The following is a 57671-nucleotide window of genomic DNA, read 5'->3' as shown; positions in this document are numbered from 1 at the left end:
GAGCTTTTCCACCTAATGGTTGTTGCGTTACTAAAGAATATGGTCCTATGGAACGCGCGTGAATTTTATCAGCAATCAGATGACTTAACTTCATAATATAAATATAACCAATCACTACTCGATTATCAAAACGTTCTCCATTTCGACCATCATACAAGAATGATTTTCCATCTATAGGTAGATTTTGCTCACCCATCATTGTCCAAATAACAGACTCTGGGAAACCTTCAAACACAGGACTTTTTACATGTATCCCTGCTTTTTTGGCAGCGTAACCTAAGTGAGTTTCTAATACTTGACCCACATTCATCCGAGAAGGAACCCCTAATGGATTCAAAATAATTTCAACAGTTTCTCCATTGGGAAGATAGGGCATATCTGCTTCTGGAACAATCTTAGAAACAACGCCTTTGTTTCCATGACGTCCTGCCATTTTATCCCCAACTTGAAGTTTTCTTTTAGAAGCAACATAAACCTTAACCTGACGAATAACGCCATGATCTAAATCTGTATCACCTTTTCTAATTTGCTCAACTTCTGTTCTATAATCTGTTTCAACTTGTTGTAATAAAATTTCATACTCTCTTAACAAAGAACGTAGAACATCATATATCTCTAGAGAAGGCATAATTAAATCAATAAGTTGTTCTTTTTCAACTCTTTCAATTAATTCTTGGGTAAATATTTCACCCTCTTCCAAAAGAATTTCTGCTGTTCTTCTATGTATTACAGTAGCTGGAACTTTCTCATTAAGAAGTAAAGCTCCTAATTTTTCTCGACTTTCCATTTTGATAACAGCTAATCGATTTTTATAATTTTTCTGTAAATCTTTTAAATGAAGAGCTTCTTCTACTAATTCATCATCTGTTTTAGACAACCTATCTCGACGACTAAACACCTTGATATCCATTACAACACCTTCAGTCCCAGGAGGAACTGTTAATGAAGCATCTTTAACATCTGCGGCTTTTTCACCAAAAATAGCACGTAATAATCGCTCTTCAGGAGCTAATTCTGTTTCTGATTTTGGAGTGATTTTACCAACTAAAATATCTCCTGGCTTAACTTCTGCTCCAATTCGAACAATACCATCTTCTCCAAGATTAGCTAATGCTTCCTCAGAAACATTTGGAATATCTCGAGTTATTTCTTCTTTTCCTAACTTCGTATCCCGAGCTGTTAATTCAAATTCTTCTATATAAATAGAAGTATAAGCATCTTCTCGAATAAGTTTTTCAGAAATAATAATAGCATCTTCAAAGTTGTATCCATACCAAGGCATAAATGCGACTAAAACATTTTTCCCTAAAGCCAGCTCTCCTTTATCTGTAGCAGGACCATCAGCAATGACATCTCCATAAGATAATACATCACCTACTTCACATAAAGGCTGCTGATTAATACATGTCCCTGAATTAGATCGAATAAATTTCTTTAAATTATAAGTTGTTTTTTCTAATAAATTATGCTTAGAAGCCACAACTATCTGGAAACCATCCACATATTCTACAACACACTCTTTTTCATTAATCAGCAATGCGCCTGAATCTTTTGCTGCACGTCCTTCTAATCCTGTACCTACTATAGGAGCTTCTGTCTTAAGTAATGGTACAGCCTGACGTTGCATATTCGAACCCATCAATGCGCGGTTAGCATCATCATGTTCTAAGAAAGGAATTAAACCAGTAACAATAGACACTAACTGTTTTGGAGAAACATCCATGTGAGTGATTGTATTAGTATCAGCTTCATAAGCTTCTCCCTGAGAACGTGCCCAACAAATTTCTTCAGCAAACATATTGTTTTCTAATTTAGCTGAAGCCTGAGCAATGACACAATTTTCTTCAGAATCTGCTGCCATATATTCAATTTCTTCAGTAACAATACCATCTTTAACTACACGATAAGGAGTTTCAATAAATCCAAATTCATTAATTTTTGCAAATGCAGATAAAGATGTAATCAAACCAATGTTTGGACCTTCTGGAGTTTCAATTGGACAGATACGACCATAATGACTTGAGTGCACATCTCTCACTTCAAAGCCAGCTCGTTCTCTATTTAATCCTCCTGGACCAAGCGCAGATATACGTCTTTTATGTGTTAACTCTGCTACTGGATTTGTTTGATCCATAAATTGAGATAATTGCGAACGTCCAAAAAAGTCTTTTAAAACACTTGCCAGTCCTTTAGCAGAAACAATTTTTCCTGGAGTTAAGGTATCAGATGAAAAATCAAATAAATTAATTCTTTCTCTAACAATTTTTTCCATGCGAGATAGCCCCACACGGCATTGATTTTGTATTAATTCACCTACAGATCGAACACGTCGATTTGCTAAATGATCAATATCATCCACTTTTGCATTACCATTACCCATTTTCAAGTTAATCAAATACTTTAAAGCACCAATAACATCTTCCTTAAGAAGTGTTTCATTAGTTAAAGTGGCATCATCAATAGTAAAACCTAATTTACGATTAAGTTTATAACGACCAACTCGACCTAAATTATAACGCTTAGGATCAAAGAAAAGTCGCATAACAGCTGAACGAGCATTAGATAATGTAGCAGGTTCACCTGGACGAATTTTTCTATAAAAATCTTTTAAAGCTGCCTCACAAGAATCTGTGGGATCTTTGACAAGCATTTTAATAACTGAATGAGTTTCATCAATTCCTTCTGCAATCTTTACTGAACGAATACCTCCATCAAGCATACGTTTTAACATTGCAGTACTCATTTTTTCCCCAGCTTTACCAAAAACTAAGCCAGAGTCACCTTCATTAACAACGTTATCAGCTAAAATCATTCCTACAAGATCAGCAAAATCTTTTTCACCAGTAAGTGGCTTAGAAACAACATTAAAGAATTCTTCAATAATATCTGCATCAGAAGAGTAACCTAATGCCCTAATAAATGTTGTAGCAAGAATTTTACGACGACGTTTTTTTCTATCAACATAAATGTATACCAAATCATTAATATCAAATAACGCTTCTAACCAACTTCCTCGATAAGGAATAATTCTAAAAGAAAAAAGCATCACGCCTTTTGGATGTCTTTCTTGTTCAAAACTAATCCCTGGAGATCTATGAACTTGAGAAACAACAACCCGTTCAGCGCCATTAATAATAAAAGTTCCTTTATCAGTCATTAAAGGAATAGTGCCCATATAGACTTCTTCTTCTTTAATTCCTGTTTCATCAGTTAAACGAAAACGAACTTTTAGTGTCACATTATAGCTAATACCACGCCGAATACTTTCTTCAGGCGAATATTTTGGAACTCCTAAATTATATGAAAGAAACTCCAACACAGTAGCTTCATTATATGATTTAATAGGAAAAATCTCTTGAAAAACTTCCTGTAATCCTATTTTTTCTCTTTCTTCAGGAAATCTATCTGCCTGAAGAAATTGACTATACGATTTTATTTGAATTTCGATAAGATTGGGAAGATCCAAAGTATCTTCCTTTGTGGTAAAGCTGACGCGTTCTGGCCATCTTTTCAGCATGTGACCTCTCCAATAATACTGACACTAAAAACTTCCTTTTCAAATTGTTTTTCTATAAAAACAATAAAAAATAGGAAGCAAAATCTATTGCAAATTTTCAAAACATACCCTAAACATAGGATTTGTTTTAACAACATTGAACCAAGAAGGAAAAAAACGAAAACACAAATCTTACGCGTTTTTCCTTCTAATTAAGTATTTAAATAATTTTTCTTGATATTCACTCAAGAAAGACTAATTAGATACCTTTCATAGATACTTTTCCACCAGCATCTTGAAGTTTTTTCACAACTTCTTCTGCTTCAGTCTTAGAAACTTTCTCTTTGACTATTTTAGGTAATCCTTCAGTCATTTCTTTAGCTTCTTTTAAAGCCAATCCTGTCATTTCACGAATAACTTTCAATACAGAAATTTTCTTATCTGCAGGAACTTCTTCAAGAGAAACCATAAATTCTGAAGGTTCAACAGAAGCAGAAGCATCTCCTCCAGCACCAGGAGCCATCATCATAGCTGCCATAGGAGCTGCAGCAGTAACATCCCATTTTTCTTCAAGCATTTTTTTCAATGTCGACAAATCTAATACTGATAAGCCGCTCAATACTTCGACAATTTTTTCCAAATTTTCCGTAGCCACAGCTAAATCCTCTTTGTTTTTTTTATTCTTGATTCTTTTTTATTTTTTCTTCCATGCAATTAAGCACACTTGTAAGCACTGCTTGCACAACACCTACTACATTAGCCAACGGAGCTTGTATCAATCCAACAAACTGAGCTCTTAATTCTTTTATACCTGGAAGAGCGGCAATAGCATCCATTTCTTCTGATGTATAAGAGGATTCTTCTATTCGTCCTCCTAAAATCTTGAACACATTATTATTTTTTTTGTTGAATTCAATGATGTTCTTAGCTAACTGAGCTATATCTTGTTTACCAAATAAAACCCCCATATGCCCTTCAGTATCTTCGAGAGGTACTGAAACACCAGCTGATTCTGCAGCTTTCAAAAATATAGTTTTTTTAACAACTTCAAACTCTCCATCTAAATCAAAAAGCGTATTACGAAATAATCTTGATAATACTGCTGTTAATCCTTTATAAGAAATTACAACAAATCCATTAGATTCTTCGATCTTACTCTTTACTTCATCTAAAAGCAGTGATTTTTCTTCCTTCATATCATCCTCTCATCATTACAAAGACATCATTTCTTTCAAGTCAACACGAAGGCCTAAACCCATGGTAGAAGAAACAGCAAATGAAATTAAATATTGCCCTTTAGCAGAAGCTGGCCTAGCACGAAGTACTGCTTGAATAAAAGATTTTATGTTTTCATTCAAAGCTTCTTCAGAAAAAGAAAGTTTTCCTACCCCAGCATTACATACCCCATTACGATCAAGCCTAAACTCAATCTTTCCTTTTTTGAGCTCTGCAATAGCTTTACTAATATCTGTCGTTACAGTTCCTGATTTTGGAGAAGGCATAAGGCCTCTAGGCCCTAAAATTTTAGCAATCTTTCCAATCTCTCTCATCATATCAGGTGTTGCTACAACAGCATCAAAGTCAGTCCAACCACCTTTGATTTTTTCAATCAAATCGTCATTACCAGCAAACTCAGCACCTGCCTCAATAGCTTCCAATAATCTATCACCAGAGGCAAAAACCAAAATAGATAATTTTTTTCCTGTTCCATGAGGAAGAAAAACTGGTCCACGCACTTGCTGATCAGATCGTTTAGGATCAACACCGATCTTAAGAGATACATCGATAGTTTGATCAAACTTAACTGGAGCAGAGGCTTTCAAAATTTTAATAGCATCTAAAAGAGAATATGTTTGTTTTACATTATATTCTCCTAAAAGATCTTTTATCCTTTTACTCTTTTTTGTCATAACTGCATTAAAGTCCTAATCTAAATCTAAATATTGCCGGTTTTATTCGACATCAATCCCCATACTTTGGGCAGTCCCTCGAATCATCTGCATAGCAGAATCCATGGACACAACCCCTAAGTCAGGATATTTTCTTTCAGCGATCTTTTTCACTTGATCATTTGTCAATTTTCCAACTTTATCGCGATTTGGAATTTTAGAACCTGATTCCAGCCCTAATTCTTTCTTAATAAGAGATGATGCTGGTGGTTGTTTGGTGATAAATGAAAAACTTTTATCAGCATAAACAGTAATAATAACTGGCAAAAGCTCACCAACTTTATCCTGAGTAGCTGCATTAAACTCCTTACAAAAACCCATAATATTGACCCCCGCAGCACCTAAACAAGGTCCTATTGGTGGAGCTGGATTAGCTTTTCCAGCAAGAATTTGTAACCTAAGATATTTAACTATCTTTTTCTTAGACATAAAGAAACCTTTTCAATACGTATTATCAAAATTTCAATTCACTGAAACAATTGAGGAACAGATCTGGGCATTATAAGAAGAAAAGAATTTAGAATATACTGATTTCATCATTCTCCTATAATTTTAAGAAGTTGACATCAACTAAATCACGAATCTTGATCAAGAATGGCCTCTTCAACTTGCCAAAATTCTAAATCGTCCACTCGAGTTTCTCTACCAAAAATAGAAACCATTACACTAAGTCGTCCCTTATCATGGAAAACTTCAGATACAGTTCCTATGAAATTAACAAAAACTCCATCATTAATCTTAACATGAGCACCAATTTCAAATTTATGTTTTGGAACTACGCCAGACTTTTTCTCTTCTAAATGTAGTAAAATATCATGAACTTCTGCATCAGATAAAGGGGCTGGTTTGTCTCCTCCAAGAAAATCTATGACACCTGGAACAGCTTTTACATAAGCCCATGAATCATCAGTCAGTATCATCTTCAACAACACATAACCAGGCCAAATTCGCTTTTCTATAACTTTTTGCTCGCCCTTCTTAATCTCCATAACATTTTCTGTTGGAAGCATAATATCTTCCAAAAGATCAGCCATGCCAGAAGAAACTTTAAAATCTTCTAAAGCTTTTTTAACCTTCTTCTCTTGAGCTGTAAAAACTTGAACAACATACCAACTATGCATTGTTATCTAACCAAAGAAAAAATTCATAAAAATATTAATAGTATCAAGACCACCTTTAATCAGGCCATCTATCAAATAAACACCAGCACCAAACAATAACAAGCTCATCAGAATGATTTTTGAATAGCTTAATAAGTGCTGCTTATCAGTCCATTCAATTTTACCTACTTCTTCTTTTAAAGCCCTAGAAAAAGCCATAAAGCTTATTTTTTCTTTAGCTAAAGTAATTACTTTACGTTTTTTGTCCTTCATAACCACTGACTATAAATTTTCAAAAAATGCTCTTTAACTAAACAACATTTTTATAAAGACCTTATTTACGGGTGCGAAGGGAATCGAACCCCTGACCGGTGGCTTTGGAGGCCACTGCTCTACCAGCTAAGCTACACACCCATAAGCTTGATCATTATATGATCAAGCTCAAATTATCAGAGATAATTAAAGAATTGCTGAAACAGTACCTGCCCCAATAGTTCTGCCACCTTCACGAATAGCAAAACGCATACCCTCTTCAAGAGCAACTGGAGAAATTAATTCAACAGTTAACTCAACATTATCACCTGGCATTACCATTTCCACACCTTCAGGCAATGTAACAACACCTGTTACATCAGTTGTTCTGAAGAAAAATTGAGGACGGTAACCACTAAAGAAAGGCTTATGACGCCCTCCTTCTTCTTTTGTTAAAATATAAACAGCGCCTTTACATTTCATATGAGCTTTTACACTACCTGGAACAGCAATTACCATCCCTCGCTCAACATCACCTTTCCCAATACCTCTTAGCAACAGACCAACATTTTCCCCTGCTCTTCCTTCTGGCAAATCTTTACGAAACATTTCAATACCAGTAACAATTGTATCACGAGTATCAGATAATCCAATAATTTGAACCTTATCAGAAGTCTTTACAACTCCTCTTTCAATACGCCCTGTTACAACAGTACCACGACCAGAAATAGAGAAAACATCTTCTACTGGCATTAAGAATGGCTTATCAATTTCTCTTTCAGGCGTTGGAATATTAGCATCCACTGCATCCATAAGAGCGAGAATATTTTTAACTTGCTCTGGATCGCCTTCTAATGCCTTTAATCCTGAACCACGAATAATAGGACATCCAGCATAGCCTTTTTCTTCTAATAGCTCTGCTAATTCCATCTCTACTAAATCAACTAACTCCATATCTTCAGGTGCTATTTGATCAATTTTGTTAAGAAATACAACAATGTATGGAACACCTACTTGACGAGCTAATAAAATATGTTCTTTCGTTTGAGGCATAGCTCCATCTGTAGCAGAAACCACTAAAATAGCTCCATCCATTTGAGCAGCGCCAGTAATCATATTTTTTACATAATCAGCATGACCAGGACAGTCTACATGAGCATAATGCCGAGTAGCAGTTTCGTATTCTACATGAGAAGCTGTAATCGTAATCCCACGAGCCTTTTCTTCAGGTGTGTTATCAATGGAAGCATAATCACGAAAATCAGCTAATCCATCTCCAGCTAAAGCTCTAGTAATTGCTGCAGTTAATGTTGTTTTGCCATGATCGACGTGCCCAATCGTTCCTATGTTAACGTGAGGCTTGTTACGTTGAAAAGTTTCTTTTGACATGTCAAGAATCCTCTTAAAATATTTCCAGAAGCATTGCTTCTTTGTTTGTTTTTCATTTTGCCCGAAATAGGAATTGAACCTATGACCGCTTGCTTACCATGCAAGTGCTCTACCCCTGAGCTATCCGGGCTCTGCTCTTTGGTCATTTCACCCAAGCAATAAAAAGTGGCTCAGTCTATGAAACCAATTCAAAAAAATCAATAAGAAACCCTTAGCGATGTCGATATACAACACGCGCCTTACTTAAGTCATAAGGTGACATTTCTACTGTAACTCGATCTCCAACAAGCAAACGAATATTACTCATGCGCATTTTACCACATAAATGAGCTGCTACCTTCATTCCATTTTCCAAAATGACAGAAAAATTCATATTTGGAAGTAATTCTTGTACAGACCCCTCTAAAACTATTGTATCTTCTTTTTTTGACATACTTTCCTACAGACTAATCTTATAACAAACTAAGTTAAATCAAAGTCTCGAAAGAGGCAAGTAACATTTCTACTTAGTACCCCACATATAGAAAAAAACTAAAACTTTTTAATAAAAAATATTCACTAAATCTTATTCCTTAATAATGAATAATTTATAATTAGTCATGGTTTCTTTATAATAAAAGATGGTATTATATCAATACTTTTTATTTCTATTAAGAAAAAATATACAGTTAATTACAAATTTTTTCCAAAATATCTGTCTCAGGTTTTTTATTATGGCATTTGCCTCTAATTTATCCCATCAATCATTAAAAACAATTAACTATCCTATATTACCACTATCTTTCACAAGTCATCCCACCCTCCAAACAAATACTTCTTTTTTTAAATCTTCAAAATGCCCTCCTAAACCTCCTCAAATTTTCATACAAACAGTGCTAGGTATAGCAGAATATATTAAACACAAATGGCAAAAAATCTTAGTTTACCTTATTGCTTGGGCTCTTGTTATATCTTGTACTGGCGCTTTAAATGGATTTCAAACTACAGCTCTTCCCTTGGCACTAGGATTAGGCATTGGTTTTGGTGTTGGAATTATTGCTGGTATGATTACAGGCCTAGCTATAGATAGAAAAAATAAATATGCTGAAAAAAATACTTTGTGGGGGCTTTTAACTTTTGGTTTTTATCAATTAGATGTCTATGGAACAAGGCAAATTTTACTTTCTGTACTCATAGCAGTCCTAGCTACAGCAATGGGTCTTATTCCTCAAATTTTAGGAGGATTTTTTGGATTTTGCTTAGGAAACTCTATGGCCATGCAGCTAATTTATACCATTAAAAAGGTGAATAAACAAGTTATTCGCAATCCTATAGATGAATTTAATGGCTCAACAACAGACCCCATTTTTATATCTATATTCAATAAGCTCAGCACTACTGTTAATGAACTACAGCAAGAAAATGTAACTATCAAAGCTCAATTAGCCTCTATGGAGGCTAAGCTGGATCTAATAAATATGCAAAATACTAAAGAGGCTTCTTTTATAAATCTTTCCCCCACTTTAGAAAAAGAAATTTATAACTAAACCAAATTATTTCCTTTCTGTTATAATGATTATTTTTATTAAATTAATCACCATGCCGTTTATTAATTACCATGCCATTTACTACCTGTCTTGAAAAACAAACATCACTGATAAAAAAAATTTCATCTCTTTCTCAAAAAAAAGATATTTATAAAGAAATTATCTCCTTAGGAGAACATTTACCTACATTTAATGAAGATTGGATCATTTCAAAAAACCGCGTACATGGATGCCAATCCTTAACCTATCTTCATTCTGAAAAAAAAAATTCTGTAATTTTATTTTTTGCACATTCCAATGCATTAATTTCTGCTGGCATGGCCGCCCTCTTATTATGGATATACAATAATGAAAAAGCAGAAACTATTCTTTTGTGCCCTCCGCATTTCATCAAAGAGCTAAATTTAACTAACTTGCTCTCTCCAGGAAGGAGCAATGGATTACTGAGCATACATTTAGAAATGAAAAAACGCGCTTTACATTTTTTAACATCCTCTAATGAGGAAACTATGTAGGCACATAACCTTTATATTTAAATAAATTTGCAATCACCCATTGTTTTTAAATCCTTTGTTTGAGAACATTCTGTTTTCTATTGGGGCAGTAGCTCAGTGGTTAGAGCTCCGGACTCATAATCCGTAGGTCGCAGGTTCAAACCCTGCCTGCCCCATTAATTTATTGTAATTATAAGTAATTATTGATATCATTTTTAATGAGAATTTCTTTCTGGACTCCTTTATTTTTTTATGCTAAACAACTCACTCTACATGAATTTTTTACAGAAAAAATAGATAATTATTTTGATTTATTTCAAAAAAAAGCTATAGTCCTCCCTAGTAAATATAAAATTCAAAATCAGAGATCTGTATTATCTGATTTATTTCAAGCTCCCTTAAAAATTAATGATAAATTTTTATTAATATTAAAAATTACCTCTTACTTTTCACTAATTATTCCTATTTTGATGTTATTAGCTAAAACTCTTTTACGTAAATTTTATATATTAAAAACTGTAAAGAATAACATTGATTATATTGCAAATGAGCTCTCTACTGGATTTACTCTCCCTTCCTGGCTAACTTCTAATTTAATAAGAAGAAAATATTTTAAAATTTTTTTCGATAAAACTATAGAAGAAATAAGAAGAGCTATTACTGAAGATCCTAGCTTAAAAATCATTAGATTTGATACTACTTTGAAAACTGACCACGAACCCACTCCTTTTAGATATTGTACAGTCACTTTTTTTCATAAAAATGATCCAACAATTTCAATGTCTCTATGTATTCCAGAAAATTCCTCCTATCTTCCTAGGTTTAAATATACCCAAAAGCTTACATTAAAAACTTTTAATCAATTTTTAAGAAAAAAAGATGAACAAATAATGACAAATACAGACCCTTCTACAGTCCCAAAATGTTGTCTTCTTCCTGTAAAGATAACTTTATCTTCTGTTTTGAATGTCATGGTAACAAAAAATAATTCATGACATTTAAATAATTTTTCTGAGGCAAATTCATCTATCATCAACATCCATAAGCATTTTTTTATAAAAAAATTACTTATAAATAAAAAATTTACGAAAATAAAAAAAATAGTGATTCTGGGTAAATCTTATTAGCATTATAAGAATCATCATTTTGAAACAAAAATGTGATGGCTTAATGAATCCTATTTCTTTTTTTAACCCTGTCTCTTTTCCTCTTCCTAATCATCATGCTGCCTTTTTTTCATTTTTTAATGGAATAGAAGACTATTTTTGCATCAATTCTCATAGATTTTATGTAATGCCTTATCAAAATATTTATGATTTTGGCTTTTTTGAAGTTAAGGGAATTTCTAATCATTCTTCTTTTGTACTTACAGCTATAAAAATTATTTCTTATTTTACTTTGATAGTTCCTTTGATAATTTTAATAATTAAAATAATTATGCGCTCATTATATACATTTTACACTCAAGCGCTTAATAATTATCTAATAAAAGAACCTCCTCTTTCAATATACCCACCTCAATCTCCATCATCAAAAATAATTCCCTTGCCCATTACTAGTAAAAATCTTTTTAAAACAACTTCTATATACGCCCCAAATAAAATTAGATTTGTTATTAACATTTTAACTAAAGAGTTACCTATTATATTAAAAAAAATACATTTGCTAAACAAAGAACAACTAAAACTAGAACCTTTATTAAAAACATTTTCTTTTCAACTAGCTGGCTTTCCTGAATTTGAATTTATTATTCCATTACCTTTAAAGGACACCAGCGGTTTTTATGATTTTTGTAATACTGAACTCCTTAATACCTCATGCTTATCATTACAAAACTTATTTGATGCAATTAGAGAAGTCCAAGACACTTATGGCTTATCTTCTATTGTTATTCCTAAAACAAAAATTATATATATTCCATTAGATCAAACACGATCTTTAGCGCTTATTATAAAAGAAAACTTTTCTGCAAGCTTCCTTCAAGACCTCGAGCCTTCTCAAGCACAATCACTCACTCCTGCTTTTCAAGACTTAATCTGTCTTATTCAACACACAGGACTTACAGGAATAAAAAAAAATAACATTAAAATATTAGCAACTACATCGCTTAACAAAGGAAATCAAAATTTATTTATAGAATCATTACCCTCCTATACCAATAAACTCATTCTTTCCATGGCAACATCTATAACATTACCAAAAATGCACAATCACTCTGCTCATACAACTGCAGTATTAAAAGGTCTTCTAGAATTATCCAACTGTGTATTAACTCAGGATCAGGAAAATATAATTTCTAATGCTACTATAAACTTTGACATTAATCCTTCTTCAAAAATAAGAACCCCAGAAGAGCAATCTATAATAGAAGAAGAAAATAATGCCGATCAAACTTTATCTTCCACAACTAGCCAATTACCCATGATGAATTATCAATATGATATTCCCACTCCTCCTCCTTTACCAACAAATCAGCATGACTTAGTACCCTCCAAGGCATTCTTTGATCAACATAATTTACTTATACAAGAGATCCAAGCTTTAGCTAATAAAGAAAATCTATGCCTTGACTCTACTATAAAGCCCTCCCTCTTGCCATTAAATCTTAAATACTTAGAAGCATTCGACTCTGTTAGCACTATTTCTAAAGATACTACAAATCATTTAATCCATGAGCCTTCTTCAATTGCATCTGCTAATATTTATTCAACTAACTTTCCTAGAAAACAAAAATCTTCTCTTTCTTATTCTGATTTTTTAAAAAAAGTGACTCTTAGAGGCCATCTTTACACTCCTATTTGCATAGATATAAAAAAATTGCGTAAAAGAAAAATGAATCTTCTTCACTCGGGCATTAATATCAACAATGATATAGTGACATTAAAAATGTTCATCCAAGATATTTTAGAAAAAACTGTGAACCAGCATATAGAAGAATCTAAAAAAAGGGATATTTCACATCATGGCGGCCGTGCAGCACGCTTTGTAGCTATAAGTGGCCAATGGGAACAAGGCATTTTTCCTCATAACACCCTTCCATCAGAAATGATTCCTACAAAACAAGTAAATGGTGAATGGTTACAGTATGTTCTTCCTTTTCTCTTCCAAGAAGGTATTCTTTATTCTTATCGATGGGAAAGAAGTGAGAATATTTATCTATTACAGTTTTAATAGATTATTGATTTTTAATTATTTATTGACAAATACATTTAATTTGAAATATTATTAATAATTCGGTTATTAATATTAACCGTAATACAAAAGGAGTAATAATTGTGTTAAATGCCTTTTTAAACAAACTCTTTCCTAGTAAGGTTATTCGCTTTATAAGAGACATGATTTTCATAATAAGTAAACTTATTGACTTATTAACTGATGAAAACTTTCGGGAAAAATTAAAAGATCAAGAAACAGCCTTGAATCTTTATATTGGAAAAAAACGCACTATCATGAAAGAATTGGTAGGCTCATCCACGCTAAAATACCGCAAATCATTCTAAGAAATTTACATCCTCTCTCTTAGAATTAACGATATAAATATCACCCCACCTGAAGATTTTTATTAATTTTTTGGTGGGTTTTTCTTAATTTGAATTAAGTAATGCACTCATTGCTAAGGTACGCAACAATCTTTGAGGTTCTCTACAAGCCTCTCTACATAATAATATAGCTTTAGCATCTGAAACTCCTAGAGCAATAAAAGCTTGAAGAATGCGTGCTTTTTCATGATATCCAGATGTATAATAAATGTTTTCTAAATATGGTGTGACTGTCAAGTCTTTGCACCAAATAGCTGAAGCTAATGCTGCCTTAAACTTCAATTGAGATTCTTTTTGTAAAAAAATTTCATGTAAACATTCTTTTAATCCTACAGGTGCTGAATCAGAAAAAACACTATCTGCATAACTTTCATATTCTGGCATTAAACTTAATACTTCTTTTATACGATCTTTGGAAGAGTCTGCTCGGTTCGCTATTAACAATCTTATTAACTTTAATGATCGAATTTTTATAGATTCTTTTTGAAAAGAAGAAAATGTAAAAAATACACCTTTATCTTCTTCAAGATTTTGAGAATTTATACCATAAGTTTTTGCATATTCTTCTAAAATTTTTAAAGATTGTTCTGCATGAACCCTTCTAAAAAATAAAGTTAAAGCAAACTGTGCTTTATGATGAGGATCTTTTACATCCTGTAATGCTTCAAGAGCAACATCTGCTCCAATATCTCCACAAGCTGTTAAAACAGCAGCAAAAGCGTTTCTCTCTTTAAGATTTTTTGCTTGAGTCCCTTGTATAAGCAAATTTTTTCCTTCTTCACACCCATATAAAGCTAAAAGAGCACTTGCCCCTGCTTTTACAGAATGATGTGATGAAACAGATACTAAATGCATTAATGTTTGTTTTAAATATGCTTGATGAGATTCAAGGTATGCTTGTGGGATACGTAATAATGCTTCTATTCCACTCATTACTACCTCTACAAGGGGATCATGCAAGGCAGTTATCAATAAAGGAATCATTTCTATATTTGGAAATTTTTCTAACAATGCGCATGTTATTAAACGTTGTTGAACATCTGGTGCAGCCAAGCCTGTTATTGCTTCTTGTTGACTTAATCCATCCATTAAATTCACGAAAGCCATAAGAGCGACATTACGCTCATTTCTTCCTACACAGCTACTACAAGCTGTGCTCAATAACATTTCTGCAGAATCTTTAATTTTACGAGCTGCTAAAAAATGATAAGCTTCTAATCTTACTTTTTCAGAAAGATCTTTAGAAGCTGCCATAATTGCTTCAGTTTCTGGGGAGCCTCCACCATAGCCAGTAGCGACAGAAACACTTAACCTTCTAACTCGTATTGATGAATCTTTCATTCCTTTTTGTAAAATATGACTAAAAATAGGATCTTTAACAAACATGCCAGCCAAAACTGTTACTAATCGTACATTTTCTGCTGCTTCATGCATATTACTTAATAACTGCGCTCTACAAAAATCAAACCAACATACAATATCATCATTTAGCGCTGGAATGAAAGCTTTGTGTTCATCAAATAAAAAAAACCATTTTTCATAAGAATCATTATATGCAGTTGCTTTAAGTAAAGCCCTTGTTAGACCTTGATGAAAAGGATGTGCATTAAGAAAGTGTAAAGCATGCTTTTTTGCACTAGGATAATCATTAAGAGCTATAAAGGCTCTTACTTTGCGTTCACATTCATTATCTGGGTTTATCTGATCTTCTGCAAATACTGGCCAGACAGAGTAACACAAAGTGATAACTATAAAAAATATATACGTAAGCAAAGTCAAATTATTACTCGTTTTCAGATTCTGGATATACTGGAAACTTTTTTCCTGCCAAAAAATGAACATGTAGATGAAAGATCACTTGTCCTCCACCTACACCATTATTTACAATAATACGATATCCAGATTGATCAACCTTAAACATTCGAGCTAATTCTTGAATAATTACCCAAATTTCTCCCATCATTCCAATATCTTCAGGACCAACAGCCTGTAAAGAAGGAAAATGTTTTTTAGGTAAAATTAATAAATGTATAGGAGCATTAGGATATCTATCTTTAATAACTAAAAAACGTTCATTTTCCCATACTTTTTCAGAAGATAACTCCCCCTTTATAATCTTTTCGAACACTGTTGTCATAATGAGATACTCCTTGTAATTTCAATGTTTGTTCTAAAGCTGCTAATGCATCCTTTTTTGTTTCCCAAACAGAAACAAAGCGTCCTTTATGACAAAAAACAGCACCAGAAATTCCTGTTATCTGCTTCAACTCATCTCCTAAAAGACCTGCCCATTCTTCTGGAAAAGGCACCCTCACATCCATTCTACGCTCAAATGAAGGTGGAATCCCCCGTAGCACCCAATGTATCCCACCAGGAAACAAGACAAATAATGCTGGATGTTGCTCTCCACCTGTAGAAAAAAAAGTCTCCATCCATGGTATTACTCTTTCAAAAAGCATACAAGGAGCATCTCTTTTTGCCATTAACCCAAGAACGATCGCTCGACTTTCACAATTGTAAATAAAGCGTTTATGTAATTTTTCTAGCAACCCTAAAGTAAAATACAAAGCTTCAAGAAAAGCTTCTGTAGTATTGTCCCCATCTTCACTCGTTAAAGGATTATAAAATTTAATAATATCTGAGAAAGAACAAGAGCCAGGAGGAGAAAATACCCTTCCATTATCTTGCTCATCTACACCATGAACTAGTGAAGCATTAAAAAATTCATATTCTTCTCCAGACAATAAACCCCTTTCTTGCAAATAAATTAATATCATTCCCGCGCTACTTAATGTTCCTTCATAAGAAACTTGGTGATGATCAAACCGCTTGGATGCTGGATCATAAAGCCCACCCACATCACAAACATATTCACAAGCTGCTAACGCGCTCCCTTCTCTAGTTCTGATAATTTTATCAATATCTACTAACTTATAAAAAACGAGTAAGGCACAGGCTGTTACTTCATCTGCATGAAATGAACCGTCGTGAGTACCCACACTGCGAGGTGTTTGCACTAATCACATCCTTTAAAAAAAAGAAACAAGGGATTCTGCCTAGTTTCATTAATTCTTCAAACAAAAAAGAATAGCTAATATTTATAAACAATTGAAAATCTAGGTTGTAGCAGAGTATTTATGAATCTATTCATAATTCATTAACAACTTTTCCACAATTTATTTCTATCTATTTGCTATTTTCATTTATAACATACGCATATTTCTACATCGCATCCTATACAATTATATTCTTTATAAAAAAGAAAAAGTCTATCAAGAAAAAAATTTCATCTTTTCTCTAGTAGTATTCATAAATCTTAAAGACTCTTATGATATATCTCGCAATATAAAAACAAAAAAAAAGCTTATGCACCTTTCGCAGAAAGACCATAGTATGATTACTGAAGATGGCCTTATTATTCATATATCCAAAGAAACATCTTTACAGATAGATACTCAAGTTTTTTTTAATTATATATCTCCTACATTTTTAGGCCATACATTGCCTAAGAATCTTCTATCCTTTAACTTAAAAAGCGTCTTAGCTCAGCTGGGAATAGAAGCAATTTGCAATGAAATTACATTCAACAAAGAAGAATTAAGCGCAATTGCTGAAGTTTCTTTTATCGCTTTTGGGATGCCTGGCATTGCTATTCTTAAACAACTTGGTCTTGGCTCTTTAGTTGGCAAGTTATTTTGTGCTGATGATCGACGACTTATACGATCAATTGATGAATTAATGGCTATGCAAGCCATCAATTCTTATTTAGGACTTCCTTTAGTTGATTGGAAAAATTCTAAAAAACTTTTTCCTTATGTGAGCATAAAAGATGATCGAGCCATTGCTTATCCAGATTTACTTGCTGGCACATGGGTATATGATAATTACAAAACACTTCCAATGGACATTATTGGTCAATCTCTAAAAGAAGGTATCTCTTATCGTCCATTTCTTAAACTTCATCAAAATCGTAAAACTTATTTGAAGAGAAAAATTACTCCTGGTGAAATGTTACTTGTTAAAACCTTGCCTTTTCATATCTCTTGTACATTTGTCCGAGTTGCACATGATCAATTACCCATTGGATTTAACCATACTAGCGCAGATCTTTTGCTTCCTGAATCCACATATAGTGGTGAAATTTATGAATTGTATGGGGAATCTAAAGAAGAAATTACTCATATACCTCTAGAATTCTTTAAAGTTGAGTATAAAAAATCTTTTACAACTGTAAAAAATTCTTATCCTTTCTTGCTGGATAAACTTTCTTTTGAAACTGTCCATGCAATCTTTCAGAGCGCTCCAAAAAATATTTCAGCTGCTCTTTTTATTTCAGCTCACACCTTACTCCCTCCTCAAGCAGAATATTGGTCTACAGCCTCTTCTATATCCAGTCATTCTTTAAATATAGATTCTATTGAAAACCAATTAACTACAGATCCATGCTATCATATTTTAAAGAAGATTGAAGTCGCTCTTTTTCAAGAAGAAGGCTCTTTATTTCTCACTTATCTCCCTTCTCCTTTAATCAAAAGCTTGCTTATTTCTTTTGCTATCAGAAAACATCTCAAACGTCTTTTCTTTAAATTTTCTGATAATAAAATGCATTATCTATCAAAAGAAGAAAAAATCTTGCTTAATGATCTTCATAATTTTGGAATTATTGTTACTGAAGTAAATTTAGAAAAAAAGAGTCTAAGAGATTACCTCCCTCATGAATATGGAAGAGCTTTGTTTGTTCCTACAGAAAAAAAAGAAGCTCTAAAAAAAGCTATCTTTTTTGGTATTTATGGTTCTCACTTACCTACAACTATAAACAAACAAGATGAAATCGAGCTTTTTAAATTCTTTAAAGAGCTTCCAATAATTCAAAACAACTCGAGTCATCCTTTATTCAATAAAAATCATTCCATCGCCATTATAACAGGTGAAGGCGATGGAGCAATGAATGTTGGACAACGTATTGCTAAAAAATATAATTTTTTAAGCTGCTCTAATCAAGTCAATTTCGAAGAAAATTTAGCCCCTTCTACAGAAAATAGACGATATATAACAGCAGATTCTTCAATGAGCTATCTTTTAGAAGAGTATCTAGATAGCGAAAAAAATCTTTATGCAAATTTTCCTATATTTTTAAAAGGAGGAATTGGCTCAGACTTAGAACTAGCTATGGAAGAAAATTTAGTTGCTCTTAAGATCAAGCCCTGCATACCTATTCTTTTATTTGGGCCTCCATCTTTCTGGATAGAGAAGATGGCCCCTCGTTTTCAATCTAATTTGAAAAATAAAACTAATACGAACTCTTTATGGATCTATAACTTGTTTTTTTCTGTTCAAACTGCAGAAGCAGCTTTAAGCATTTATTCTGATTTTTTAACCCATAAATTTCTATTAGGACCTACGATTCCTCCTGCACTAAATAGTTTTAGACATCTTATTACTTAAAAAATTTGCGCAACCTTTTCTTGAAATTCTTCTTCAGATATTTCAGAAATCATAAAACGCTTATATCCTGATGTCTCCCCTGTAAGCAAAGTAACATCTCTCTTAGATAGACCAAAAAATTTAGCCAATAGTGTTACTGCTTCTTGATTTGCGGCTCCTTTTATAGGCAACGCTTGTACTCTTATTTGAAGAATTTCTTTATCCCATTTTATAACTCTAGATTGCTTGCATCTTGGAGATACCTTTACTTTAATAATAATGTCTTTTTTTTTTCTTTTAATCATAAATAAACATCCACCCCAAAGCTTTATTAAACAACAATAATTAAATTATTATATAATAATAATAATGAAACATTTATAATTTAATGGTATAAAAATTAAATTTTTAATATATCATATGAGCATTAATAAAATAAAATCCCATAATAGCCCCTCTTCTTCTTCTGATGAATTACCATTCCCTATAGGAACGCCTCCATCAGCAACCTCTCCTCTTGCAGCCATGGCTAGCATTGTAATACAAAGATCTTCTTCTGTTAACTCTTCATCTTCAGGTCAATTGGATCCTTGTGAAACCTCTGATAGAAGTGGTAATAATAGCCCATTTTCCCCTTCAAGAATCCCTAGAACATCTCACTCTCCACAAACAGCTGCTGATCCATATATAGATCCTTGGACAGGAGAACCTTTGAGCCTTGATGATGCAGCTGTTTTTTATAAAATTTTAACACCCCCAGGCACTCCACTATCTTCTGAAGGAAAAGCCACTAGCAAAATATTAGTACAAAAAGCTCTTGCATTCTCTGGTCAAATCGTTTCTAGATCATTAAGCTTTTTTGAATTAAGGATTTCAGAAGAAGAAAGGGAAAAAATCCTTCAAGCTGCCCTTAAAGCAACAAAACATGTTATCCTACAAAGTATTAAAGAAGCTATTCAAGAAGGCTGTGGCGAAGGTGGCCTCAATACATCTTGCCTTAATCTTGCTTTGCATATAGGCTCACAGCTAGGATCTAAAGCATATCGATGGATCACAGAAAGAGCAAGTGCAGCAGCTGAAAGAAGCATTGAAAGAGCCATTGATAACTGCGCTCGTCAGGCTGCTTCTGTCGTTTCAACAAATTATCCATCTAACCTCCCAAGCACTGTTTATTCAACTCCCTCTAGTCAATATCTTCAGGTTCCCTCATCTTATTCTTCACAAATTCACCATAGCCAACCTGAAGAAGCTGAAGAAACAACTTTAACAATAAAGAGTATTAGTGCTTCTGATCACTCTTTTGGCAAATTAGCAACATCTACATCTAGAGAACCTGCAACACCTCAGCCACCTAGTATTGGGGCTTTAGAAGCTCGTTTTCAGGGATTAACCTGTGAAGAAGATCTAATGCCTCTTACAGAAAAACATACATCTAAAAAAAGACACCCTAAACTAAAGCTCGCTATACCTACACCAGGTAGCGCAGCTCCTTCATGCATTCCATCTCCCTTTCAATTCCCTACTCCTTTTCAACAAGATCAAGGAACATCTTTAAGAAGTGATGTTACATGGAACAATCCACATAGACCCACAAATCCTTTTCCACAACATCCAGCCTTAAATCGACCGAGTTATTTAACTTGGGGAGCAGAACAATTTTCTTCTTTTATGGAAACAGCTTCCTCTAATTTTCAAAGTCAATTAACGAGTATGCAACAACAGATGCAGCAGTCCCTAACTTTAATTGGAAGCTTAAATGAACGTCATGCTGGATTGTGTTCACAACAAAATACAATGCTCAGCCAAATGGCTATGAGCAGTGTACCACAACAACAATGGATTCCTGGCATACACAACGACCCTAACCATATAGCCCGAAGACAAGCAGAAGCACAATTTTATGCAGCTGCTCCTCAAGCTCCTTCTCCTTCAACAGGATTAAGAGACTATGCTCGAGAGCGCATGCATCAAAAAACTCCTTCTATGGGACAGCAAAATGCCTATATACAACCTTCTGCTCATGGGTTTAATCAGAGACCACACAATTATCTAGATGACCAACAACAAGCACCAGGATACCCTCCATATCCTTATTTAGACATACCTCATTATCAAGGAGGTACAAGGCCTTCCTACCAGCAAGATCCACATAGCCAACAACAAGCACCAGGATACCCTCCATATCCTTATTTAGACATACCTCATCATCAAGGAGGTACAAGGCCTTCCTATCAACCAGCTCCATATGGTCCTTCTGTCCATAATCCACCTCAATTTCAATACCCTCAAAGAATATCACAAACAGGAGCTTGTGCTTATCCTGAGGGTTATCCATCAGGAACTTCTGGCCCACATCCACTTCAAAGTCATCCAGGTCAATATCCACAAACAGACTGTACTAGAAAAAGAAGAGGCTCAGAATCAAGTGACTGCTTTCGTTCAAGAAACGAATCCTCTCAAGACAAGAGACCAAATGTCTCTCATCCGCATGGATCTTCTACTCCTCCATCACGAGAAGAGAGTAAGTCATGATTTTTATCTTACAACCACTAATCAAATTAAAAACTGCGTAACTATTAATAATAGCTATGTTTTGCATCGTGTTAGAGAAATTTTTTTAGACAAAACCCACAATGATTATATAAAAAAAACATTACAAAAAGGAATTTCTTATAAGACAAAAAATCAAGCAAAAGCTGATATATTTCATATAAAGAAAATTTTATGGATTCAAGAACAATATAAAATTTCTTTATTCATACTAACTCAATTACATGAACACATCGCATTACTACATCAACAATTGAAAGCTTTTGAAGAATATGCCTTATCTTCCCTTCAAGTGATCTTTTTGAATTCTCACCTACATTCGTCCTCTTCTGGCATCACTTTAATTAGCATTAAATCATTAAATAGCAATGATTTTTGCGAAGAAGGAGAAAGCACTTCCTCTCTTCTACATAATCAAAATAAAATAAAAAATACTTACATATTTACCAAATCAATCCTTACTACTGCTTCATTACAAATTCAAGCTGTTCATGAAAAAGCTATGATTAGCAAGCAGGCCATGGAAAATGTGTTCTTGCAACAAAACAGGCTATTACACATTCATGAAAATCTAATAAACGATTTCTTTTTCTGATATTTCAGATTAAATTCTTTCCCCATAAACAAGAAAATCTGCTAAAAATAAATTTTTGTGCTATGTATCTTTTACATGAATATAAAATACTCAATGCGCTATCTATGGCCTTTTACTGCTTTGTTTTTTTTATGCGCTATAGCATGGTGCCTTAAAACTACACCTGATCCTCATATTACCATTGGCATATTTCAATCTAATTCTCATCCTATGTTAGAAACATGTTCTCAAGCTTGTATTGAAAAAGTAAAAGAAAGGCTAGGAGAAGATATCTCCTTCATTTCCCTAAATGCAGAAAATTCATTAAAAATAGCTCGATCACATGCAAGAAAATTGCATAATTCTTCTAAAGTGAAAGCCATTCTTACCTTAGGACCTTTAGCAACAAAAGTAATGGCTCAAATAGAAACCATAAAACCTCTTATTTTTGCTGCCATCTCAGAATCAGAAATGCCTACTTTTAGTAAACAAAATACTAATATACATGGAGTAGAAAGCCTTATTGATCATGAATTAATTGCTCTTACTGGAAAATTGATTGCTCCTGAGTCTAAAACAGCCACCATTATTCAAGGCAATAATACTACTAGTAATTTACGACATTCTCTTAAAAATCGTTTAGAACGACAAGGCTTGACTGTTACAGAAGTAGCTCTTACTTCTAAAACAAATTTTACAGAACTTACTAATACCTGCTTGCTTAATGATATTATTTTTGTGGATGTCCCTCCCGGGAATAATAGAGATTTATTTATCCCTTTAGTAGAACAATCTTTTTTATCAAAACGACCATTTATTACTACTGATCCTTCTTTATTAAATGTAGGAGCTTGTGCTTCTTGTAGTATAGATTATATTGAAATAGGATCTCTTACTGGAAATATGCTCGCTAACACATTTACTAATCAGTCATTTGGAGAAAAAATTGAAACTTTATCAACACCTAAAATTATTTTTAATAATACCATTTTACAAGCATGGAATCTGAATTTACCTTTGCTTGACAACAAGGTCATCCCCCTATTTGTTTGCAAAGAATACCCACAATCTCTTCATGATGTCATCCCTCATACACAAGAAAATAGTTAAATTATGTTATCAAAAAATATTCGTTTTATAAAAATTAGCTTAATCACATTAATGGCTTTTATGCTTTTTTCTAGCTACACAAATAAAAATAATAATTTGCTCAATGGCCCAACCATTGATCCCTCTCGCTATCAAGGAATTTGGTATGAAATAGCTCGTAATCCTGCTTGGTTTGAAAGGAATAGCGCTTTTGTATGGGTTGAATATAAATTATGTTCTAATTCAAAAAATCTCCCTTTTCTATCTATAAAAAATTCTTCTTTAAATCACGATGGATCATTTCATGATATTACAGGAAAAGCTTTGATCACAGACCCAGGATCTAACTGTAGACTTAAGGTATTATTAGGATTTTGGCCACGCTTATTTACTTATTTTAAAAAATATAATTATGGCATTTATTATGTTGATGCAGAATATAACATTGCCATTGTTGGGTATGGAAAATATTTTTGGATTTTAGCTCGTGAACCTCTCTCTATTTCTAAAAACATGCGCCAAGATCTCATAATTAAAGGTCAGAGTTATGGCTTTGCTACAGATAAAATTATCTGCACAGATTGGTCAGAAAAATCTTTAGAAAAAGCAAAAATGAAACAATTACCACCTCAAGATATTAAGTGATCATTTTTTAAAAATTATTTTTTAATTGTATTTTTTCTTTTTCTTAGCAAAAATCAACTCTTCTCTTAAAGAAAAAAAAAGCATTTTTTATGAAAGCTTCATGTTTATTTTTCCAAACATCTAAACAAAATAGCTCTGATGCAGAGGCTGCTTCCCATAAACTCCTCGAACGTGGTGGATTTATTTATAAGCATAGCAAAGGCTCTTTTTCTTTTACCCCTCTTGGAATAAGGGTTTTTCATAAATTTATTGCTATCATTCAAGAAGAATTAAATCGTATTGGTGGACAAGAACTTCTTTTACCGCTCCTTCAATCTTCTGATTTATGGAAAATTAGTGGTAGATGGAATGATTTTGTTAGTGAAAACCTTCTTTATACCTTAAAAGATCGGGAAGATCGAGAATTTTGTTTAGCCCCTACTCATGAAGAAGTGATTACTGCTTATGTAGCTAAAATGCTTCGCCATAAAAAACAACTTCCTTTGCACTTATACCAAATTTCTCAAAAATTTCGAGATGAAATCAGACCTCGGTTTGGTCTTATGCGCACTAAAGAACTTATTATGGAAGATAGCTATACTTTCTCTGAGTCTCCTGCACAAATGCAAGAACAGTATTTATTACTAAAAAACGCTTATTGTCGGATTTTTGAAAGAATTGGTGTTACATTTATTATTGCCTCTGCAGATAGTGGAAAAATTGGGAAAGGTGATTCTGAAGAATTTCATGTTGTTTGTGATGTTGGTGAAGATGCTATTCTTGTATGCAATGATTATGGCGTTAATGTTGAAGCAGCCAATGCGATTATTCCTTCTTTTGACTATGGGATTAAGATAGAAGAAAAAATTGAAATGTTTACTCCTAATCTTTCTGATATTATCTCAGTTTCTCAAGCCTTAAACATACCTTCTCAAAAAATATTGAAAACTCTTATATATAAATTATTATGTGGAGAAGTTGTCAAATTTGTTGCTATTGGTATTCGTGGTGATCGAAAAGTCAATTCAACAAAAGTACGATTATTCTTTGATGCCACTGATGCATTCCCTGCATCTCATGAAGAAATTTTAATGGTAACTGGCTGCCCTCTTGGATTTGCTGGACCTCTTAATTGCTCTTTGCCCTTCTATGCAGACCTATCAACACAGCCAATGTTAAATTTTGCATGCGCAGCAAATATTCCTGATATTCATTTTTTAAATGTTAACTGGACTATTGATGTTAATCTACCCATTTTTCATGATTTTTTAGAAGCAGAAGCTGGAGATCAATGTCCTCTTTTTCCTGAACAAACTTACTCTTTACGTCGTGGAGTTGAAGTGGCCCACATCTTTAATCTTGGCACCCGTTATAGCAAAACTTTTGGTGCTTGCTTTACTGATGAATCTGGAGAAGCTCATCCTTGCTGGATGGGAACCTATGGCATTGGTGTTGGCCGAACGATTGCTGCTTCTGTAGAACAATCTTATGATGAAAAAGGCATTAATTGGCCACTTTCTTTGGCTCCCTTTAAAGCTTCTGTCTTTGCAGCAAGCAATAATCAGGAAGATCTTGTCAAAGGAGCAAAAGAAATTTATCAGCTTCTTCAATCTCATGGTCATGAAATATTATGGGATGATCGAGATGAGCGCATGGGCTTTAAAATAAAAGATTCTGACCTCATTGGTCTTCCTTATAAAATTATTGTTGGTAAGTCGTTTATCAATGGCTCTGTAGAAATTGAAAGTAGAGCTGGGATTAAAGAATTTGTTGAAATTGCTTCTCTTTTACCTTGGGCTTCTTCTCGTCTCGTTCCTTAAAAAAATAATTCAGCACTTGGTGACTTCGACTGCTAAAAAATATTGACCAAAGATTCTTTGTTCTTTATAATCATCAGTTATTGGAATAAATGAATTTGCAGTAACCATGTTAAAACCTGTCTTAAAAAAAACAAATGGCAAATCACATCAAATCCTAATCTGCTTGATAGATTTATTTTTACAAACAGGGAAACCAATAGGATCTGAAACACTAAGGGATCATGGCCTCAATCAATTAAGCCCTGCAACAATTCGTAATTATTTTATGAAATTGGAAAAAATGGGCATGCTTCAGCAAATACACTCTTCTGGAGGACGAATCCCTACAGAAAAGGCCTTTAGATTTTATGCTGATTGTAAAGTCGCTGCTCCTGGTGTTGTGCCTGATGCCATCATTACAAAAATTCGTGCGAGTCTAAAAATGGACAACCACAATATTGTGAAAACATTACATGACGCTGCAGATACATTATCTGATATTTTAGGGTTACCAGTATTTATTTCTGCTCCTCGATTTGATCAAGATTTTATCTCAGATGTTAAGTTATTACCATTAGATAATAATCGCATTTTATCAGTAGTAATGACTGATTTTGGTCAAGTTTTTACAGATGTGTTGCTAACAGAAAGCAAAATTAGCTCTTTTTCAGCAAAACGCATAGAAATGTTTATGCGAGCACGTTTGCAGCAACAAACAGGAGTAGAACCTCTCACTGATGAAGAAGAAGCTAAAGCTTTATCAATCTATAATGAAATTATGGTACGTTTTTTAGTGCGTTATTCAAGATTTCAAGAAGAAGATCTTCATCGTACAGGGTTTTCTCGGTTGCTTAGGTTTACAGAACTTAACGACCCTGTTGCTTTAGCATCAACTTTAGCCTTATTTGAAACACCTGTACAAATGAGATTATTACTTAACCACAGCGTACGACATAACAAAATGTTTTGTCGTATTGGAAAAGAATTGGAACTTACTTCATCCACAGCATCAGCTTCATGCTCTGTTGTGACAATCCCTTTTAGGATAAAAAAAACTCCTGTTGGGGCTATTGGAGTACTTGGTCCATTAAGAGTTCCATATGGAACAATTTTTGATATATTAAATGTATTTGCTCATGAATTAACTGAGACGCTCACTTCTAGTTTGTATAAGTTTAAACTATCCTTTCGACTCCCTGATCAAGAATCTTATACATTGAATCCGACAGAGCGACTTTTGATTGAGCCTACATATGACAAATTACTGCATGTAAAGGAGAACACATGATAGAAGATGATAATATTATAGATCAGCCTGCAGAAGGTGAATCTAATGACTCAAAACCAGAAAGTATAGGCATTGATATTTTGCAAGAAAATGCAGAGTTGAAAAAATCACTTCAAGAAAAAACTAATCAATACCTTATGGCTTTAGCTGAATCTGAAAATTCACGAAAACGTATGCAAAAAGAACGTCAAGAATTGACAAAATATGCAGTAGAAAGTGTTTTAGCTGATTTCATTACCCCATTAGAAGGATTTGAAAAGGCTTTAGGATTTGCAGAAAATATGTCTGATGAGATTAAACAATGGGCTTTAGGCTTTGGAATGATCTTAGGACAATTTAAACAAATTTTAAATGATCATGGCATCACTGAATATTCTGCATTAGGTCAAATGTTTGATCCTCATCTGCATGAAGCTGTGGAAACACAAGAAACAAATGAACATCCTGAAGGAACTGTCTTACAAGAATTTTCTAAAGGATACAAGGTTGGAAAAAGAAGCATTAAGCCTGCGCGAGTACAGGTAGCTAAACCAAGTGCTTCTCAAGAAGATGAATAATAACAATAAATAATCGTTTAAATTAAGGATAAATAATCATGTCAGAAAACAGTAAATGTAGCAAAATTATAGGTATTGACCTTGGAACAACCAACTCATGCGTAGCTGTCATGGAAGGTGGTCAAGCAAAAGTCATTATATCAGCAGAAGGCTCTCGGACCACGCCTTCTATTGTTGCTTTTAAAGGTAATGAGCGTTTAGTTGGGGTTCCTGCTAAAAGACAAGCTGTAACTAATCCAGAAAAAACACTAAGCTCTACAAAGCGTTTTATTGGGCGTAAATATGCTGAAGTAGCTTCTGAGATTAAAAATGTTCCATATAAAGTAATAGCTGACTCTAAAGGGGATGCTGTCTTTGAAGTAGATGGACAACAAAAAACTCCAGAAATGATTGCTGCAAACATTTTAATTAAAATGAAAGAAACAGCTGAAGCATATCTTGGAGAAACTGTAACAGAAGCTGTTATTACAGTTCCTGCTTACTTTAACGATGCTCAAAGAGCTTGCACAAGAGATGCTGGCCGTATTGCTGGTCTTGAAGTAAAACGTATCATTCCAGAGCCTACTGCAGCAGCACTTGCCTATGGTATTGATAAAGTTGGCGATAGAAAAATTGCAGTCTTTGATCTTGGTGGTGGTACATTTGACGTTTCTATTTTAGAAATTGGTGATGGTGTATTTGAAGTACTTTCTACAAATGGTGACACTCATTTAGGTGGTGATGATTTTGATGAAGCAATCATTCTTTGGATGATTGAAGAATTTAAAAAATCTGAAGGCATTGATCTAAGTAAAGATAAAATGGCGTTACAGCGTTTGAAAGATGCTGCTGAAAAAGCTAAAATTGAGCTTTCTGGCGTTCCATCTACAGATATTAATCAACCATTTATTACAATGGATGCTTCTGGACCAAAACACCTTTCTCTAACACTTTCTCGATCTCAATTTGAAAAATTAGCCCAAGATCTTGTTGAGCGTACTAAAGAACCATGCTTTAAAGCACTAAAAGACGCTAATCTTTCACCTGAAAATATTGATGATGTTCTTCTTGTTGGTGGTATGTCACGTATGCCAGCAGTTCAAGAAGTGGTAAAAGCCATTTTCAAAAAAGAGCCTAGCAAAGGCGTTAATCCAGATGAAGTTGTTGCCATTGGTGCTGCTATTCAAGGTGGTGTTCTTGGTGGAGAAGTAAAAGATGTTCTTCTACTGGATGTCATTCCTCTTTCATTAGGGATTGAAACAATGGGTGGAGTCATGACTTCTTTAGTTGAACGAAACACAACAATTCCTACACAAAAAAAACAAGTCTTTTCAACTGCAGCTGACAATCAGCCTGCTGTCACTATTGTTATTCTCCAAGGGGAAAGACCCATGGCAAAAGACAATAAAGAAATAGGAAGATTTGATCTTACTGATATTCCTCCTGCTGCACGAGGAACCCCTCAGATTGAAGTAGCTTTTGATATTGATGCTAATGGTATCTTACATGTGTCTGCAAAAGATATGGCAACAGGTAAGGAACAAAAAATCCGTATTGAAGCACAATCTGGCCTTGCAGAAGATGAAATTCAAAGGATGATTAAAGAAGCTGATTTGCATAAAGAAGATGATAAAAAACGTAAAGAAGAAACTGAGGTTAAGAATGAAGCAGATGGAACTATATTCCGTGCTGAAAAAGCTCTTAAAGATTATAAAGAAAAAATTTCAGAGAGTTTAGCTACAGAAATTCAACAAAAAGCAGATAATGTAAAAGAAGCTTTAAAAGATGGAGACATTACAAAAATTAAAACTGCTTCTCAAGAATTAAGCACTCATATGCAGAAAATTGGCGAAAGCATGCAAGGGCCTGCTCCTCAAGGATCCACGACTGGACCTTCAGAAAGCGCTACCAATGAAGGAGATAATTTAAAAAATCATCGCTTCACTACAGGACCTTCAAACAGTAATGATCAATCAAGTAAAAACAATGAAAACATTGAAGAAGCTGAAGTTGAAATCATCGACGATGAAAAAAACAATAAATAAATTTTTTTTAAAAATTTCAATAGAAAAGCCTTCCCTTAATGGTAAGGCTTTTTTTTTCAATACAAAAATACTTCTTTATAGCAAACTGATAGACAACTCATCAAAAAGAAACCTTATTATACAGTGATAGAAAAAAAAAATAGGCACCAACCTTTCAGAAAAAAAAAGATTCAAAATTCAGACCAATGTGATTACCCTGATTTAATAACAGGAACACTTTCTGTTCATCCAAGAGGATTTGGTTTTGTCCAGCCTACTGATATGTCTATTTTTCCTTATGATATTTTTATTCCCCCATCTTTACTGCATGGAGCTCTTGATGGAGATCTTGTAGAAGTTATTATATGTGGCCCTCGTTCTGATAATCCTAATGAAACTAAATGGAAAGGCTCTATTAAACGTGTAATCAAGCGTGGCCGCCCTTATTTAGTAGCTATTATTTATGAAATGCTCAATGCAAATGTTGCTTTAATAGGTGTCCCTGTTTTAGGAGCTGATAAATTATGGAAAGCACATGTTTGTCCTGATATAGAATGTCATCCTGGAGACCGCATTGTTGTTGAAAACATTCCTTGGAAAAATAAAGAAAGACATGGTCATCTTATTATTTTACAGATGGTTCGACTAATTGGTCATATTGAAGATCCATTAACAGATATTCCTACAGTTCAAGAAGAATTTAGACTTCCTTCATCTTTTCCAGATGAAGTCATCGCTGAAACTAACGCTTTTAATAAAAATTTAATAGAACAAGAAATTAGCAAACGAGTTGATTTACGTTCTCTTGAATGTTTTACTATTGATGGAGCTACTGCTAAAGATTTTGATGACGCTGTTTCTCTTTGCCTTGATAAGCAAAAGAACTTTATCTTAGGTGTACACATAGCTGATGTATCCCACTATGTTAAACCTCATTCAGCTATTGATAATGAAGCTGCAAGTCGCGCTAACTCTGTTTATTTTCCTGGCACAGTCCTTCCTATGTTACCATCTATTTTATCTGATGATTTATGTAGTCTAGTTCCTGGACAAAATCGCCTTGCTGCTTCTGTTTTTATGAAATTTAACCCACAAGGTGATCTTCTTTCTTATGAATTTTCTAAAAGCGTTATCAATAGTAAAGAACGTTTTACGTATGATCAAGTAGATGATATTCTTCAAAAAAAAATCTCACATCCTTTTGATGATACTCTTTGTTTAATGCATCAACTTTCTAAAATTTTTCAAAAACAAAAGACAGAACGAGGATGTTTGCGCTTTTCTCTTCCTGCTCTTTCAATACAATTGAATGATCAGGGCGAGCCAATGGCTTTTCAAGTCTCTCATCAAACTGATTCTCATCAATTAATTGAAGAATTTATGTTAAAAACCAATGAGACTGTTGCTCGTTATCTAACTATGAATGTTCCTACAACAGTTTATCGTATTCATGAAAAACCAGATGAACTTCATTTAGCAAGCTTTAGAGAGTTAATTCGTGCTTTAACAGATATAAATGTCTCTCCCGAAGTTGCTGATGACCCTGGTTATTACCGAGATCTTCTTAAAGCAACAGAGTCATTACCATTAGCTGATTTTATTCAAGCAGCCTTTATTAAAAGTATGAAAACAGCTGTATATTCTATTGAAAGAGAAGGTCATTATGGCCTGCATTTACAAGATTATTCTCATTTTACTAGTCCAATCCGCCGTTACCCAGATTTAATTATTCATAGACTTTTGTTTGAACCTGAAACTGTTCAATCAGATTTCTTAGAAGAACTTTGTAGACATTGCTCTGGAAAAGAACGTACTGCAGCAAAAGCTGAATTTTCTTTAGAGCGTATAAAAAAATTACGCTTTTTTAGAAATTTACAAGAACAAGATCCTACTAAATTATATCATGCGTTAGTCACAGGAATAAAACCAGAAGGCATTGCTTTTACTTTACCTTCATTATTTTATGATGATTTTATTCCATTAGCTGCATTACCTCACTCTTTAAGATCATCACGGAAAAGTAGGCATGATGATTCTGGTAATAATAATGAACTAAAACCTGGTGACCCTCTTTTTGTTTCTATACATTCAATCAACTTATATAATTTGACTGTTGGCTGGAAAGTAGAAGATCCTAGATCAGTAAATACACCTATAAAAAAAGAAAGAAAAAAATCTTCTGGCATTTCTAAAAAAGAAACGTTACAAAAAAAAACAAAAAATCCCTAAAAAGAATTAATAATATTTTTTTTCAACAAGGTTAACGCATGAAAAAACATTTTATCACTGGCCTTGTTTTATTAATGCCTTTGGCTATTACTCTCTCTATTTTTTCGTTTTGTTTAAATATTTTGACCCAACCTTTTCTTGGAGTGACTGCAAAATTTTTTGAAGGTCAGCCTTGGTATTCAGAAAATCATACTCTTTGTATTTTTATATTGCAGATTTTCCTCCTCATTGGGTTATTTTTTGCAACTGTCTTATTAGGGTTTTTAACCCGGATGATGCTGTTTAAATCTCTTCTTTCTCTGTATGATCGTATTCTTCATAAAATTCCTGTCATTAAAACTATCTATAAAACAGCTCAACAGATCATAAAAACTTTATTTGTTTCTCATTCTGATTCTTTTAAACAAGTCGTAATGGTTCCTTTTCCTTTTCCTTCTGGTCGATCTCTTGGATTACTGACTGGTGTAGCACCAGGTATGAAAGAAACAGAAGATGATGATGGTAATTCATGCTTATCTGTATTTATTCCTACTGCTCCTAACCCTACATCAGGGTTTTTAATTATGTTTCCAAAAAAAGATCTTATCTTTTTGGATATGAAGGTAGAAGATGCAGTCAAATTTATTATTTCATGTGGTGTAATTTCTAAAGATACTTTTCCTGATTCTTAAAAAAACACACACACATCTTGAAAATTTTTCGAAAAACAGGTAGCCTTTTCTCTTACTTTCAATAAAGGAAGCGGAGTCTTTATGACTAGAATTAGTAAACAAGGAAGACGGCGCGCTGTTTCTCCTAGAAAACATAAAAATCGTTATGCATTAAAGCAACCAGTTATACCTGCTTATCTACCATTCAAAATGCATGAAAATGCTTTTGGGCCTAGCGATTCTGTTTTTGTTCCAAAAATTAAATAGGATATATCATGTCCAGACACCCTAGCTATGGCAAATCTACAAAGACTGCAAAAAAACGTAATGTCTTAAAAAGATTTGAGCGTATTGATGTTTTAAAAAAATTAGGACGTTGGAGTAAAGAAAAAAATTCTCGTGTTACTGGTTTGCCTAAAACAGATTTTATTGAGTAATTTTTAGCTCATAACCAATTGGATTGTTGGACATGTTAGTTTCAGTTTTCAATTGTCAAAAAAAATTTCCAATTTGTTCAAAATCGGTAAAGATCCTTCTAATTTTTCTTTGCGATTATCTTAAAATTGCTACTGATCATATTGATATTCGATTTGTTTCAGACAGAAAAATAAGAAAAGATCATGAAATGATCTTTAATGATCCATCTCCTACAGATGTGATCTCTTTACCTATTGACCCTCCAGGATCTGAATCTTTTCCTTCAGTTCTTGGAGAACTTATTGTTTGCCCTGAATTTGCCTTTAATTACATAAAAGCAAAACATCTAGATTCAGATAATCCATATTTTTTTTATCGAGAGCTTACTCTTTATATTGTACATGGTTTATTACACCTAATAGGATATGATGATATCCTTGTTTCTGATAAACAAAAAATGCAACGCCGTCAACGAACCATTATGCTTCATTTAGAAAAAGAAATGGTTTTAGTAAAGGCGCCAACTAAAAGACGTCCCCCAACGTCTATACAAAAAGAGTAAATATAAACTACTGTCATGTCTATTGATCTATTTATTGCCACTACCTTGGCCATTTTCATTTTTTTTCTTACTACTACTTTTTTTTCTCTAAGTCGAATGGGTGGTACTCATGCTCCTCTCTTAAAAAAACATCGAACTTCTTTTGGATTAAATGTCAAAAAATGTTTATCTGAACTAGCTTGTTTTGATATTTCTTTATTTTCATTAAGCTTATCTGCAAACATTTTACGTGTCCTATTTGTTGGATTTTCTGCTATTGCTTTTCTTGCTTCTGCTCAAATTTCCATTCCTACCTTCATCACCCGTGCTTTTTTAATTTTATTGACTGACATGGTTTTTGGAAATTTCATTCCTAAATTATGGTCTGTAAAAAAACCTGGCCAAGCATTAACAACTACTTTGATTATTTCTTGTGCTATTACCTGTCTATTACTTCCTTTTACTTTTTTTATACTCAAGCCCATGTCTGCTATTAAACGAAAGGGCTCTGATAATTGTGAGACCTCTGATGTAAATAAAATGGAAGACTTAAAAGATAAGCTGATAAAAATTTTGAGAGAAGCTGATATTACAGAAGAAATGACAGCTGAAGATTTTAAATTAGTTAAATCTGTTTTTAAATTTAAAGATCTAGTTGTTAGAGAAGCTATGATCCCTCGAGTAGATCTGTTTTCTTTATCAGAAGATACTTCAATCCGAGACACAGCTCAAGCAATTATGAAAGAAGGCTATAGCCGTATTCCTGTTTATAGAAACTCTTTAGACAACATTACTGGGCTTATTCTTTTTAAAGATATCCTCCAAGTTTATGTAGAACATAATGAAAATCCAAATGCTTCAAATGCTTTGGAACAATCAATTAAAACTCTCCTTAAACCTGCTTTTTATACTCCTGAAATTAAGAAAGTTTCTTTTCTTCTTCAAGAATTCAGAGAAAGACAACGTCATATGGCAATTGTTGTTGATGAATATGGTGGGACAGAAGGTATTGTTACAATGGAAGATGTTTTAGAAAAAATCGTTGGTGACATTGTAGATGAGTATGACATAGAAACAGGCGCTCTTTATAAAGAAGATGAAAATGGATGGATTGTAGATGCCCGTATGGCCATTTCAGAAGCTGAAGCCATATTTCATCTAAAAACTCATCAAGAAGGCCATTACGACACTTTAGGTGGATATATTCTTCATAAAATTGGCTCTGTTCCTCAAAAAGGATTGAAAATTCATCATAAAAATTTTGATATGGAAATTTTAAGCTGCTCCGAACGTAGTATCAAAAAAATACGCATCAAGCCTCTTCCCCATTTTAATCACAAATCATAAAAAGATTTAAAAAATAAAATTTGTATGTAATAGAAAAAAAAATATTTTCCTGCTAAAAAGAAAATTCTGAATTTCTATGAAGGACAAAACCATGACTTCTGAAGCATCAAAACGTCCAAATGCTTTTCTTTTTTCTGTTAAAGGTCGTCTGGATGGTGTTACTTCTCCTGATATTAAAAATCAGATAGATACAATCTTATCCACAGGGTATCAAAACCTTATCATTGATTGTTCAGCTTTAGAATATATCTCTAGCGCAGGTATCCGTGTACTTTTGCAAGGTTATCATCAAGCAGAAAAAAATCATGGAAAAATCGCTCTAACAGGCGTTTCTAATGACACTGAACAAGTTTTATTTGTGACTGGATTTTTACCTTATTTTAAGCTCTTTGCTTCTAATGAAGATGCTTTTGCATTTTTCAACAAAGAGGAAGCTTGAGAAAAAGATCTTTGTGATATATCATACATTATCTAAAAATACACTCTGTACTATGCGCCGTTCTTTTTGTTACACAGAGCCCTCATTAGCTAGGGCTGGTCAAATCTTCACTTGGCAATTCCATTATACCTCTGGACAATCTTTACCTAAAGGAAGCAAAATCAAATTTGATTTGCTGACACAAGGCCGTCCTGTTGACTGGGAAACACCATCTGTCGACCTTAAGAGAAATAATAATGTGATTTACTTAACTTTTGGAGAGAATATTATTGTTCCTGGGAAGGTATCTCGATCACCTAATTCATCTTCTCCTACTTTTGAATTTACCCTTCCATCTTCTTTAGAAGCTGGGGAAGATTTAATTATTGTTATGGGAGCTGCTCCAGATACAGATCCTTTACAAAATGGTAATGGAGCTCAGCTCTTTGTTCAAAGACGTAAACAATTTCAATTGTCTATAGATAGTAAGGGAAAGGGCAACTATGATCCTCCTGAAATATTTTCTATAGATATTCGTGGAAATGTTCTTAATATCATCAAGGTATTAGCTCCATCCTGTGTTTCTAAAAATAAACGTTTTGATATTACAGTACGTTTTGAAGATGAGTTTGGCAACTTAACTGGTCTTGCTCCAGAAGGAACTTTAATTGATCTTAGCTATGAACATTTACGAGAAAATCTAAATTGGCGTTTATTTGTCCCTGAAACTGGCTTTGTTACACTACCGAATCTTTATTTCAATGAAACTGGCTTGTATAGAATTCAGTTAAAAAATATTAAAACTGATGAAATTTTTGTTTCTGCTCCTCTTAAATGCTTTGCTGAAAATACTCATAATCTCTTGTGGGGTCAGTTACGGGGAAAGTCTGAAAGACCAGAATCAGATGATAGCATTGAAGGTTGCTTGCGTCATTTCCGTGATGAAAAAGCTTTTAATTTCTTTGCACCATCTCCACTTGATTCTGCAGAAGACACCACTAATGAAGCTTGGAAAGCTATTCAACAAAATATTAATGATTTTAATGAAGAAGAACGCTTTATTACCCTCCCTGGGATGCAATACAAAGGCGATGCAGGAAAAGAAGGCCTTCGGCAAATTGTTTACATGAAAGAAGGTAAACCAATTTTAAGAAAGAAAGATCCTAAAAGCTCTTCTTTAGCTAAAATTTATAAAAACGCCTCTCCTAAAGAACTATTTTCTATTCCAATTTTATCAATGGCTAAAGGTCATCACTTTGACTTTGAAGAATTTAATTCTGACTTTGAGCGTATCGTAGAAATTTATGGTATGTGGGGTTGTTCTGAAAATTTAATATCAGAAAAGAATCCTTATCCAATCAAAGGACCTATTGGAGAAGTTCCTGAAGGTAATATTATTACAGCATTAAAAAAGAATAAACGCTTTGGATTTATTGCTGGTGGATTTGACGATCGAAGCCCTTTTAATAAAATGATGGAAACAGATCAATCAGTATATCCTCCTGGTCTCTGTGCAATTTTTTGTTCTAAATATAATAGAGAGTCTCTAGCAGAAGCTCTTTATAATAGACATTGCTATGCTACAACTGGTCAAAGAATTTTAGTAGGTTTTTTTGTTACAGGTGCACCTATGGGTAGCGAATTATCAACAGAAATTAAACCTGGCTTACATGTAAATAGACATATCTCAGGATATGTAGCAGGTACCTCAACAATCTTATCTATACAAATTATTCGTAATGGAGAGCTATTACATGCATTTACTCCTAACAGTAATAATTTTGATTTTGAATATGATGATATGGTTCCTTTAAAATCTATCACTCTTAATCCAGAAAAAGATGAAGATGCACCTTTTGTATTTTATTATCTTCGTGTGATTCAAGAAGATGGCATGGCATGGAGTTCACCTATTTGGGTAGACGTCCCTGTATCAACTGCCCCTACTATAGAACAAACACCTAAGGCTTAGTGATATTATTTTTAAATGACATAACCTCATAAATATTAATGTAAAAAAATTAATTTATTTTTTTATTAAAATATGATTTTTACAGCTGAGTTTAGTATATTTTATTAAATTCAGCTTTTTTGTTTTAACTTGATTTATACAGATATTTTTTTTTTAAATAATGTTAGCGCTTACAAGATTAATATTGGACAATATTTTATATCTAAAAGTACTCTAGATCTGACTTAGCTAAAAGAAGGTCTTTCAAACTTTTTTTGTGATAATTTCTTTTTGTTAAGCAAAAAAAGGATGTGTATCTAATGACTTTTTATAAAAAATACATGATCACACATGTTCACATCCTTAATGAATTTATGAACAAGCCGGGTAAGCACCGGTTCATATATCTTTGGAGTCAGTATGAAATTACCACTAGGACTTGTCGGTTACGTGAATGCGTTACCTCTTTCGCTTCCTTTAAATCTTGAATTTGAAATAGAGCCTGTATATGGCACTCCTATTGAACTGGCAGAAAAATTAAAAAATGGATCTCTTGATGTAGCTTTAACTAGCAGCATTTTAGCATGTTCTGAAAATTATGATTTTTTGCCTGGTTATGGAATAGCCATGAAAAGTAAAGGATATAGCACAAATTTATATCATTGCTCTGATTTTTTTTCTAAATCTCGTCCTACTGTAGCTGTAACATCAGAAACATTATCTATAGGAATATTATTTAGAATACTTTGTACTCAATATTGGAATATTTCTCCTGAAATTATTTCTTTAAGTCCCTATGATATTGTTTATAAAGATTTTGATGCTGTTCTTCTCATTGGAAATCAAGGTCTTGAAAATCAAGAAATTCCAGGCTTCAAAACACAAAATTTAATAGAAGCATGGCATGATTTTACAGAACTTCCTTTTGTTTCTTCTCTCTTTCTTTTACGACCTGGATTTTCTCAAGAACAACGCTCTTTACTAGAAGAACAAATTACTCGTGCTCTAACATGGAGTAAGACAAACCCTACTCTTGTTTTAGAAGCTTCATCTCAATTAACTAATATCAATAGAGAATTACTGTTACGTCACTTTAAATCTTTACGCTATAAATTAACAGATCTTGAAATGGCAGGCTTTGAAGAATTTTGTAATTTTTATAATAAGCTCATTCTTCCTGTATGCAGGTAAGGTATGTTTTAATTTTTTTCTTTGAGATCATGCTTATATTAAATAGATGAAAGACAAAAAAAATATCTCTTGTTATCCAAGAGATATTTTTTTAGAACAAACTTTATTAGAAAACTTAGGCCTTCTTTTTCGTTTTTTTTGCTTTCTTTTTAGTAGCTACTACTTTTTCAATATCATCATCATCATCATCTTTACCAGCAAATAATGACATCCCTCCCTCAGCAAAACCTAAATCAAAACCTAATTTAGAAGAAAGTTCTTTTAGCGCTTCACATTTTTCAGTCAAACTTTGCATCTGTGCTTGATGACCATAGCGACCAGATCCTCTTAAATGTGCTAAAAATTCTTTTTCACTATCAAATTTCTCAGAAAATGTGATCGCTGAAGCTAATGGAATATGGGGAAGAAATAGAAAACGTCTTAAGACCATAGGCACTTGTGTATAAATATCACTAGATACTAATGTTTCTGTTTCTACTTTTGCAGATTGTTTTGGAGGTCGCCCTCTTTTGGGCCGTGGGTTTAATGCTTCATTAGAATAATACATTTTTGCTTTATTCAATAAAACTTGTCTTGCTTGCACAACATCTTTTGGAACTTTTATATCAAATAAATGCACTTTTGTTTGCTCTAAAAGATCTTTGGTAAAATCTAAATCTTCTTCAAAAACAAATTCAAACCGATTATTTCTTAGCCATTCAATAATACGAATACGAGAACGTTCTTGGTAAAATTGTTGCCATTTTTCTAATTCATTTTCATGGTCATAGATAAATTCTAAAAATTGCTCACGAGCATCTTTAGATTGAATAATTTCTAAAAAACGTTCTTTTGTATCAATATCATAAACTTTTTCATTAACAAACGTTTCCATGATTTTTTTAACTTCATAGAATGTTAATTTAGGAAGCAATACATAACGTTCTGGGTTAATTTGTAATTCTGCATGAAATTTAGTTAAATCTTCTTCATCTTTTTCTAAATCAGCATAAATAATAAACCCTTCTACTCGATCTAAGTAAAAATCACGCTCATCGTCTGACTTAGCAAAAGCATCCATTAAACGATTGACCCTTAATAATAAAGGACTATGAGGCTGAGGTAGATTATTTTTCATGATAACACCTATTTTTTATGATTCTTGTGCAAGGCTTTCTACAGACAATAATTCTACTGAACCTGTAAGTATTACCCTAGCTGGGGACCCATGACGCCCAATTGTGAATTTTTTTCCTGATATAGGAATTACTTCTACCCTTGAATCCACATATCCTTGTCGAAATGCTAAACAAAAAGCTGCTAACGCCCCTGTTCCACATGCTACTGTCTCTCCTTCAACACCTCGCTCATATGTACGCATGCTGATTAAAGAGGAATTTTCAATTTTTACAAAATTTACATTGGTCCCTTCTGGATCAAATTTTTGATGAGAGCGTATAGCCTTCCCTTCTACGAGAAGATCTATTTCTCTTAACTCATCAATAAAAATAACCAGATGTGGGACGCCTACTAATACTTTGTAGCATTGATAATTTTTAGTACCTATCTCCAAATGCACTTCTTCTATAGAATTTGGAACTATTTCAGATAAATCTAAATTAATTATTTTATTCTCTAGCCAACCTTTAAAGTGACCTGATTCTGTATGTATTATCCAAGATGTACGTTCAGTAGTAGTAGCTAAGTGATATACTAAACCCATCATACCATTTCCACATACAGGAGCTGGAGATCCATCAGGATTAAAAAATCTCATTCTACATGTACCATCAAAATGATCTGTATAAAAAATAACACCTTCAACATCTTTAGCTCCATCTTGTCCAGGCTGAAAAATTGTAGAAAGCCAAATATCTCTTAAGTTAAGAACTAAAAATGTACTGCCTGATACTGAATACTTCCACAAATTACAATTGCTTGCAGAATCAGAATTTTTTTGAAAATGACAAATCATATTAAATCATTAAAAGAAAATAGAACACCATCTAATAAGCCAAAATTCTTGGCCTCATCTGCACTCATCCATGTATCACGATCAATAGCTTTTTCTATTTCTTCACGTGGTTGACCACTATGTTCTACATATAAATTTACTAATCGCTCTTTTGTCTTAGCAATTTCTTTAGCTTGAATATTTAAATCTGTTGCTTGCCCTTGTATGATACCACCTATAGATGGTTGATGGATCATAATCCTTGCATTAGGAGTAGCATATCTTCTACCTTTTACTGCACATAAACTTAAAACAGAACCCATAGAAGCAGCCAAGCCAGTAATAACTGTATAAACAGGAGATGTCATTAATTTCACTTGATCCCATACAGCAAAACCTGCATCCACTGATCCTCCAGGACTATTAATAACAAAAATGATTGGCTTTCCTGGATTCGTTAACTCTAAGTACCATAATTTACGAATAGCATCAGCAGCACTTCTTGCATCAACAGCCTCTGAAAAAAAGATTCGCCGAGAATCCAAAATTACAGATTCTATAGTATCTTTTAAACTACGAAAGTTATCTTCTCTATTTGCCATGTATAAATTCCTCCTTAGCTAGGACTTAACTCTGTCAAATCAATCTCAGGATATAAAGGATGCTTTTTTAATAAAGCCTTGATTCTACTTTTAGCTTCTTTTAGGATCTTTTCATTAGCAATCTTTGGTTCCTTTTTTCCAGAAACTTCTGTTACCATTTGTGTTTCAGATAAAATTTTAAATATAATATCTGCTACTTCATTCATTTCATCTATTCCCATACCCAGAGTTGTTAAAGCAGGGGTGCCTATACGAATTCCTGAAGTAACCCATCCTAATGGTGGATCTTTTGGCAATGTATTTGCATTCACAACAATTCCAGCCTGCTGCAGTATGACCTGCGCTGCCTTTCCAGTCAAACCCAAAGAAGACACATCTACCAAAATCAAATGATTATCTGTACCATTTGTTACTAGAGGCATCCCATGCATTTTTAACCTTTCAGCTAACGCTTTTGCATTTTCTACAATTTTATAAGCATAATTTTGAAAAGAATAAGCTGCTGCTTCTTTAAAGCAAATTAACTTTGCAGCCATAACATGTGGTAAAGGACCTCCCCATACCAATGGACAACTTTTATTCGCCCATTCAGCATATTCTTTTTTACAAAGAAGCATTCCTCCACGAGGACCTCTTAATGTTTTATGCGTTGTAGAAGTTACTACATCTGCAAATGGTACAGGATTTTCATTCCCTTGAAATACTTTACCTGCGACTAATCCTGCAAAATGAGCCATATCCGCCATTAAAACAGCTCCATTATCTTCTGCTATCTGTTTCATTTTAGCAAAATCTATACGACGAGGATAAGCAGAATAACCTCCAATTATAATTAAAGGTTTAAGTTTTTTTGCTTTTGAAGCTATTTCATCATAATCTATGTATCCTGTAGAAAGATTACAACCATAAGTAAATGTTCTTAAAATACGACTAACTAAACTTAATCTGACTCCTCCATGGGTCAAATGACCTCCTGCAGTCATATTCATACCTAAACAACTTTGACCTGTCCAACGAAGGCGTAATTCTTCACACTGAGATTCTGATAAACTATTGATACCCTTAGCTCCCATTTCAAAAAGGAATGGATCTTGTACTTTTTTAGATAAAATAATAGATATGGCTAATAAATTAGCGTCACACCCAGAATGAGCTTGTATATTTGCATGCTCTGCTCCAAAAAGTTCTTTCAATGATTCTTCCGCTTCCCATTCAATGGCATCAATATTCCCACATCCACCATAAAATCGATTAAATGCATAACCTTCGCAATATTTATCTGAAAGCCAATTACCCATAGCTAATTGGACAGCGTAAGATGAATAATTTTCTGAAGGAATCAGCTTTAAGTGAGTTCTTTGATCTTTTAGCTCTTGTATAATTTTAGAACCTACAGATGGATATGCTTGCGATAAGTAGGCTAAAGAAGCCGCATATGCAGCTGCAGCTAAATTTTTTTTAGTTTTAGTTTTATATATGGCGCATTCTTCGCTTATATTATCACTCACCATTGTCATTAGCACCTCAGTATTTAGTTTTTTCCTATTAAGAAAAATTTTAGATTAAAAATTTTGTAATAACAAGGAAAAATAGCCACTAAATCTGAATTTTAGCCCCTCTTTTACAAACTAAGCAAGCATATTTCATGAGTTTTTTATTAAAAAGAACCTCTCTCACTACATTTTTTTTTGAAATTTTACAAATTTCCTATAGGAGTAATCTCTTCAGCTTTACTTCTTACTTAAAATCATTTAGCATGTGGTCTGATTAACTTATTTTCCTATTGAATAGGTTATGTAGATTTGTAATTTTCCTTTCAAAGGGTCTGATTGATAAAATTAGAATTACCTCTCATACAATAAGTTAAATCAAAAAAAATATTTTTATCTGTTTTTATCCGCTAGGGAATGGAGTTTATGCAGGATTCTTTTCAAGCCATTTTAGGCATTCAAGAACTCGATATCAAAATGATTTGTTTGATGAAAGTAAAACGCGAGCATCAAAAAGAGTTAGAAAAAATTCGATTATTGAAATCAGATATTCGAGAAAAAGTTCAAAATAAAGAGACTGAATTAGCTGAATTAAAAGAAGAAATCCAAGAGGGTGAAAATCAAATCAAAGCAAGTGAAGAAAGGATTTTACACCTAGAATCTCAGCAAGCTTCTGTTAAGAAAATGGATGAATTCAACGCTTTAACCCAAGAAATGTCACTAGCTGGAAAAGAACGTCGCGCTCTAGAACATCGTCTCAGCGATTTAATGGATAAATTAGTAGGTGAAGAAGATCTAATTGTTTCTTTAAAAGAAAATTTAAATAGCACAGAAGAAAATAGTACTTCTTTAGAAAAAGATATAGAAGAAAGCATTCGTAAAATTAATGAAGAAGGTCGTGTTCTTCTTAGCACACGTCAAGAAGCTGTCGAAAATGTTGATCAAGATTTTTTTAAAATTTATGAAAGGCTTTTAAAAAACAAAAAAGATCGTATTGTTGTACCTATAGAAAATCGTGTTTGTAGTGGATGCCATATTGTTTTAACTCCCCAACATGAAAATCTTATACGCAAACGCAATCGTTTAGTTTTTTGTGAACATTGTTCTCGCATACTGTATTGGCAAGATAACTCTGAAGGAGCTAATCTTGATTCTGATACTATTGGACCAAAACGACGACGTCGCCGGTCCTCAATGAGTACATAATCTAAAGTTTGAGGAAGAGAAAGACAATCGCTGCCATGATCAATGGGAGAGGAAAGTCCGGACTTCACAGGAGAGGATACCGGAGAAATCCCGGGGATCGTAAGGTTACGGAAAGTGCAACAGCAAATATTCCGCTTAGCTTCCTTATAAAAGCTAAGACAGGCTGAAAATCTCTCTTTAAGAGATGAGTGGATCTGAGGAGACTCAGACCAATGTAAACCCTATCCGAAGCAAGAAAAAGAAAGTTTTTTGTACTCCGCAAGTTTATTTTTTTAAATAAACACTTTCTTTAAATCGCTTGAGGGAAGTGGTAACACTTCCCCTAGAGGAATGATTGTCTTTACTGATAACATGTGTATCGTAAAACAGAATCCGGCTTACTCTCTCTTCCTCTTTTTTTTTCATAATTAAAATAACATCAGTTTTTCATTATTTTATTTTTAAACTAATTATATAAAAATTGAATCTTGAAAAGCTTCTTCTTCTAGATATTTTTGAATAACTTTGAGAAAATGACTTACATAAAGACCATCCACCACTCTGTGATCAAAAGCAGCTGTAATAGATAGCATTTCTCCTACAACAATCTCTTTAGACTGATTTATATAAACTTTATTCTTAATGCTACCTACAGCAACCATGAGAGCTTGTCCTTCTGAAACAAGAGGTAATCCAATACAAGCACCTCCTATCCCAACATTTGTTACAGAAAGTGTAGCCCCAACTAAATCTTCTCGGTCTATAGTTTGATTTTTTGCTGCATTTCCTAGCCTAAATATTTCCTTAATTAGCATCATAATACTCTTATTACCACAATCCTTTATCACTGGCAATATGATGCCTTGATAATCTAAATCTACAGCAAAACCTATATTAATTTGTTTTTTGACTATAATGCTTTGCTTTTTCCATTCTGCATTTAATAATGGAAATGCCTGGATAGCTTGCGCAACTGCTTTAAAAAAAAACGCTGTTGGCGTTAACTTAATGCCATGTACATTATAGAAATCATTTTTATTTTCTTGAATCTTTTGCATGAGTGAAGACAGATTCATCTCACTAATTAAGTAAACAGTTGGAATAGTAAGACTTTTTGAAAATTCATTTGCCAATAACAGTCTTCGACCACTTATAGGAGTCTCTTCTTCACGATTAGCTAAACCTTTTTGAGAACAAGTTTTTTGTATTAATTTTTGATTAAGAAAATTCTGTACATCTTTTTTGGTCACACGACCTTGATTACCAGTACCTGGTATCTTTTGTAAAGTTTCTAAATTTATACCATTAACATTAGCAAATTCCATTACTACAGGAGATAAAAATGATGATGGCTCTCCTTGTTGAACAATTTCTTCAATGTCAACAATGATATTTTTTTTAACTTTTTCAACTACAGATTCTTTTTCTTCATTCTTTGCACTTAACAAAATAGTAGCCAATAAACTATTTGGTTCTGCCTCTTCTCCAACAGGAATTAAAATAGCATGTAAAACCCCCGAAACAGGAGAAGAAATTTCTGTGACTACCTTATCTGTAGAAACTTCTAAAAGTGCTTCATCAACAAGAACACTTTCTCCCTCTTTCTTTAACCATTGAATGATCAATCCTCCTGAAGAAGTTTCTCCAATTTTAGGAAATCGTAATTCAAAAATGTTTGATATATTCATATTACCTTTATTATATAGAATCAGTAATAGAGAGCTCACTATAGTATTGCTTCTCATCTAATTCATTTTCGCTTTTAGCGACATATAAAGCTACAATTGCGTCTCCCATAATATTAACAGTTGTACTAATAATATCTCGGAACCTATCAATACCAGCTAATAACGCTACTCCCTCTAATGGTAACCCTACAGCAGATAACACTAAAGATAATGTAACAATACCTGCTCCTGGAATTCCAGCTGTTCCTATCGCTGATAGTGTAGCTGTAACAACAATAGACAAAAGCGCCATAAAATCTAGTTGAATGCCATATGCTTGAGAAACAAAAATTGCTGCTAATCCTTGGAAAATTGCTGTTCCATTCATGTTTACTGTTGCACCTAATGGTAGCACTAAATTAGCCACATCAGCAGAAACACCAAGGTTTCTAACACATTTTAGTGAAATAGGTAAGGTCGCTGAACTACTAACTGCAGAAGCAGCTAATGCTAAAGCTTCTTTAAAACCTTTAAAAAATACACTTATTTTTAATTTAGTCATGCATCTAATAATAAAGAAAAATATAATAATAATATGCAAAATACATGCAAGCAAATATACGCCTAAAAATGTTGCTAATGGAGCAAAAGCAGATACTCCAAAAGTACCTGTCACCCATGCCATAATTCCAAAGACACCATAAGGAGCAGTGCACATCACCATATCTGTCATTTTTAATAATATAGTTGATAAACCTTCAAAAAAATGTAACACAGGCTTTCCTTTAGATCCTGCTAGTCGAATAGAAAAACCTAGAAAAAAAGCAAAAACAATAATTTGTAAAACATTGCCTTGTACAAATGATACAAAAGGATTCGCTGGAATAAGTTCCAGAACCATCATCCCTATTCCAGAAAAACCTGTAACCACTTCATCTAATTGAAAAGATTTTCCAGGATCTAAAGACAACCCCGATCCAGGATGGAAAATTTTACCTAATAATAAACCAAAACAAATGGCTGCTACTGTTGTTAGAAGATACATTAAAATTGTTTTAGAGCCTATTCTTCCCAATTTTTTAACATCCTTTACAGAAGTAATAGCTACTGTAATGGAAGCAAAAACTAATAACCCTACAACCATACCTAATAAATTAAGAAAAATTGTCCCTAAAGGCTTTAAAATGGTAGCACGTTCTCCTAATATCAAACCTGCCAACATCCCAGCACTCAGACCTATCAACATCTGTTTCCATAATTTCATAAATCTTTCTCCTATTTTGTGTTACATACATAGTTTAAGCCATTTATAAGAATAATTTTTATTCAATATACATTTTAAAAAATAAATTTTTTATTTTTTTAATTTAACCATTACTATTTAAGCATCAGTTATTATGATTAAATCCTAAGCTTTATTTGAGACCCAATTATTCACTTTTTCATATCTTTTTTACTTACAAAAATGAATTAATAAAAACGATAATTAAATTTTTTATATCCATCTTGATTGCGTAACAAATTATAATTAATAAAAAAATAAATTAATTTTTAATTCAGATGTAAAGAGTACATTCTTATCAAGAAAAAATTAAAAAGCAAGTTGCAATTTTTTTTTAGCCTTTGACAAAAAAGCCTTTGCACACAACTCTATCTAGTATTATTTCTCTCTCTTTATAAAGGTTATTATGCTTCAAAATTCTATAAAACAACTGCCTTTAAACCATCCTTTAATCCATTTTTCACTTCCTTCTGTCCATAATGTATTATGTTCACCAGAACAATTTAAAAATTCTGCTGCTCTTGTTATTTTTTTTACCTGTAATCACTGTCCCTACGTTATAGCCTCTGAGCCTTCTTTACGAGAAACTGTTGCTGAATTTAGAGAGACCACTACATTTATTGGCATTAACTCTAATGATGCCTCTACTTATCCTTCTGATTCATTTGAAAAAATGATAGAACGTAATAATACAGAAAACTTTCCTTGGGTATATTTAAGGGATGAAACGCAAGAAACCGCATTAAATTATTGCGCTTTAGTAACACCTCACTATTTCCTTTTTAATCAAAAAAGAGAATTAGTTTACTCAGGACGAGCTGTTGATTCTCCTCGATTTCCAGACAGAATCTCTAGCTATGAATTAAATGATGCATTAAGAGATGTATTAAGTGGAAAAACTGTTAACAATCCTCTTACAACTCCTATTGGTTGCTCTATTAAATGGAAAAATAATCTTGCTTCTGAAAATTGTTCAGTACCCAAACCTTTCGGTCATTAATAAATTTTCTCCACTGTGATGGTAAAGGCGCTTCAAATGTATAAATTTCTTTGGAAATAGGATGAGGGCATTCAAAATGCCCATGATGCAAAAGTATGTTTGAAGAAATTTGATCATTTCCATATTTCGCATCTCCTATGATAGGATGCCCTATGATATGCATTTGCAGTCGTATTTGATGGTAAAATCCTGTATGTAAAATGATTTTTAAACAAGAAATATGCTCAGAACGCCATAAAACAAAAAATTCTAAATAAGATAATCGGCCTTTTTCATTCTTTTTTGCTTGGCGTGAAAAAAATTCTTCCTTTATTAATTCATGTTCTAAAACACCATGATCAACAGCTACATCCCCTTCTACACAAGCAAAATATACTTTTTTAAAAAAGCCTTGCCTTTGAAAATCTTGTAAGCGAGTTAATGCTTTTCCTGTTTTAGCAAATACAACAATGCCTGAAACAGGCTTATCTAAACGATGCAAGGCATGAATAAATACATTCCCAGACTTATTTTCTATGTCTTTTATAGCCTGCCTTACCTGACATTCTAAAGAATTTTCAAAGCCATTAGTTTGAGTAAGGCATCCACTAGCCTTATTACAAACAATCAGATGATTATCTTTATATAAAAAATTCATTTCGCTTACAAAGAACGTTGTCGCAAAGCTTCATACAAAACAATCCCTACAGACATGGCAACATTTAAAGAATCTACTGTGCCATACATAGGAATACTTAAAGAAGCTGTAGCTTCTTTAACACAAAAAGGCGAAAGCCCCTTATGCTCAGAACCAAATACTAAAGCAACTGACCCTTGCATACTTAATTGTGTATATTTTTTTTCTCCCCCTGGAGATGCTGCAAAAATAGAAACTCCTGCCTCCTTACATTTTTTATAAAGGGGCTGGGTGCTTGTTTCAATAAGTGGCACTGTAAATATCGCGCCTAAACTATTTCTTATTACATTTGCATTATAAATATTTGTAACACCATCACAAAGGAATACAGCTGCTACTCCTCCAGCATCTGCACATCGCATTATAGCCCCTAAATTTCCAGGTTTTTCTATTGATTCAAGTATTAAATATAATTTCCCCGGCTCGACTTGAATAGATTCTAAATTCCGATGGTGACAATAAGCTACAGCAGCTAATGATGAATGCCTTTCTTGATAACAAATATCTTTAAATAAATTAGGCAAACAAGAATGAACTTCTGCTCCTGATGAAGCTATTATTTTTATTAATCTCTCTTCTTCAATAGTCAAAATACTTTCAGGGTTCAAAAAAAGATTTTTTATTTTAATGCCTGAAATAAAAGCTCTTTCAATTTCACGCTTTCCCTCTATTAAAAATAAAGTAGATTGAACCTGGGTAGATCCTTTTCGAAGCTGCTTGGCCTCCTTAATTGCTATGTTATTTTTTTCTAAAGAAGTTATCTTGAAACCCATTTTGCAAAAACACCTGCTGGTAGTTTAAAGAAAGAATCTCCCCATATTTCACCTTCTTGACAGTAACCACCTTTGTTCTTAACAGCCTCTTTTAGCAACTGTGAAAGTAATAAAGGTGTGTATCCAGGGGTATGAGAAGTTACTAAGATAAAATTCTTTTCTGCATTATTAAGTAAATACGCACATGAATGTAATAATTCACTCAATTGATGTTCTATTTTAAAAATTTCTTTTGATGAACCTCTACCAAATGTGGGTGGATCTAAAATGATACCATCATATCTATACCCTTTTTGATATTGCCTTTTTAAAAATTTCATTACATCATCTACAACCCAAGATATAGAATCTGGTGAAATTTCATTTAATTGGGCATTTTCACGGGCCCAACGGACTGCGGCATGAGAAGCATCCACATGAACAACCCATGCACCAGCTTGAGCAGCCGCAATAGACGCTCCACCTGTATAAGCAAAAAGATTTAAAATTTTAGGATTAGGATTTTCTGAATCTTTTATAAAATGACGTATAAATGGCCAAAAAACTGCATGCTCAGGAAATAATCCTACGTGACCAAAAGGAGTCATTTTTAAAGAACAAAGGACATCTTCAAGAGACATAGTCCAAGATGATGGCATATCAGTAAAAAATTCCCAATATCCCTCTTCTCCTTGGCGCATAAAAATAGCGTCAGCTAAATCATGCCATTCATTTTTTGATAAATGGGGCGCCCATAACGCTTTACTTGCGGGTCGTACAAGAGTGAAAGATCCAAACTGTTCAAGTTTTTTTCCAGCACCACTATCTAAAAGGCTATAATTCATGAGGAAATACTAAGCTTAAAAATCATAAAAAGAAACTAAAGATTTTGCTTCCTGATACTACAAACTCTTTATGCTTTGTAAAAACACAAATACTATTTTAGATAACAAATCTCAAAAAGTTTTATCTGAATCTTTTTTTTATAATAAAATTGTAGTTTTAAAATATTGCTAGATTTATTTTCAAAAGAAAGTTATATTGGAAATCTTAATGTCTACTGATTAGCCCCTATTACCTTTGTGTTGTTATGAAATGTCCTTTTTGTCGACACGAAAATTTAAAAGTCACAGACTCCCGAAATGCAGCAGAAGCTAACGCTATTAGAAGGCGTCGGGAATGTTTAGGATGTGGGCGCCGTTTTACCACTTTTGAAATGATTGAATTATCAGTCCAAGTATTAAAAAAAGATGGTCGGTACGAAGATTTTCAGGAAAGAAAATTAATTAATGGGCTTGATGCAGCCTGTCGACATACTCAAATCAGTCAGGAACAGTTACGTTCTTTAGCTGCAAAAATTACGGCAGACATGACAGAACAGCAAATTAGAGAAATTTCTACCAAAGAAATCGGAGAAATCGTAATGAAGAAATTAAAAGCAATGGACATGATTGCATATGTTCGCTTCGCTTGTGTTTACCGTCGTTTCAAAGATGTTGGTGAACTTATGGAAGCAATTCTTTCAGCTACACCAGAAAAAAGTATCTGAAAAAAATTAATCTTAAAATACAAGGAGACCCAAACTCATGACTCTTAATCCAGAGCAATTAAGCGACTTTAAAGAACGTCTCACTGAAATGAGAACAAAATTATCTAATCTTCTGGAGGGAAATGCTCAAGAAGTCAAAAAACCTAATGAAGCTACTGGATACTCTCAACATCAAGCTGACCAAGGAACTGAAGCTTTTGATCGTACAATCAACCTAGAAGTTACTACAAGAGAGTATGAATTACTTAGACAGGTTAATAGAGCTTTAGAAAAATTAGAAGAAAATACTTATGGTATTTGTGATGTAAGTGGCGAAGCTATTCCTATAGCTCGTCTTAAAGCTATTCCTTATGCTAATATGACTGTTAGTGCTCAAGAAAAATTCGAAAAAGGTCTACTAAATATTAGCGAATGATTAACCCTTTTAGCATAAGATGTTTTTTAAAATCTTGTCCCAAATACATCATATGGATATTAGGAAGTTCTTTCCTATTTTTTTTCGCTGACTTTTTTTTTAAAGTCAGCATGATAAAATTTTTGGGAATGGGTAAAGAATGCATTTTATTTAATGATCTAAATATTCAATTATCAATATTTTTTACTAATAACTATGGCGCTGCTTGGGGATTATTTTCATCTTTTCCTAAAATATTAACTTTAGTTAGATGTATTGCAATTATAATGTTATTTATTAACATCTTTTTATATAAAAAGAAAATTAAAAAAATCTGTCTTACCTTAATTTGGATTGGCGCATTATCTAATATCATCGATGTTTTTATTCATGGTCATGTGATTGATTTTATTAAAATTAGTATTTTCAGTTATACATTTCCTATTTTTAATACTGCTGATGCACTAATTTGTTTGGGTTCTACTATCTTTTTAATATCTGCTTTAAATAAAAAATAACTCTTTAAAAAAAATCAAAATCATGAAACCATAGGCCTTTATCCTTTAATTTATAAATTGATTATTTTATGTGGAATACAATTCTGGAAATTGGCGAATGGGCTGATAATGTTTTTTGGTCTTATATCGGATTTACTTTAATCATGGGCGCTGGAATCTGGCTTTCTATTAAAGCACGATTTATGCAAATATTTTCTTTGCCATTTTTATTTAAGTTAGCTTTTTCTCATAAAAAAGAAAATTCTACTGCCTCAAAAAAAGCTGGTATTCATCCCTTTAAGCTATTTTGTGCCTCTATTGGAGGAACTGTTGGGATAGGCAATCTTACAGGTGTCATTATTGCTGTTGCCATAGGAGGCCCTGGGGCAGTTTTATGGGTTTGGATCGCAGGTATTCTTGGTACTATTGTAAAATACGCAGAAGTATTTTTAGGCATGAAATACCGAATTAAAAGTCCTGATGGTACTTTTTTTGGTGGCCCTATGTTTTTTTTAAAAAAAGCTTTTAAAAATCCTTGGATACCAACTCTTGCTGCTATTCTTTTAAGTATTTATTCTATAGAAGTTTTTCAATTTTCAGTAATTGTAAATACATTCACTGAAAATTTTATGATTAATCATCTCTTGGTCACCTTTATTCTTCTTTCACTTGTACTCTATATGGTTATAGGAGGAATAGAACGTGTAGCGAATCTTTGCAGTATTATAATCCCTCTTTTTACAGTTGGTTACATTCTTACAGGCGCTATTATTATGCTGAAAGAAATTGCAGCTATGCCTGCCTTGTTAGCTTTAATCTTTAAAACAGCTTTTACTGGACATGCTGTGGTTGGAGGATTTCTTGGTAGTTCTATGTTTATGGCAATTCGTCAAGGTTTATCTCGAGCTGCTTATTCTGGAGATATTGGAGTTGGTTTTGATGCTGTAATACAAACTGAATCAACCGCTCCTGCAAAAAAACAAGCTACTTTAGGTATTTTTTCCTTAATTATTGATAATTTAATGTGTACAGTATCCTTATTTATCATTTTATTATCAGGTTTATGGAAAGCTCCTGGAAATGATTTTAATCTTTTTCAACGGGCTCTCAGTCAATACATACCTTATACTCGTTTTTTCGTACCTTTATTAATTTTTGTAACTGGATACACAACTATTACTTCCTATTTTACAGTAGGAATAAAATGTGCTTATTATTTATATCCAAAATGGGGCAAACAAATTTATTTTGTCTATGGCTCTATCATGTTAATAATATTTTCTTTTGTAAATCAAAGATCTGCTCTTTTGTTAATGTCATTAGCTGGCGGTGCTTTACTGTTAATTAACCTAAGTGGCGTCTTTATTTTAAGAAACGAAATTGAATTTCCTAATAAAAAAGATCTTTTATAATTTCTTTCAAAGGTTCTTTAATCATTATGATTAAAGAGCCTTTTCTAATATCCAAGCAATGATTGGGCAAGACTGATAAATAATATTATTTCAAAAACTTGCTTGATTGATATAATAATGAATATATACATATCCTAGTAACCAAAGATTTTTATGACTATGCCTACCATTAGCCCAGTAGAGCTTAAAGTTGCTCTAGAAGATTCTAATGTAACTTTAATTGATGTTAGAGAAGAAGTAGAATACAACCAAGAACATATTGCTGGATCAATTCATATTCCATTCAACTTATTAAACGAGTACTCATTACCAAATGATAACTCTAATGTAGTTTTTCATTGCCAAGGTGGAACTCGTTCTGCTAAAGCTTGTAAATTATTTTTATCCACTCACCCAAATAGAGTTATAAAAAATTTAAAAGGTGGCTTAACAGCTTGGAAACATGCTGGACTACCTGTTAAACGGCACCATCAAGTCCTGTCACTTCATCGACAATTATTTATTATTATTGGATCTATGCTTACATTTTTTTCAATCATGGTCATAAAAGGTTATCATTCTTTTATTTCAATAATCCTTTTATTAGGATTAGGCATGATTTTTGCTGGAGCTACTGGCTTATGCCTTATGGCGCAAGCATTAAGAAAATTACCTTGGAACAAGCATTTATAATTTTATACTAAGAACAAGAATCTAAAAAAGACCTGATTTTATTTTAAAAATTATAAAAAGGATTTAGTAGAAAAATATGGATGGAGTGGGATTCGAACCCACGGTACGGGATTAGCGTACACACGCTTTCCAAGCGTGCTCCTTCGACCGCTCGGACACCCATCCAAAATTTGTCAAAAAAAACAACAACCTATTCTAAATCTTCTTATTCTTTAGGGCAAGACCAAAAGCATCATTGCAAAAAAAATCCTATTAAATATACGATCTATCTATTCCTGAGTAATACAATTCTAATATTATGTTCCGTTTATTTATTTTTTTTTATGTAATGAGTGGACTAATAGCTTTTGCAGATTCTTCACAAAAAATACCTATTGTACTTGTGGGAATTGCACCTTATAAATTTCTTGTTGAAAACATTGCTGGAAATACTGTTGATATCAAAGTAGTCGTACCTACTGGTCATAACCCTCATGATTATGAAATGGGATTAAAAGACATCCTTAAATTAAAAGAAAGTACTGTATGGTTTCAAAATAATGAATCTTTTGAACATAGTATTAACAAATTTCTTAAAGCAAATAAATCACCCTGTCAAATCATTAACCTTCATAATGACCTGAACTTAATTTCTATTGATCCTAACCATCCATGCCATCATTCCCATGCTAACCAATTTGATACCCACACCTGGCTAGCACCCTCTTTATTAAAAAAGCAATCTCTCGTCATAGCAAAAATTTTATGTCAAACTTTTCCTAAACATACAGAATTTTATAAAAATCGTTTAGAAACAACTCTTATTGCTATCGATCATTTAGATGATCAGATCCGCAAAATTCTTAGAACAGTTCCTGAATCAAAAAAAACTTTTCTTACAAATCACAATGCTTGTGGATATTTATGCCGCGACTATAATCTGCATCAAATTACCATTAATGGATCAGCGACAGAACCAACACTTCAACATCTTGCAGCCTTAAAAAAAGAAATTGAAGATCTTTCTATTAATGTTATCTTTGTACAAAAACAACATGGAACAAAAAGCGCTACAAGATTAGCCCATATTCTTAAAGCTCACCTTGTACCTTTTGATCCTTATGCAGAAGATATTTTCAAAAACTTACTATTTATTATCATGGCAATTGCAGGACAATGACCCCTTTAATCAATATTTCAAATCTTTATTTTTCCTTTAAAAAACAGGCTATTCTTAAAGAGATCAATTGCTGTATAAATGAAGGAGAATGTATTGGTATTTTTGGCCCTAATGGGGGTGGTAAATCTACATTTCTTCGCTTAATTATGGGATTTATAAAACCTCTTTCAGGTTTTATAACAATCAATAATCAACCTATTACTCATTTTAAAAAAAAAATGGGATGGGTTCCTCAACATTTTTACTTTGATAAACATTTCCCTATATCTGTAAGAGAAACTGTTTTAATGGGGAGAATGAGCTCACTACCTTGGTATGGGTTTTATTCTAAGAATGATAAAATAATTACTGATAAATGTATTGATGCTGTTGGTCTTTCTGCATACAAAGATCATTGTTTTTCTGAACTTTCTGGCGGACAAGCTCAAAGAATTCTCATTGCTCGAGCACTTGCTACTGAACCAAAAATTCTACTATTAGATGAACCAACATCTAATATTGATTATCAAACACAAACCATCATCCACAATGTTTTGCAAGATATGAAACGAAAAAGCACTATTATTATGGTTACTCATGATAAAGCCATTGGTACTAATTTATTTGATCGTTTTTGGTATATTCAATCAGAACTTAAAGAAATGCAATCCTCAGATGCTCTATCATAATCCTTACTTATTTTTGGTAATTGTATGAATTTTTTTTCTGCCCTATTCGCTAATCCTGTGCTTCCTGTGGCTTGCCTTACTGCTTTAGCAGCTTCCATTGTAGGAGGTGTTATTGGAACTTATGTTGTTGTTAAAAGAATAGTATCTATTAGTGGTAGTATTGCTCATTCTGTATTAGGTGGTTTTGGATTATCTATATGGATACAATATCATTTCAATTTACCTAAATTTTCTCCAACATATGGTGCTGTTATCAGTGCTATACTATTGGCACTACTCATTGGTTGGATTCACTTAAATTATAAAGAGCGTGAAGATGCTCTTATAGCCATAATATGGTCTGTAGGAATGTCTACTGGCATTATCTTTATGTCCAAAATTCCTGGAGCTAATAGTGAATTATTAAATTTTTTACTGGGTAATCTTTTATGGGCATCCTGGTCTGATATTTATCTATTACTCGGATTAGATCTCTTCATATGTCTAATTGTCTTTATTTTCAGACATCGTTTCTTAGGACTATGCTTTGATGAAGAATTTTCTTCTTTAAGAATGAAATCAGTCTCTGGACTATACCTTTTATTATTATCTTTAATAGCACTTTCAATTGTATTGCTTATCTATGTTATGGGTGTAATTCTTGTAATTTCTATCCTTACACTTCCTTGCTCAATAGCTGGCCGATTCATGTTTCGCATCAGCAGTATTATGATTTTATCTGTTATATTAAATATGATGCTTTCTTTGGGTGGTATTATTACTGCTTACTACTTTAATTGGCCTACAGGTGCTGCTATAGCCATATTTTCTGCTGCTGCCTACCTGATTTGCTTATTTATAAAAAAGCCTCATAACTGTCCTGGGTGCTCAAAAGAATTCCCAAAAGAACTTCTATAAATTTACATTTTTATGAAAATTAAGAATTAGGCTAAAGAAAAAAGCAAATTAGTAGCTGCTAAAGCTTCTGCTTCTTTTTTTTGTGCTTTAAGTTTTTGAATTAAGATCTCAGTAAGATAATCAAGACCTACTCCACAAAGACCAGAAATCTCTATGATTTCATAATGTGGATAACGTTGTTTAAAACGTTTAATATTCTCTATAGTTTCTTCCATTTCAATGTCAGTCTTATTCAAAGCAACAAGACATTCCCTATTTTCTAGACCCGCTCCATGCAACTCTAACTCAGATAGCAAAATTTCAAAATCTTTAAGCGGGTCACGATTTTCAAACCCTGAAATATCTATGATAAACAATAAAATTTTTGTTCTTTCTATATGGCGTAAAAAACCACATCCCAATCCTTTATTAAGATGAGCTCCTTCTATAATTCCAGGGATATCTGCTACAGCAAAACGATCGCCATAAGGAAGTCCATCTGAGATAAAACCTAAGAATGGTTTTAGTGTAGTAAAAGGATAAGCCCCTATGCGTGCTTGTGCATTTGTTAAAGATCCAATTAAAGTCGATTTTCCAGCATTAGGGAAACCAACTAGTCCCACATCTGCTATCAACTTTAATTCAAATTCAACAGAAAGATAATCGCCCATCTCTCCCTGTGTAGCATAATTAGGAGCTCTATTTAGAGCATTTTTAAAAAAGGTATTACCTTTTCCCCCTTTACCACCTTTACAAAGAAAAACTTTATTATTTTGAGAATCTGAAAGATCACAAAGAAGAGCTCCTGTTTCTGCATTTTTAACAAGAGTACCTTGAGGTAACTTTAAAACAAGATCTTTTCCACGTCGACCTTGTTTATTATTGGGAGCACCATGGCCACCATCCTCAGCTCGAAGAATCCGAATATTACGAAAGCGATCCAAACAATAAATTTGTGGATCAGAAGAAATGATAACAGCGCCACCAGGACCACCATTACCTCCATAAGGGCCTCCCTTAGGAAGATATTTTTCTCTTCTCCAAGCGACGACTCCATTTCCACCCTTTCCTGCTTTTAACTCTAAAGAAACACAATCAACAAACATATAAAGAAAAAATTAAAAAAGGGTAACATTCCTATAACTTAAGAAAATACATTCCTAAGCAGCTGGAACCACGCACACATAGGTACGATTAGTTTTTTTGAATTGAACCTGACCATCAATCAAAGCAAACAATGTATCATCAGAACCTCTTCCTACATTTTTAGCTGGATGCCATCTTGTTCCTCTTTGACGAACAAGAATACTACCTGCTGTAACAAACTGCCCCATGCCTACTTTAACTCCTAATCTCTTAGAAATTGAATCTCTGCCATTACGGCTGGCCCCTTGGCCCTTCTTATGTGCCATTGATCTATTCCTTTACTTTAAACGCCTAAACTTTGGATCCGGACTCTA

The 57671-nt window shown here is 33.2% G+C and carries 58 protein-coding genes, 4 tRNA genes and 1 other RNA gene (2 of these 63 running past the window's edge); 35 read left to right on the top strand and 28 right to left on the bottom strand.

Features of this window, described 5'->3' with window-relative positions:
* The 11 genes from rpoB to infA form a co-directional block, all read right to left on the bottom strand.
* Window positions 1–3514, bottom strand: the 5' portion of a protein-coding gene (gene rpoB / locus CLAVI_RS03965) for a DNA-directed RNA polymerase subunit beta (RefSeq protein ID WP_194844349.1). Its footprint begins 245 nt before the window's first position; 3514 of the gene's 3759 nt are visible here — the first part of the coding sequence; the start codon lies at window positions 3512–3514; its stop codon lies beyond the left edge, outside the window.
* A 241-nt stretch (window positions 3515–3755) separates the two neighbouring features.
* Complete coding sequence (rplL, locus tag CLAVI_RS03960) at window positions 3756–4151, bottom strand: 50S ribosomal protein L7/L12 (RefSeq protein WP_194844294.1); 396 nt, start codon at window positions 4149–4151, stop codon at window positions 3756–3758.
* Between the two features lie 22 nt (window positions 4152–4173).
* The gene (gene rplJ, locus CLAVI_RS03955; protein WP_194844293.1) at window positions 4174–4692 is read right to left on the bottom strand and encodes a 50S ribosomal protein L10; all 519 of its coding nucleotides are present in this window, start codon (window positions 4690–4692) and stop codon (window positions 4174–4176) included.
* Between the two features lie 15 nt (window positions 4693–4707).
* A complete protein-coding gene (gene rplA / locus CLAVI_RS03950; RefSeq protein WP_194844292.1) occupies window positions 4708–5406 on the bottom strand; it encodes a 50S ribosomal protein L1 in 699 nt (232 codons plus the stop codon).
* A 42-nt stretch (window positions 5407–5448) separates the two neighbouring features.
* Window positions 5449–5874: a 50S ribosomal protein L11 gene (gene rplK, locus CLAVI_RS03945; protein WP_194844291.1), complete on the bottom strand. Its 426-nt coding sequence runs from the start codon at window positions 5872–5874 to the stop codon at window positions 5449–5451.
* A 146-nt stretch (window positions 5875–6020) separates the two neighbouring features.
* A complete protein-coding gene (gene nusG, locus CLAVI_RS03940; RefSeq protein ID WP_194844290.1) occupies window positions 6021–6566 on the bottom strand; it encodes a transcription termination/antitermination protein NusG in 546 nt (181 codons plus the stop codon).
* Window positions 6567–6572: 6 nt separating this feature from the next.
* Window positions 6573–6818, bottom strand: a complete 246-nt coding sequence (gene secE / locus CLAVI_RS03935; protein ID WP_194844289.1) for a preprotein translocase subunit SecE — start codon at window positions 6816–6818, stop codon at window positions 6573–6575.
* 68 nt (window positions 6819–6886) lie between these two features.
* Window positions 6887–6959: transfer RNA gene (locus CLAVI_RS03930), tRNA-Trp, on the bottom strand.
* A gap of 45 nt (window positions 6960–7004) precedes the next feature.
* On the bottom strand, window positions 7005–8186 hold the full coding sequence (gene tuf, locus CLAVI_RS03925; RefSeq protein ID WP_194844288.1) for an elongation factor Tu: 1182 nt from the start codon (window positions 8184–8186) through the stop codon (window positions 7005–7007).
* 58 nt (window positions 8187–8244) lie between these two features.
* Window positions 8245–8316 (bottom strand) — tRNA-Thr (locus tag CLAVI_RS03920).
* Window positions 8317–8397: 81 nt separating this feature from the next.
* The gene (gene infA, locus CLAVI_RS03915; protein ID WP_194844287.1) at window positions 8398–8619 is read right to left on the bottom strand and encodes a translation initiation factor IF-1; all 222 of its coding nucleotides are present in this window, start codon (window positions 8617–8619) and stop codon (window positions 8398–8400) included.
* Between the two features lie 280 nt (window positions 8620–8899).
* Between infA and CLAVI_RS03910 the strand changes: the two genes are divergently transcribed.
* The 6 genes from CLAVI_RS03910 to CLAVI_RS03885 all read left to right on the top strand — a co-directional run bounded on the left by CLAVI_RS03910 (window position 8900) and on the right by CLAVI_RS03885 (window position 13706).
* Window positions 8900–9712: a hypothetical protein gene (locus CLAVI_RS03910; RefSeq protein ID WP_194844286.1), complete on the top strand. Its 813-nt coding sequence runs from the start codon at window positions 8900–8902 to the stop codon at window positions 9710–9712.
* A gap of 71 nt (window positions 9713–9783) precedes the next feature.
* A complete protein-coding gene (locus tag CLAVI_RS03905; protein WP_194844285.1) occupies window positions 9784–10227 on the top strand; it encodes a SufE family protein in 444 nt (147 codons plus the stop codon).
* Between the two features lie 82 nt (window positions 10228–10309).
* Window positions 10310–10382 (top strand) — tRNA-Ile (locus tag CLAVI_RS03900).
* A 42-nt stretch (window positions 10383–10424) separates the two neighbouring features.
* Window positions 10425–11201: a hypothetical protein gene (locus CLAVI_RS03895; protein ID WP_194844284.1), complete on the top strand. Its 777-nt coding sequence runs from the start codon at window positions 10425–10427 to the stop codon at window positions 11199–11201.
* 175 nt (window positions 11202–11376) lie between these two features.
* Window positions 11377–13377, top strand: a complete 2001-nt coding sequence (locus CLAVI_RS03890; RefSeq protein ID WP_194844283.1) for a hypothetical protein — start codon at window positions 11377–11379, stop codon at window positions 13375–13377.
* Between the two features lie 164 nt (window positions 13378–13541).
* Window positions 13542–13706 carry a hypothetical protein gene (locus tag CLAVI_RS03885; RefSeq protein WP_194844282.1) on the top strand — a complete coding sequence of 55 codons (165 nt, stop codon included), beginning with the start codon at window positions 13542–13544 and terminating at the stop codon, window positions 13704–13706.
* Window positions 13707–13790: 84 nt separating this feature from the next.
* On the opposite strand, the gene CLAVI_RS03880 is transcribed toward CLAVI_RS03885, so the two are convergent.
* Genes CLAVI_RS03880 through CLAVI_RS03870 form a run of 3 tightly spaced genes read right to left on the bottom strand, consistent with a single transcriptional unit; the run spans window position 13791 to window position 16762 of the window.
* Entirely contained in the window at window positions 13791–15485 is a 1695-nt protein-coding gene (locus tag CLAVI_RS03880) for a HEAT repeat domain-containing protein (RefSeq protein ID WP_194844281.1), read from the bottom strand.
* 43 nt (window positions 15486–15528) lie between these two features.
* Window positions 15529–15882 carry a histidine triad nucleotide-binding protein gene (locus CLAVI_RS03875; protein WP_194844280.1) on the bottom strand — a complete coding sequence of 118 codons (354 nt, stop codon included), beginning with the start codon at window positions 15880–15882 and terminating at the stop codon, window positions 15529–15531.
* A complete protein-coding gene (locus tag CLAVI_RS03870) occupies window positions 15836–16762 on the bottom strand; it encodes an MYG1 family protein (RefSeq protein WP_194844279.1) in 927 nt (308 codons plus the stop codon). Before CLAVI_RS03870 ends, CLAVI_RS03875 begins: the two co-directional genes overlap by 47 nt.
* 349 nt (window positions 16763–17111) lie before the next feature.
* On the opposite strand from CLAVI_RS03870, the gene CLAVI_RS03865 reads away from it, so the two are divergent.
* A complete protein-coding gene (locus tag CLAVI_RS03865) occupies window positions 17112–19190 on the top strand; it encodes a hypothetical protein (RefSeq protein WP_194844278.1) in 2079 nt (692 codons plus the stop codon).
* Here CLAVI_RS03865 and CLAVI_RS03860 read toward each other — a convergent pair.
* Window positions 19187–19474 (bottom strand): DUF167 domain-containing protein, encoded by a 288-nt coding sequence (locus tag CLAVI_RS03860; protein WP_228547639.1) that lies wholly within the window; start codon window positions 19472–19474, stop codon window positions 19187–19189. The two genes, CLAVI_RS03865 and CLAVI_RS03860, sit on opposite strands and share 4 nt — an antisense overlap.
* A 115-nt stretch (window positions 19475–19589) precedes the next feature.
* On the opposite strand from CLAVI_RS03860, the gene CLAVI_RS03855 reads away from it, so the two are divergent.
* From CLAVI_RS03855 to CLAVI_RS03775, 17 genes are all read left to right on the top strand, one after another.
* Window positions 19590–21701: a hypothetical protein gene (locus tag CLAVI_RS03855; protein ID WP_194844277.1), complete on the top strand. Its 2112-nt coding sequence runs from the start codon at window positions 19590–19592 to the stop codon at window positions 21699–21701.
* On the top strand, window positions 21643–22314 hold the full coding sequence (locus CLAVI_RS03850) for a hypothetical protein (RefSeq protein ID WP_194844276.1): 672 nt from the start codon (window positions 21643–21645) through the stop codon (window positions 22312–22314). The genes CLAVI_RS03855 and CLAVI_RS03850 overlap by 59 nt, the downstream gene beginning before the upstream one ends.
* A 93-nt stretch (window positions 22315–22407) precedes the next feature.
* Window positions 22408–23403: an ABC transporter substrate-binding protein gene (locus CLAVI_RS03845; RefSeq protein ID WP_194844275.1), complete on the top strand. Its 996-nt coding sequence runs from the start codon at window positions 22408–22410 to the stop codon at window positions 23401–23403.
* Window positions 23404–23406: 3 nt separating this feature from the next.
* A complete protein-coding gene (locus CLAVI_RS03840) occupies window positions 23407–24027 on the top strand; it encodes a lipocalin family protein (protein ID WP_194844274.1) in 621 nt (206 codons plus the stop codon).
* Window positions 24028–24116: 89 nt separating this feature from the next.
* Window positions 24117–25826, top strand: coding sequence for a proline--tRNA ligase (locus CLAVI_RS03835; RefSeq protein ID WP_194844273.1), 1710 nt, complete (start codon window positions 24117–24119; stop codon window positions 25824–25826).
* A 106-nt stretch (window positions 25827–25932) separates the two neighbouring features.
* On the top strand, window positions 25933–27093 hold the full coding sequence (hrcA, locus tag CLAVI_RS03830) for a heat-inducible transcriptional repressor HrcA (protein WP_194844272.1): 1161 nt from the start codon (window positions 25933–25935) through the stop codon (window positions 27091–27093).
* A complete protein-coding gene (locus tag CLAVI_RS03825) occupies window positions 27090–27650 on the top strand; it encodes a nucleotide exchange factor GrpE (RefSeq protein ID WP_194844271.1) in 561 nt (186 codons plus the stop codon). Before hrcA ends, CLAVI_RS03825 begins: the two co-directional genes overlap by 4 nt.
* Window positions 27651–27688: 38 nt before the next feature.
* Window positions 27689–29674, top strand: a complete 1986-nt coding sequence (gene dnaK / locus CLAVI_RS03820; protein WP_194844270.1) for a molecular chaperone DnaK — start codon at window positions 27689–27691, stop codon at window positions 29672–29674.
* Window positions 29675–29797: 123 nt separating this feature from the next.
* Window positions 29798–31882, top strand: coding sequence for a ribonuclease R family protein (locus CLAVI_RS03815; RefSeq protein WP_194844269.1), 2085 nt, complete (start codon window positions 29798–29800; stop codon window positions 31880–31882).
* 38 nt (window positions 31883–31920) lie between these two features.
* The gene (locus tag CLAVI_RS03810) at window positions 31921–32553 is read left to right on the top strand and encodes a DUF502 domain-containing protein (RefSeq protein WP_194844268.1); all 633 of its coding nucleotides are present in this window, start codon (window positions 31921–31923) and stop codon (window positions 32551–32553) included.
* Between the two features lie 81 nt (window positions 32554–32634).
* Window positions 32635–32799, top strand: a complete 165-nt coding sequence (locus tag CLAVI_RS03805) for a hypothetical protein (protein ID WP_194844267.1) — start codon at window positions 32635–32637, stop codon at window positions 32797–32799.
* Between the two features lie 8 nt (window positions 32800–32807).
* Window positions 32808–32969 (top strand): small basic protein, encoded by a 162-nt coding sequence (locus CLAVI_RS03800; protein ID WP_194844266.1) that lies wholly within the window; start codon window positions 32808–32810, stop codon window positions 32967–32969.
* 32 nt (window positions 32970–33001) lie between these two features.
* Entirely contained in the window at window positions 33002–33511 is a 510-nt protein-coding gene (gene ybeY / locus CLAVI_RS03795) for an rRNA maturation RNase YbeY (RefSeq protein ID WP_194844265.1), read from the top strand.
* A gap of 15 nt (window positions 33512–33526) precedes the next feature.
* On the top strand, window positions 33527–34837 hold the full coding sequence (locus CLAVI_RS03790) for a hemolysin family protein (protein ID WP_194844264.1): 1311 nt from the start codon (window positions 33527–33529) through the stop codon (window positions 34835–34837).
* A gap of 76 nt (window positions 34838–34913) precedes the next feature.
* A complete protein-coding gene (locus tag CLAVI_RS03785) occupies window positions 34914–35276 on the top strand; it encodes an STAS domain-containing protein (RefSeq protein ID WP_407644617.1) in 363 nt (120 codons plus the stop codon).
* Window positions 35277–35328: 52 nt separating this feature from the next.
* Complete coding sequence (locus CLAVI_RS03780) at window positions 35329–37227, top strand: DUF3604 domain-containing protein (protein WP_194844346.1); 1899 nt, start codon at window positions 35329–35331, stop codon at window positions 37225–37227.
* Between the two features lie 399 nt (window positions 37228–37626).
* Window positions 37627–38397 carry an MqnA/MqnD/SBP family protein gene (locus CLAVI_RS03775; RefSeq protein WP_194844263.1) on the top strand — a complete coding sequence of 257 codons (771 nt, stop codon included), beginning with the start codon at window positions 37627–37629 and terminating at the stop codon, window positions 38395–38397.
* A gap of 115 nt (window positions 38398–38512) precedes the next feature.
* On the opposite strand, the gene CLAVI_RS03770 is transcribed toward CLAVI_RS03775, so the two are convergent.
* From CLAVI_RS03770 to CLAVI_RS03755, 4 genes are read right to left on the bottom strand one after another with little or no spacing between them, the layout of a single operon-like run.
* A complete protein-coding gene (locus CLAVI_RS03770) occupies window positions 38513–39514 on the bottom strand; it encodes a UPF0158 family protein (RefSeq protein ID WP_194844262.1) in 1002 nt (333 codons plus the stop codon).
* A 15-nt stretch (window positions 39515–39529) separates the two neighbouring features.
* On the bottom strand, window positions 39530–40351 hold the full coding sequence (dapF, locus tag CLAVI_RS03765; protein ID WP_194844261.1) for a diaminopimelate epimerase: 822 nt from the start codon (window positions 40349–40351) through the stop codon (window positions 39530–39532).
* On the bottom strand, window positions 40348–40932 hold the full coding sequence (locus CLAVI_RS03760; RefSeq protein WP_194844260.1) for an ATP-dependent Clp protease proteolytic subunit: 585 nt from the start codon (window positions 40930–40932) through the stop codon (window positions 40348–40350). Before CLAVI_RS03760 ends, dapF begins: the two co-directional genes overlap by 4 nt.
* 14 nt (window positions 40933–40946) lie before the next feature.
* A complete protein-coding gene (locus CLAVI_RS03755) occupies window positions 40947–42443 on the bottom strand; it encodes a serine hydroxymethyltransferase (RefSeq protein WP_194844259.1) in 1497 nt (498 codons plus the stop codon).
* 405 nt (window positions 42444–42848) lie between these two features.
* Here CLAVI_RS03755 and cdsZ point away from each other — a divergent pair, with 405 nt between their 5' ends.
* Together cdsZ and rnpB are read left to right on the top strand one after the other, a co-directional pair.
* Window positions 42849–43628 (top strand): zinc ribbon domain regulatory protein CdsZ, encoded by a 780-nt coding sequence (gene cdsZ, locus CLAVI_RS03750; RefSeq protein WP_194844258.1) that lies wholly within the window; start codon window positions 42849–42851, stop codon window positions 43626–43628.
* A gap of 11 nt (window positions 43629–43639) precedes the next feature.
* An RNA gene (gene rnpB / locus CLAVI_RS03745) (RNase P RNA component class A) lies at window positions 43640–44024 on the top strand.
* A 53-nt stretch (window positions 44025–44077) separates the two neighbouring features.
* Here the strand turns inward: rnpB and CLAVI_RS03740 are convergent.
* Complete coding sequence (locus CLAVI_RS03740; RefSeq protein ID WP_194844257.1) at window positions 44078–45295, bottom strand: dihydrolipoamide acetyltransferase family protein; 1218 nt, start codon at window positions 45293–45295, stop codon at window positions 44078–44080.
* A 10-nt stretch (window positions 45296–45305) separates the two neighbouring features.
* Window positions 45306–46538 carry a dicarboxylate/amino acid:cation symporter gene (locus CLAVI_RS03735; protein WP_194844256.1) on the bottom strand — a complete coding sequence of 411 codons (1233 nt, stop codon included), beginning with the start codon at window positions 46536–46538 and terminating at the stop codon, window positions 45306–45308.
* A 424-nt stretch (window positions 46539–46962) separates the two neighbouring features.
* Between CLAVI_RS03735 and CLAVI_RS03730 the strand changes: the two genes are divergently transcribed.
* Window positions 46963–47556 carry a thioredoxin family protein gene (locus CLAVI_RS03730; protein WP_194844255.1) on the top strand — a complete coding sequence of 198 codons (594 nt, stop codon included), beginning with the start codon at window positions 46963–46965 and terminating at the stop codon, window positions 47554–47556.
* Here the strand turns inward: CLAVI_RS03730 and CLAVI_RS03725 are convergent.
* From CLAVI_RS03725 to CLAVI_RS03715, 3 genes are read right to left on the bottom strand one after another with little or no spacing between them, the layout of a single operon-like run.
* Window positions 47495–48193, bottom strand: a complete 699-nt coding sequence (locus CLAVI_RS03725) for an RluA family pseudouridine synthase (RefSeq protein ID WP_194844254.1) — start codon at window positions 48191–48193, stop codon at window positions 47495–47497. The two genes, CLAVI_RS03730 and CLAVI_RS03725, sit on opposite strands and share 62 nt — an antisense overlap.
* 5 nt (window positions 48194–48198) lie before the next feature.
* A complete protein-coding gene (locus tag CLAVI_RS03720) occupies window positions 48199–49005 on the bottom strand; it encodes a TrmH family RNA methyltransferase (RefSeq protein ID WP_194844253.1) in 807 nt (268 codons plus the stop codon).
* A complete protein-coding gene (locus CLAVI_RS03715) occupies window positions 48990–49829 on the bottom strand; it encodes a class I SAM-dependent methyltransferase (protein ID WP_194844252.1) in 840 nt (279 codons plus the stop codon). Before CLAVI_RS03715 ends, CLAVI_RS03720 begins: the two co-directional genes overlap by 16 nt.
* 245 nt (window positions 49830–50074) lie before the next feature.
* On the opposite strand from CLAVI_RS03715, the gene nrdR reads away from it, so the two are divergent.
* The 5 genes from nrdR to CLAVI_RS03690 all read left to right on the top strand — a co-directional run bounded on the left by nrdR (window position 50075) and on the right by CLAVI_RS03690 (window position 53508).
* Window positions 50075–50533 (top strand): transcriptional regulator NrdR, encoded by a 459-nt coding sequence (gene nrdR / locus CLAVI_RS03710; protein ID WP_194844251.1) that lies wholly within the window; start codon window positions 50075–50077, stop codon window positions 50531–50533.
* Window positions 50534–50570: 37 nt separating this feature from the next.
* Window positions 50571–50948 carry a TraR/DksA family transcriptional regulator gene (locus CLAVI_RS03705; RefSeq protein WP_194844250.1) on the top strand — a complete coding sequence of 126 codons (378 nt, stop codon included), beginning with the start codon at window positions 50571–50573 and terminating at the stop codon, window positions 50946–50948.
* Window positions 50945–51445, top strand: a complete 501-nt coding sequence (gene lspA / locus CLAVI_RS03700) for a signal peptidase II (protein ID WP_194844249.1) — start codon at window positions 50945–50947, stop codon at window positions 51443–51445. The genes CLAVI_RS03705 and lspA overlap by 4 nt, the downstream gene beginning before the upstream one ends.
* 68 nt (window positions 51446–51513) lie before the next feature.
* The gene (locus CLAVI_RS03695; protein ID WP_194844248.1) at window positions 51514–52836 is read left to right on the top strand and encodes an amino acid carrier protein; all 1323 of its coding nucleotides are present in this window, start codon (window positions 51514–51516) and stop codon (window positions 52834–52836) included.
* 159 nt (window positions 52837–52995) lie between these two features.
* The gene (locus CLAVI_RS03690) at window positions 52996–53508 is read left to right on the top strand and encodes a rhodanese-like domain-containing protein (protein ID WP_194844247.1); all 513 of its coding nucleotides are present in this window, start codon (window positions 52996–52998) and stop codon (window positions 53506–53508) included.
* Window positions 53509–53585: 77 nt separating this feature from the next.
* On the opposite strand, the gene CLAVI_RS03685 is transcribed toward CLAVI_RS03690, so the two are convergent.
* Window positions 53586–53673 (bottom strand) — tRNA-Ser (locus CLAVI_RS03685).
* Between the two features lie 133 nt (window positions 53674–53806).
* Here CLAVI_RS03685 and CLAVI_RS03680 point away from each other — a divergent pair.
* From CLAVI_RS03680 to CLAVI_RS03670, 3 genes are read left to right on the top strand one after another with little or no spacing between them, the layout of a single operon-like run.
* Complete coding sequence (locus tag CLAVI_RS03680; protein WP_194844246.1) at window positions 53807–54667, top strand: metal ABC transporter solute-binding protein, Zn/Mn family; 861 nt, start codon at window positions 53807–53809, stop codon at window positions 54665–54667.
* Window positions 54664–55335: a metal ABC transporter ATP-binding protein gene (locus CLAVI_RS03675; protein ID WP_194844245.1), complete on the top strand. Its 672-nt coding sequence runs from the start codon at window positions 54664–54666 to the stop codon at window positions 55333–55335. Before CLAVI_RS03680 ends, CLAVI_RS03675 begins: the two co-directional genes overlap by 4 nt.
* 24 nt (window positions 55336–55359) lie before the next feature.
* Window positions 55360–56232, top strand: coding sequence for a metal ABC transporter permease (locus tag CLAVI_RS03670; protein WP_194844244.1), 873 nt, complete (start codon window positions 55360–55362; stop codon window positions 56230–56232).
* Window positions 56233–56258: 26 nt separating this feature from the next.
* Here the strand turns inward: CLAVI_RS03670 and obgE are convergent, their stop codons facing one another.
* The 3 genes in view from obgE to rplU are tightly spaced (at most 54 nt apart) and all read right to left on the bottom strand, a layout consistent with a single transcriptional unit that may run on beyond the window.
* On the bottom strand, window positions 56259–57317 hold the full coding sequence (gene obgE / locus CLAVI_RS03665) for a GTPase ObgE (protein WP_194844243.1): 1059 nt from the start codon (window positions 57315–57317) through the stop codon (window positions 56259–56261).
* Between the two features lie 54 nt (window positions 57318–57371).
* A complete protein-coding gene (gene rpmA, locus CLAVI_RS03660; RefSeq protein ID WP_194844242.1) occupies window positions 57372–57623 on the bottom strand; it encodes a 50S ribosomal protein L27 in 252 nt (83 codons plus the stop codon).
* Between the two features lie 17 nt (window positions 57624–57640).
* Window positions 57641–57671, bottom strand: partial view of a 50S ribosomal protein L21 gene (gene rplU / locus CLAVI_RS03655; RefSeq protein WP_194844241.1) — the 3' end only. Its footprint extends 296 nt past the window's final position; the window shows 31 of its 327 coding nt (coding positions 297–327); its start codon lies off the right edge, out of view — the gene reads right to left on this strand; it ends in the stop codon at window positions 57641–57643.

The sequence above is a fragment of the Candidatus Clavichlamydia salmonicola genome, from assembly GCF_015356765.1.
Lineage (GTDB): Bacteria > Chlamydiota > Chlamydiia > Chlamydiales > Chlamydiaceae > Clavichlamydia > Clavichlamydia salmonicola.
This window is presented reverse-complemented; position numbering and strand designations above follow the sequence as displayed.

Coding starts and splice junctions, on each gene's coding strand:
- CLAVI_RS03895 (WP_194844284.1), top strand. CDS start 10,425: ATGAGAATTTCTTTCTGGACTCCTTTATTTTTTTATGCTAAACAACTC.
- CLAVI_RS03845 (WP_194844275.1), top strand. CDS start 22,408: ATGCGCTATCTATGGCCTTTTACTGCTTTGTTTTTTTTATGCGCTATA.
- CLAVI_RS03905 (WP_194844285.1), top strand. CDS start 9,784: ATGCCATTTACTACCTGTCTTGAAAAACAAACATCACTGATAAAAAAA.
- CLAVI_RS03805 (WP_194844267.1), top strand. CDS start 32,635: ATGACTAGAATTAGTAAACAAGGAAGACGGCGCGCTGTTTCTCCTAGA.
- infA (WP_194844287.1), bottom strand. CDS start 8,619: ATGTCAAAAAAAGAAGATACAATAGTTTTAGAGGGGTCTGTACAAGAA.
- CLAVI_RS03890 (WP_194844283.1), top strand. CDS start 11,377: ATGAATCCTATTTCTTTTTTTAACCCTGTCTCTTTTCCTCTTCCTAAT.
- CLAVI_RS03910 (WP_194844286.1), top strand. CDS start 8,900: ATGGCATTTGCCTCTAATTTATCCCATCAATCATTAAAAACAATTAAC.
- CLAVI_RS03720 (WP_194844253.1), bottom strand. CDS start 49,005: ATGGGTTTCAAGATAACTTCTTTAGAAAAAAATAACATAGCAATTAAG.
- CLAVI_RS03885 (WP_194844282.1), top strand. CDS start 13,542: ATGATTTTCATAATAAGTAAACTTATTGACTTATTAACTGATGAAAAC.
- nrdR (WP_194844251.1), top strand. CDS start 50,075: ATGAAATGTCCTTTTTGTCGACACGAAAATTTAAAAGTCACAGACTCC.
- CLAVI_RS03840 (WP_194844274.1), top strand. CDS start 23,407: ATGTTATCAAAAAATATTCGTTTTATAAAAATTAGCTTAATCACATTA.
- lspA (WP_194844249.1), top strand. CDS start 50,945: ATGATTAACCCTTTTAGCATAAGATGTTTTTTAAAATCTTGTCCCAAA.
- CLAVI_RS03780 (WP_194844346.1), top strand. CDS start 35,329: ATGCGCCGTTCTTTTTGTTACACAGAGCCCTCATTAGCTAGGGCTGGT.
- CLAVI_RS03770 (WP_194844262.1), bottom strand. CDS start 39,514: ATGAAAAATAATCTACCTCAGCCTCATAGTCCTTTATTATTAAGGGTC.
- CLAVI_RS03670 (WP_194844244.1), top strand. CDS start 55,360: ATGAATTTTTTTTCTGCCCTATTCGCTAATCCTGTGCTTCCTGTGGCT.
- secE (WP_194844289.1), bottom strand. CDS start 6,818: ATGAAGGACAAAAAACGTAAAGTAATTACTTTAGCTAAAGAAAAAATA.
- tuf (WP_194844288.1), bottom strand. CDS start 8,186: ATGTCAAAAGAAACTTTTCAACGTAACAAGCCTCACGTTAACATAGGA.
- CLAVI_RS03865 (WP_194844278.1), top strand. CDS start 17,112: ATGCACCTTTCGCAGAAAGACCATAGTATGATTACTGAAGATGGCCTT.
- CLAVI_RS03695 (WP_194844248.1), top strand. CDS start 51,514: ATGTGGAATACAATTCTGGAAATTGGCGAATGGGCTGATAATGTTTTT.
- CLAVI_RS03790 (WP_194844264.1), top strand. CDS start 33,527: ATGTCTATTGATCTATTTATTGCCACTACCTTGGCCATTTTCATTTTT.
- rpmA (WP_194844242.1), bottom strand. CDS start 57,623: ATGGCACATAAGAAGGGCCAAGGGGCCAGCCGTAATGGCAGAGATTCA.
- CLAVI_RS03715 (WP_194844252.1), bottom strand. CDS start 49,829: ATGAATTATAGCCTTTTAGATAGTGGTGCTGGAAAAAAACTTGAACAG.
- CLAVI_RS03875 (WP_194844280.1), bottom strand. CDS start 15,882: ATGACAACAGTGTTCGAAAAGATTATAAAGGGGGAGTTATCTTCTGAA.
- CLAVI_RS03800 (WP_194844266.1), top strand. CDS start 32,808: ATGTCCAGACACCCTAGCTATGGCAAATCTACAAAGACTGCAAAAAAA.
- dapF (WP_194844261.1), bottom strand. CDS start 40,351: ATGATTTGTCATTTTCAAAAAAATTCTGATTCTGCAAGCAATTGTAAT.
- obgE (WP_194844243.1), bottom strand. CDS start 57,317: ATGTTTGTTGATTGTGTTTCTTTAGAGTTAAAAGCAGGAAAGGGTGGA.
- dnaK (WP_194844270.1), top strand. CDS start 27,689: ATGTCAGAAAACAGTAAATGTAGCAAAATTATAGGTATTGACCTTGGA.
- CLAVI_RS03775 (WP_194844263.1), top strand. CDS start 37,627: ATGAAATTACCACTAGGACTTGTCGGTTACGTGAATGCGTTACCTCTT.
- rplJ (WP_194844293.1), bottom strand. CDS start 4,692: ATGAAGGAAGAAAAATCACTGCTTTTAGATGAAGTAAAGAGTAAGATC.
- CLAVI_RS03730 (WP_194844255.1), top strand. CDS start 46,963: ATGCTTCAAAATTCTATAAAACAACTGCCTTTAAACCATCCTTTAATC.
- CLAVI_RS03705 (WP_194844250.1), top strand. CDS start 50,571: ATGACTCTTAATCCAGAGCAATTAAGCGACTTTAAAGAACGTCTCACT.
- cdsZ (WP_194844258.1), top strand. CDS start 42,849: ATGCAGGATTCTTTTCAAGCCATTTTAGGCATTCAAGAACTCGATATC.
- CLAVI_RS03740 (WP_194844257.1), bottom strand. CDS start 45,295: ATGAATATATCAAACATTTTTGAATTACGATTTCCTAAAATTGGAGAA.
- CLAVI_RS03725 (WP_194844254.1), bottom strand. CDS start 48,193: ATGAATTTTTTATATAAAGATAATCATCTGATTGTTTGTAATAAGGCT.
- nusG (WP_194844290.1), bottom strand. CDS start 6,566: ATGCATAGTTGGTATGTTGTTCAAGTTTTTACAGCTCAAGAGAAGAAG.
- CLAVI_RS03825 (WP_194844271.1), top strand. CDS start 27,090: ATGATAGAAGATGATAATATTATAGATCAGCCTGCAGAAGGTGAATCT.
- hrcA (WP_194844272.1), top strand. CDS start 25,933: ATGTTAAAACCTGTCTTAAAAAAAACAAATGGCAAATCACATCAAATC.
- CLAVI_RS03690 (WP_194844247.1), top strand. CDS start 52,996: ATGCCTACCATTAGCCCAGTAGAGCTTAAAGTTGCTCTAGAAGATTCT.
- CLAVI_RS03785 (WP_407644617.1), top strand. CDS start 34,914: ATGAAGGACAAAACCATGACTTCTGAAGCATCAAAACGTCCAAATGCT.
- CLAVI_RS03850 (WP_194844276.1), top strand. CDS start 21,643: ATGTCTCTCATCCGCATGGATCTTCTACTCCTCCATCACGAGAAGAGA.
- CLAVI_RS03835 (WP_194844273.1), top strand. CDS start 24,117: ATGAAAGCTTCATGTTTATTTTTCCAAACATCTAAACAAAATAGCTCT.
- rplK (WP_194844291.1), bottom strand. CDS start 5,874: ATGTCTAAGAAAAAGATAGTTAAATATCTTAGGTTACAAATTCTTGCT.
- CLAVI_RS03810 (WP_194844268.1), top strand. CDS start 31,921: ATGAAAAAACATTTTATCACTGGCCTTGTTTTATTAATGCCTTTGGCT.
- ybeY (WP_194844265.1), top strand. CDS start 33,002: ATGTTAGTTTCAGTTTTCAATTGTCAAAAAAAATTTCCAATTTGTTCA.
- CLAVI_RS03760 (WP_194844260.1), bottom strand. CDS start 40,932: ATGGCAAATAGAGAAGATAACTTTCGTAGTTTAAAAGATACTATAGAA.
- CLAVI_RS03680 (WP_194844246.1), top strand. CDS start 53,807: ATGTTCCGTTTATTTATTTTTTTTTATGTAATGAGTGGACTAATAGCT.
- CLAVI_RS03735 (WP_194844256.1), bottom strand. CDS start 46,538: ATGAAATTATGGAAACAGATGTTGATAGGTCTGAGTGCTGGGATGTTG.
- CLAVI_RS03855 (WP_194844277.1), top strand. CDS start 19,590: ATGAGCATTAATAAAATAAAATCCCATAATAGCCCCTCTTCTTCTTCT.
- CLAVI_RS03755 (WP_194844259.1), bottom strand. CDS start 42,443: ATGGTGAGTGATAATATAAGCGAAGAATGCGCCATATATAAAACTAAA.
- rplA (WP_194844292.1), bottom strand. CDS start 5,406: ATGACAAAAAAGAGTAAAAGGATAAAAGATCTTTTAGGAGAATATAAT.
- CLAVI_RS03860 (WP_228547639.1), bottom strand. CDS start 19,474: ATGATTAAAAGAAAAAAAAAAGACATTATTATTAAAGTAAAGGTATCT.
- CLAVI_RS03675 (WP_194844245.1), top strand. CDS start 54,664: ATGACCCCTTTAATCAATATTTCAAATCTTTATTTTTCCTTTAAAAAA.